58 protein-coding genes and 1 tRNA gene (1 of these 59 only partly in view) are annotated in these 54,682 nt (G+C 62.1%); 25 read left to right on the top strand and 34 right to left on the bottom strand.

The window, feature by feature from the left end; all coding sequences use genetic code 11:
- Positions 1 to 523: the 5' portion of a Gfo/Idh/MocA family protein gene (locus tag GLL_RS04435; RefSeq protein WP_164928617.1), read on the bottom strand. The gene continues 461 nt to the left of window position 1, outside the view; 523 of the gene's 984 nt are visible here — the first part of the coding sequence; its start codon is at positions 521 to 523; the stop codon falls past the left edge of the window.
- Positions 524 to 601: 78 nt separating this feature from the next.
- On the opposite strand from GLL_RS04435, the gene GLL_RS04430 reads away from it, so the two are divergent.
- The gene (locus GLL_RS04430) at positions 602 to 1,099 is read left to right on the top strand and encodes a CGLD27 family protein (RefSeq protein ID WP_011140851.1); all 498 of its coding nucleotides are present in this window, start codon (positions 602 to 604) and stop codon (positions 1,097 to 1,099) included.
- Here the strand turns inward: GLL_RS04430 and GLL_RS04425 are convergent, their stop codons facing one another.
- The 3 genes from GLL_RS04425 to nadB are packed head-to-tail and all read right to left on the bottom strand — an operon-like array spanning position 1,100 to position 3,652.
- Positions 1,100 to 1,573 (bottom strand): hypothetical protein, encoded by a 474-nt coding sequence (locus tag GLL_RS04425; RefSeq protein ID WP_011140850.1) that lies wholly within the window; start codon positions 1,571 to 1,573, stop codon positions 1,100 to 1,102.
- Positions 1,570 to 2,055 carry a pantetheine-phosphate adenylyltransferase gene (gene coaD, locus GLL_RS04420; RefSeq protein WP_011140849.1) on the bottom strand — a complete coding sequence of 162 codons (486 nt, stop codon included), beginning with the start codon at positions 2,053 to 2,055 and terminating at the stop codon, positions 1,570 to 1,572. The genes GLL_RS04425 and coaD overlap by 4 nt, the downstream gene beginning before the upstream one ends.
- Before the next feature lie 4 nt (positions 2,056 to 2,059).
- Positions 2,060 to 3,652 carry an L-aspartate oxidase gene (gene nadB / locus GLL_RS04415; RefSeq protein ID WP_011140848.1) on the bottom strand — a complete coding sequence of 531 codons (1,593 nt, stop codon included), beginning with the start codon at positions 3,650 to 3,652 and terminating at the stop codon, positions 2,060 to 2,062.
- Between the two features lie 40 nt (positions 3,653 to 3,692).
- Here nadB and GLL_RS04410 point away from each other — a divergent pair, with 40 nt between their 5' ends.
- Both GLL_RS04410 and GLL_RS04405 read left to right on the top strand, forming a co-directional pair.
- Entirely contained in the window at positions 3,693 to 3,992 is a 300-nt protein-coding gene (locus GLL_RS04410; protein ID WP_011140847.1) for a ribbon-helix-helix domain-containing protein, read from the top strand.
- On the top strand, positions 3,989 to 4,396 hold the full coding sequence (locus GLL_RS04405) for a type II toxin-antitoxin system VapC family toxin (RefSeq protein ID WP_011140846.1): 408 nt from the start codon (positions 3,989 to 3,991) through the stop codon (positions 4,394 to 4,396). Before GLL_RS04410 ends, GLL_RS04405 begins: the two co-directional genes overlap by 4 nt.
- 10 nt (positions 4,397 to 4,406) lie before the next feature.
- Here GLL_RS04405 and GLL_RS04400 read toward each other — a convergent pair whose 3' ends face one another.
- Positions 4,407 to 4,856, bottom strand: coding sequence for a hypothetical protein (locus tag GLL_RS04400; protein ID WP_011140845.1), 450 nt, complete (start codon positions 4,854 to 4,856; stop codon positions 4,407 to 4,409).
- Between the two features lie 178 nt (positions 4,857 to 5,034).
- Here GLL_RS04400 and GLL_RS04395 point away from each other — a divergent pair, with 178 nt between their 5' ends.
- Entirely contained in the window at positions 5,035 to 5,487 is a 453-nt protein-coding gene (locus tag GLL_RS04395) for an SRPBCC family protein (RefSeq protein WP_011140844.1), read from the top strand.
- 44 nt (positions 5,488 to 5,531) lie between these two features.
- On the opposite strand, the gene GLL_RS04390 is transcribed toward GLL_RS04395, so the two are convergent.
- A complete protein-coding gene (locus GLL_RS04390) occupies positions 5,532 to 6,017 on the bottom strand; it encodes an FKBP-type peptidyl-prolyl cis-trans isomerase (RefSeq protein WP_011140843.1) in 486 nt (161 codons plus the stop codon).
- 52 nt (positions 6,018 to 6,069) lie between these two features.
- The gene (locus GLL_RS04385) at positions 6,070 to 6,552 is read right to left on the bottom strand and encodes a diheme cytochrome c (protein ID WP_164928616.1); all 483 of its coding nucleotides are present in this window, start codon (positions 6,550 to 6,552) and stop codon (positions 6,070 to 6,072) included.
- A gap of 115 nt (positions 6,553 to 6,667) precedes the next feature.
- On the opposite strand from GLL_RS04385, the gene hemH reads away from it, so the two are divergent.
- Both hemH and GLL_RS04375 read left to right on the top strand, forming a co-directional pair.
- Positions 6,668 to 7,651, top strand: a complete 984-nt coding sequence (gene hemH / locus GLL_RS04380; RefSeq protein ID WP_011140841.1) for a ferrochelatase — start codon at positions 6,668 to 6,670, stop codon at positions 7,649 to 7,651.
- Positions 7,652 to 7,747: 96 nt separating this feature from the next.
- Positions 7,748 to 8,728, top strand: coding sequence for an aldo/keto reductase (locus GLL_RS04375; RefSeq protein WP_011140840.1), 981 nt, complete (start codon positions 7,748 to 7,750; stop codon positions 8,726 to 8,728).
- A gap of 56 nt (positions 8,729 to 8,784) precedes the next feature.
- Here GLL_RS04375 and GLL_RS04370 read toward each other — a convergent pair whose 3' ends face one another.
- The 5 genes from GLL_RS04370 to GLL_RS04350 are packed head-to-tail and all read right to left on the bottom strand — an operon-like array spanning position 8,785 to position 12,878.
- Positions 8,785 to 9,054, bottom strand: a complete 270-nt coding sequence (locus tag GLL_RS04370; RefSeq protein ID WP_011140839.1) for a DUF6364 family protein — start codon at positions 9,052 to 9,054, stop codon at positions 8,785 to 8,787.
- Positions 9,055 to 9,107: 53 nt separating this feature from the next.
- Positions 9,108 to 9,518, bottom strand: coding sequence for a hypothetical protein (locus GLL_RS04365; protein WP_011140838.1), 411 nt, complete (start codon positions 9,516 to 9,518; stop codon positions 9,108 to 9,110).
- A gap of 55 nt (positions 9,519 to 9,573) precedes the next feature.
- Positions 9,574 to 11,076, bottom strand: a complete 1,503-nt coding sequence (locus GLL_RS04360) for a DASH family cryptochrome (protein ID WP_011140837.1) — start codon at positions 11,074 to 11,076, stop codon at positions 9,574 to 9,576.
- A gap of 48 nt (positions 11,077 to 11,124) precedes the next feature.
- A complete protein-coding gene (locus tag GLL_RS04355) occupies positions 11,125 to 12,060 on the bottom strand; it encodes a M23 family metallopeptidase (RefSeq protein ID WP_011140836.1) in 936 nt (311 codons plus the stop codon).
- A complete protein-coding gene (locus GLL_RS04350) occupies positions 12,027 to 12,878 on the bottom strand; it encodes a Cof-type HAD-IIB family hydrolase (RefSeq protein WP_011140835.1) in 852 nt (283 codons plus the stop codon). The genes GLL_RS04355 and GLL_RS04350 overlap by 34 nt, the downstream gene beginning before the upstream one ends.
- Positions 12,879 to 13,032: 154 nt before the next feature.
- On the opposite strand from GLL_RS04350, the gene GLL_RS04345 reads away from it, so the two are divergent.
- Positions 13,033 to 13,317: an HU family DNA-binding protein gene (locus GLL_RS04345; RefSeq protein WP_011140834.1), complete on the top strand. Its 285-nt coding sequence runs from the start codon at positions 13,033 to 13,035 to the stop codon at positions 13,315 to 13,317.
- 41 nt (positions 13,318 to 13,358) lie between these two features.
- Here GLL_RS04345 and secG read toward each other — a convergent pair whose 3' ends face one another.
- The 6 genes from secG to pyrR all read right to left on the bottom strand — a co-directional run bounded on the left by secG (position 13,359) and on the right by pyrR (position 15,668).
- Positions 13,359 to 13,670, bottom strand: a complete 312-nt coding sequence (gene secG / locus GLL_RS04340; RefSeq protein WP_011140833.1) for a preprotein translocase subunit SecG — start codon at positions 13,668 to 13,670, stop codon at positions 13,359 to 13,361.
- An 11-nt stretch (positions 13,671 to 13,681) separates the two neighbouring features.
- Positions 13,682 to 14,299, bottom strand: a complete 618-nt coding sequence (nusG, locus tag GLL_RS04335) for a transcription termination/antitermination protein NusG (protein ID WP_011140832.1) — start codon at positions 14,297 to 14,299, stop codon at positions 13,682 to 13,684.
- Positions 14,275 to 14,496, bottom strand: a complete 222-nt coding sequence (gene secE / locus GLL_RS04330; RefSeq protein WP_011140831.1) for a preprotein translocase subunit SecE — start codon at positions 14,494 to 14,496, stop codon at positions 14,275 to 14,277. The genes nusG and secE overlap by 25 nt, the downstream gene beginning before the upstream one ends.
- Before the next feature lie 23 nt (positions 14,497 to 14,519).
- Positions 14,520 to 14,592, bottom strand: a tRNA-Trp gene (locus GLL_RS04325).
- 116 nt (positions 14,593 to 14,708) lie between these two features.
- Positions 14,709 to 15,074, bottom strand: a complete 366-nt coding sequence (rplS, locus tag GLL_RS04320; protein WP_011140830.1) for a 50S ribosomal protein L19 — start codon at positions 15,072 to 15,074, stop codon at positions 14,709 to 14,711.
- Between the two features lie 63 nt (positions 15,075 to 15,137).
- Positions 15,138 to 15,668, bottom strand: a complete 531-nt coding sequence (gene pyrR, locus GLL_RS04315; protein WP_011140829.1) for a bifunctional pyr operon transcriptional regulator/uracil phosphoribosyltransferase PyrR — start codon at positions 15,666 to 15,668, stop codon at positions 15,138 to 15,140.
- 61 nt (positions 15,669 to 15,729) lie between these two features.
- Here pyrR and GLL_RS04310 point away from each other — a divergent pair, with 61 nt between their 5' ends.
- From GLL_RS04310 to rpmA, 3 genes are all read left to right on the top strand, one after another.
- Complete coding sequence (locus GLL_RS04310; protein WP_011140828.1) at positions 15,730 to 16,953, top strand: FIST signal transduction protein; 1,224 nt, start codon at positions 15,730 to 15,732, stop codon at positions 16,951 to 16,953.
- Positions 16,954 to 17,056: 103 nt separating this feature from the next.
- Complete coding sequence (gene rplU / locus GLL_RS04305) at positions 17,057 to 17,422, top strand: 50S ribosomal protein L21 (protein WP_011140827.1); 366 nt, start codon at positions 17,057 to 17,059, stop codon at positions 17,420 to 17,422.
- Positions 17,423 to 17,432: 10 nt separating this feature from the next.
- Positions 17,433 to 17,720, top strand: a complete 288-nt coding sequence (gene rpmA, locus GLL_RS04300; protein ID WP_011140826.1) for a 50S ribosomal protein L27 — start codon at positions 17,433 to 17,435, stop codon at positions 17,718 to 17,720.
- 64 nt (positions 17,721 to 17,784) lie between these two features.
- Here the strand turns inward: rpmA and GLL_RS04295 are convergent, their stop codons facing one another.
- Positions 17,785 to 21,114, bottom strand: a complete 3,330-nt coding sequence (locus GLL_RS04295; RefSeq protein ID WP_011140825.1) for a VPS10 domain-containing protein — start codon at positions 21,112 to 21,114, stop codon at positions 17,785 to 17,787.
- 161 nt (positions 21,115 to 21,275) lie between these two features.
- Here GLL_RS04295 and GLL_RS04290 point away from each other — a divergent pair, with 161 nt between their 5' ends.
- Positions 21,276 to 21,866, top strand: a complete 591-nt coding sequence (locus GLL_RS04290) for a Uma2 family endonuclease (protein WP_011140824.1) — start codon at positions 21,276 to 21,278, stop codon at positions 21,864 to 21,866.
- Between the two features lie 164 nt (positions 21,867 to 22,030).
- Positions 22,031 to 23,401: a hypothetical protein gene (locus GLL_RS04285; protein ID WP_164928615.1), complete on the top strand. Its 1,371-nt coding sequence runs from the start codon at positions 22,031 to 22,033 to the stop codon at positions 23,399 to 23,401.
- A 60-nt stretch (positions 23,402 to 23,461) separates the two neighbouring features.
- Here the strand turns inward: GLL_RS04285 and GLL_RS04280 are convergent, their stop codons facing one another.
- Together GLL_RS04280 and GLL_RS04275 are read right to left on the bottom strand one after the other, a co-directional pair.
- Positions 23,462 to 24,613 (bottom strand): DHH family phosphoesterase, encoded by a 1,152-nt coding sequence (locus GLL_RS04280; protein WP_011140822.1) that lies wholly within the window; start codon positions 24,611 to 24,613, stop codon positions 23,462 to 23,464.
- 12 nt (positions 24,614 to 24,625) lie between these two features.
- Entirely contained in the window at positions 24,626 to 25,942 is a 1,317-nt protein-coding gene (locus GLL_RS04275) for an O-antigen ligase family protein (protein ID WP_164928614.1), read from the bottom strand.
- Positions 25,943 to 26,088: 146 nt separating this feature from the next.
- On the opposite strand from GLL_RS04275, the gene GLL_RS04270 reads away from it, so the two are divergent.
- Positions 26,089 to 26,703 carry a methyltransferase domain-containing protein gene (locus GLL_RS04270; protein ID WP_011140820.1) on the top strand — a complete coding sequence of 205 codons (615 nt, stop codon included), beginning with the start codon at positions 26,089 to 26,091 and terminating at the stop codon, positions 26,701 to 26,703.
- Here the strand turns inward: GLL_RS04270 and GLL_RS04265 are convergent.
- The gene (locus tag GLL_RS04265) at positions 26,700 to 28,409 is read right to left on the bottom strand and encodes a DUF262 domain-containing protein (RefSeq protein ID WP_011140819.1); all 1,710 of its coding nucleotides are present in this window, start codon (positions 28,407 to 28,409) and stop codon (positions 26,700 to 26,702) included. The genes GLL_RS04270 and GLL_RS04265 overlap by 4 nt on opposite strands.
- A 114-nt stretch (positions 28,410 to 28,523) precedes the next feature.
- Positions 28,524 to 29,480 (bottom strand): TerB family tellurite resistance protein, encoded by a 957-nt coding sequence (locus GLL_RS04260; RefSeq protein ID WP_011140818.1) that lies wholly within the window; start codon positions 29,478 to 29,480, stop codon positions 28,524 to 28,526.
- Positions 29,481 to 29,618: 138 nt separating this feature from the next.
- Between GLL_RS04260 and dapF the strand changes: the two genes are divergently transcribed.
- The 7 genes from dapF (at position 29,619) to GLL_RS04225 (ending at position 38,344) form a co-directional block, all read left to right on the top strand.
- Positions 29,619 to 30,470: a diaminopimelate epimerase gene (dapF, locus tag GLL_RS04255; RefSeq protein WP_011140817.1), complete on the top strand. Its 852-nt coding sequence runs from the start codon at positions 29,619 to 29,621 to the stop codon at positions 30,468 to 30,470.
- A 48-nt stretch (positions 30,471 to 30,518) separates the two neighbouring features.
- Positions 30,519 to 32,675 carry a sensor histidine kinase gene (locus GLL_RS04250; RefSeq protein ID WP_011140816.1) on the top strand — a complete coding sequence of 719 codons (2,157 nt, stop codon included), beginning with the start codon at positions 30,519 to 30,521 and terminating at the stop codon, positions 32,673 to 32,675.
- Positions 32,672 to 33,310, top strand: coding sequence for a response regulator (locus GLL_RS04245; RefSeq protein ID WP_011140815.1), 639 nt, complete (start codon positions 32,672 to 32,674; stop codon positions 33,308 to 33,310). The genes GLL_RS04250 and GLL_RS04245 overlap by 4 nt, the downstream gene beginning before the upstream one ends.
- Before the next feature lie 144 nt (positions 33,311 to 33,454).
- Complete coding sequence (locus tag GLL_RS04240; protein WP_011140814.1) at positions 33,455 to 35,665, top strand: cation:proton antiporter; 2,211 nt, start codon at positions 33,455 to 33,457, stop codon at positions 35,663 to 35,665.
- Between the two features lie 5 nt (positions 35,666 to 35,670).
- The gene (locus tag GLL_RS04235) at positions 35,671 to 36,123 is read left to right on the top strand and encodes a hypothetical protein (RefSeq protein WP_164928613.1); all 453 of its coding nucleotides are present in this window, start codon (positions 35,671 to 35,673) and stop codon (positions 36,121 to 36,123) included.
- A gap of 163 nt (positions 36,124 to 36,286) precedes the next feature.
- A complete protein-coding gene (locus GLL_RS04230) occupies positions 36,287 to 36,574 on the top strand; it encodes a type II toxin-antitoxin system mRNA interferase toxin, RelE/StbE family (RefSeq protein WP_011140812.1) in 288 nt (95 codons plus the stop codon).
- Between the two features lie 171 nt (positions 36,575 to 36,745).
- Entirely contained in the window at positions 36,746 to 38,344 is a 1,599-nt protein-coding gene (locus GLL_RS04225; RefSeq protein ID WP_011140811.1) for a B12-binding domain-containing radical SAM protein, read from the top strand.
- Here the strand turns inward: GLL_RS04225 and GLL_RS04220 are convergent.
- From GLL_RS04220 to GLL_RS04205, 4 genes are all read right to left on the bottom strand, one after another.
- On the bottom strand, positions 38,287 to 39,774 hold the full coding sequence (locus GLL_RS04220; RefSeq protein ID WP_011140810.1) for a sugar ABC transporter ATP-binding protein: 1,488 nt from the start codon (positions 39,772 to 39,774) through the stop codon (positions 38,287 to 38,289). The genes GLL_RS04225 and GLL_RS04220 overlap by 58 nt on opposite strands.
- A 5-nt stretch (positions 39,775 to 39,779) precedes the next feature.
- Positions 39,780 to 40,715 (bottom strand): substrate-binding domain-containing protein, encoded by a 936-nt coding sequence (locus GLL_RS04215; protein WP_164928612.1) that lies wholly within the window; start codon positions 40,713 to 40,715, stop codon positions 39,780 to 39,782.
- A gap of 76 nt (positions 40,716 to 40,791) precedes the next feature.
- Positions 40,792 to 43,860, bottom strand: a complete 3,069-nt coding sequence (locus tag GLL_RS04210; protein WP_011140808.1) for an efflux RND transporter permease subunit — start codon at positions 43,858 to 43,860, stop codon at positions 40,792 to 40,794.
- Positions 43,857 to 45,122 carry an efflux RND transporter periplasmic adaptor subunit gene (locus GLL_RS04205; RefSeq protein WP_164928611.1) on the bottom strand — a complete coding sequence of 422 codons (1,266 nt, stop codon included), beginning with the start codon at positions 45,120 to 45,122 and terminating at the stop codon, positions 43,857 to 43,859. Before GLL_RS04205 ends, GLL_RS04210 begins: the two co-directional genes overlap by 4 nt.
- A 185-nt stretch (positions 45,123 to 45,307) precedes the next feature.
- Here GLL_RS04205 and GLL_RS04200 point away from each other — a divergent pair, with 185 nt between their 5' ends.
- Entirely contained in the window at positions 45,308 to 45,946 is a 639-nt protein-coding gene (locus tag GLL_RS04200; RefSeq protein WP_011140806.1) for a TetR/AcrR family transcriptional regulator, read from the top strand.
- On the opposite strand, the gene GLL_RS04195 is transcribed toward GLL_RS04200, so the two are convergent.
- The 3 genes from GLL_RS04195 to GLL_RS04185 form a co-directional block, all read right to left on the bottom strand.
- Complete coding sequence (locus GLL_RS04195; RefSeq protein ID WP_011140805.1) at positions 45,943 to 46,149, bottom strand: hypothetical protein; 207 nt, start codon at positions 46,147 to 46,149, stop codon at positions 45,943 to 45,945. The two genes, GLL_RS04200 and GLL_RS04195, sit on opposite strands and share 4 nt — an antisense overlap.
- A 267-nt stretch (positions 46,150 to 46,416) precedes the next feature.
- A complete protein-coding gene (gene tgt, locus GLL_RS04190; RefSeq protein ID WP_011140804.1) occupies positions 46,417 to 47,553 on the bottom strand; it encodes a tRNA guanosine(34) transglycosylase Tgt in 1,137 nt (378 codons plus the stop codon).
- Positions 47,543 to 48,016 (bottom strand): hypothetical protein, encoded by a 474-nt coding sequence (locus GLL_RS04185; protein WP_011140803.1) that lies wholly within the window; start codon positions 48,014 to 48,016, stop codon positions 47,543 to 47,545. Before GLL_RS04185 ends, tgt begins: the two co-directional genes overlap by 11 nt.
- 245 nt (positions 48,017 to 48,261) lie before the next feature.
- On the opposite strand from GLL_RS04185, the gene plsX reads away from it, so the two are divergent.
- Complete coding sequence (plsX, locus tag GLL_RS04180) at positions 48,262 to 49,236, top strand: phosphate acyltransferase PlsX (protein WP_407920012.1); 975 nt, start codon at positions 48,262 to 48,264, stop codon at positions 49,234 to 49,236.
- 314 nt (positions 49,237 to 49,550) lie between these two features.
- Here plsX and GLL_RS04175 read toward each other — a convergent pair whose 3' ends face one another.
- The 4 genes from GLL_RS04175 to GLL_RS04160 all read right to left on the bottom strand — a co-directional run bounded on the left by GLL_RS04175 (position 49,551) and on the right by GLL_RS04160 (position 52,568).
- Positions 49,551 to 50,123: a hypothetical protein gene (locus tag GLL_RS04175; RefSeq protein ID WP_011140801.1), complete on the bottom strand. Its 573-nt coding sequence runs from the start codon at positions 50,121 to 50,123 to the stop codon at positions 49,551 to 49,553.
- A gap of 142 nt (positions 50,124 to 50,265) precedes the next feature.
- Positions 50,266 to 51,228: a cysteine synthase A gene (gene cysK, locus GLL_RS04170; protein ID WP_011140800.1), complete on the bottom strand. Its 963-nt coding sequence runs from the start codon at positions 51,226 to 51,228 to the stop codon at positions 50,266 to 50,268.
- Between the two features lie 15 nt (positions 51,229 to 51,243).
- Positions 51,244 to 51,666, bottom strand: a complete 423-nt coding sequence (locus GLL_RS04165) for an Rrf2 family transcriptional regulator (RefSeq protein WP_011140799.1) — start codon at positions 51,664 to 51,666, stop codon at positions 51,244 to 51,246.
- A gap of 59 nt (positions 51,667 to 51,725) precedes the next feature.
- Positions 51,726 to 52,568, bottom strand: a complete 843-nt coding sequence (locus tag GLL_RS04160) for an alpha/beta fold hydrolase (RefSeq protein ID WP_011140798.1) — start codon at positions 52,566 to 52,568, stop codon at positions 51,726 to 51,728.
- A 455-nt stretch (positions 52,569 to 53,023) separates the two neighbouring features.
- Here GLL_RS04160 and GLL_RS04155 point away from each other — a divergent pair, with 455 nt between their 5' ends.
- Genes GLL_RS04155 through GLL_RS04145 form a run of 3 tightly spaced genes read left to right on the top strand, consistent with a single transcriptional unit; the run spans position 53,024 to position 54,635 of the window.
- Positions 53,024 to 53,608 carry a hypothetical protein gene (locus tag GLL_RS04155; protein ID WP_164928610.1) on the top strand — a complete coding sequence of 195 codons (585 nt, stop codon included), beginning with the start codon at positions 53,024 to 53,026 and terminating at the stop codon, positions 53,606 to 53,608.
- 35 nt (positions 53,609 to 53,643) lie between these two features.
- Positions 53,644 to 54,018: a hypothetical protein gene (locus GLL_RS04150; protein WP_164928609.1), complete on the top strand. Its 375-nt coding sequence runs from the start codon at positions 53,644 to 53,646 to the stop codon at positions 54,016 to 54,018.
- The gene (locus GLL_RS04145) at positions 54,018 to 54,635 is read left to right on the top strand and encodes a hypothetical protein (RefSeq protein WP_164928608.1); all 618 of its coding nucleotides are present in this window, start codon (positions 54,018 to 54,020) and stop codon (positions 54,633 to 54,635) included. Before GLL_RS04150 ends, GLL_RS04145 begins: the two co-directional genes overlap by 1 nt.
- The last annotated feature ends 47 nt before the right edge of the window (positions 54,636 to 54,682 follow it).

The raw sequence follows: 54,682 nt of genomic DNA, 5'->3' as shown, positions 1-54,682 counted from the left end.
GGCGCGAGAGTGCCCCCACCAGCGGAAAACCGAACAGATCCACCGAAAAGGTCCAGCGCCCCGGCTCGGGCAGGCGGGCGACCACATTGCTGTAGCGGGCCAGATGCACCGGACCCACCGCCGCCATCTGCCCGGCCAATGCCTGGTGGATGCCGCTCATCAGCTCGATATGTTCGACATGCAACAGCAGGCGGCGCTCGCGTGCCAGGGCGATCAGCGCCGCCCCCTCGGCAGCATCCAGCGCCAGCGGATACTCGACTACGACGTGGGCACCCTGCTCCAGGGCGCGGCGCACCCAGAGGCCGTGGTCGCGGTTGACAGTGCAGACAAAGACCAAGTGCGCCCCGGCAAGCAGCGTTTCGTCACCCGTCCCGATGCCGAATTCGGCCATAAACTTTTCGCTTGCAGCCGGGCTGTGGCCGATAAAACCGACGAGCTTGATGCGCGGATCGCCCGAGAGGGTGATGGCCCGCTGGCGGGCTGCGTAACCCGTGCCCACGATCGCCGTGGGCCAGGGAGGCATTAAGAAATGCAACATAGGTAGTGGTGACCGATAGACTGGAGAGGAGCCCCTCTCCAGGATAGGAGTTTGTACTCAGGCATGGAGCGCCGGACTCCCACCGTAGCGATACCTCCCGAACAGCGCCCGTTCAACGAGTATCAGCAGCTACGCAGTTCGTACTTTTTTCGTTGGGCGACCGTCGAGCCGCGGGTTTACCTGGGCACAATCCTGGCGGTCTGGTCAGTGGCCTGGATTGTGAGCGGGCCGGTGGCCGCCTGGAGTTTCCCGCCGGGGCGCATGCCATGGCAGTTTCTGGTGGGCGGTGCGGGCGGTGCTGGGATCATCCTGGGGCTGGTGCTGCTGCGGCTCTACCTGGGCTGGTCCTATGTGCATACGCGCTTGCTCTCGGCGAGCGTGCACTACGAAGAAACCGGTTGGTACGACGGCAGTTTCTGGACCAAGCCCGCCGAGGATCTGGCAAAAGACCGGTTGGTGGTTGAGTACCAGGTAGCCCCGGTGATGCGGCGGCTGCGGCGCACCCTGGCTGCCCTCGCCCTTTTCTATGCCGTCGAAGCCTTGCTCTGCTGGTTGATGTGATTAGCCGTGCAGGCTCTGGCGGCCGTTTTTGACAATTTGCAACAGCTGGCCGAGGTCGCCTTCGAGTTTGCCTAAAACGCGCTCGGCGTATTGATCGGCGCCGCTTTGGACCGCCTGGGCCTGCTGAAGGGCGGTCTGCTGGATCTGGTCGGCTTCTTTTTGGGCGGCAGCTTTGAGGTCTTCGGCGCGCGAACGGGCCACCCGCAACAGTTCCGATTCTTCCACCACCCGCTCGGCGCGTTGTTCGGCCAGGGTCAAGATGCGCTCGGCCTCCTGTTGGGCCTGGGCGACGAGTGCTTCGCTTTGATCGACGACGCGCTCGGCTTCTTCGATCACCTTGGGTAAATTCATGCGGATGCGGTCGAGGATGTCGAGGATGGCATTCTCGTCGATCACGGTGCGGCCGGTAAAGGGGATGCGCGGCGAGGAAAGAATCATGTCCTCCAAGCGGTCGAGTTCCTTCTGGATGTTCATAGAGGCGCTCCGGCGAACCGCGTCCGCAGTTCTTTCTCAATGTGCTCAGGCACCATGTGCGACACCGGGCCGCCGGCCGCGGCGATGTTCTTGACCAGCGAACTGCTCAAGAAGCTGTGCTCGGTCGAAGTGCTCAAAAACAGCGTCTCGATTTCGGTCGCCAGGGTGCGGTTGGTCTGGGCCATTTGCAGTTCGGCCTCAAAATCGGAGACCGCCCGCAGCCCGCGCAGCAGTACCCGGGCATCAAGGCGGCGGGCGACGGTGACCGTGAGCCCATGGAACGCTTCGACTTCGACATTGTCGAGGTGGCGTACGGCCTTTTGGATCTGGCTGAGGCGCTCCTCGACGGTAAACAGCGGCACCTTGGCCGGGTTGCGCAGTACGGCGACGACCACCCGGTCGAACAGACGGGCGGCGCGCTCGATAATATCCAGATGGCCGTAGGTCAGGGGATCAAAGCTCCCCGGATACAGTGCGATCAAGTGGCTAGCCTGAAGTTGGTCTTATTTTAGCGACCGCGAGCGGGGTTTGAAACAAGCGGCCCTCGGCAATCTCAGTGTGTACCTGCCAGGCGGGATCCGGGGCCGGGTGGTCGCTGCGGTAGTGCCCCCCCCGCGACTCGGTGCGCAAGAGGGCGCTTTTGAGCAACAGTTCCGCAGCAATCACCAGATTGCGCACCTCCAGGGTGGCTCGCTCGGTGGTGGCATCGACGCCGCTCAGTTGCTGTTTCCACATTTGCAACTGCTCCAAGCCGCGCCTGAGGCCGTCTGCCTCGCGGATGATCCCGCAGGTGCGCCAAACCAACCACGGCATTTCGTTGCGGATGCGTTGAACCAGTTCAAAGTTGACCGGGCTCTGGGCGGCGGCGGGCGGAAAGTGAATGATGCCTGCGGCGGTACGGCTGATGCCGCTACTGCGCACGGCCTCGGCGATGCGGTGGGCAAAAACCAGACATTCCAGCAGCGAATTGCTCGCGAGGCGATTGGCGCCGTGCACGCCGGTGGAAGCGACTTCACCCACGGCAAACAGCCCCGGCAAGCTTGTGCGGCCATCGAGATCGGTGAGAACGCCGCCCATCCAGTAGTGGGCGGCGGGGGCGACGGGGACCGCTTCACTGAAGACATCGACGCCGAACTTGCGGCAGACGTGGGCGATGTTGGGAAAGCGCTGCTCAATCGTCGCTTCGCCGATGGGCCGCAGGTCGATAAGCACGTGGGTGGCGCCGCTCGATTGCATCTGATCGAAGATGGCCCGGGCGACCACGTCGCGCGGAGCCAGTTCCCCCTGAGGGTGGTAGCGGCCCATGAAGCGCTCGCCGGCCAGGTTGACCAGTTGTCCCCCTTCGCCGCGCACCGCTTCTGAGATCAAAAAGCGCGGCGCCCCGTCGATGGCAAGCGCCGTCGGATGAAACTGGACGAATTCGAGATCCCGCAGCGCCACCCCCGCCCGGGCCGCCATGGCGATCCCGTCGCCTGTAGCGACTGCGGGGTTGGTGGTGTAGGCGAACACCTGCCCGGCCCCGCCGGTGGCAAGCACTGTCACCGGCGACATGTACCATTCGCGCACCCCGAGCGCGTCCACCAGCACCCCGCGACAGCGCCCGCCGTCGAGGGCCAGGTCGATGGCAAGGGCCTCCTCGACGACGCGGATGTTGCCAAGGTCGCGCACCTCCTCGACCAGGGCGCGCACCAGTTCGCGGCCGGTGGCGTCGGCGGCGTGCAAGATGCGCCTGCGGGAGTGGGCCGCTTCGAGGGTGACTGCGAGCCGCCCCTGGTAGCGATCGAACTCGACCCCCAGTGCGATCAGTTCGCGAATGCGCTCGGGCGCTTCCTCCACCAGCACCCGCACCGCCTCCGGCTCGCACAAGCCTGCCCCAGCCGCCAGGGTGTCCTCGTAATGGAGCCGAAAGGAGTCATCCGGCTCGACTACCGCAGCGATCCCCCCCTGGGCCCATTGGCTCGAAGAAAGGGTCAAATTTTCTTTGGTGAGTAGGGCGATACGCCACTCGCGCGGCAGCTTCAGGGCCGTATACAGTCCCGCCGCGCCGCTGCCGATCACGATCGCATCGTAAGCTTTCATAATCCGCTATTATCGGCGATCCGCGCGGGCGTGGCTGCCCATGGTGTTTGTGCTCCGGGCACGTATAACATATCAATATGTGATAAAAATATCCGAGGGTGTCGTGCACTTCAATATTTACGTTGACGATCAGACAGGCGAACAACTCAAGCGTGTAGCCGGCCAGACGGGGCTCACCCGCAACGCGCTCATCCGTCAGGCCTTGCGCGAGTGGCTTGCGACAAGAGATCAACCGCGTTGGCCGGACATAGTCATGGAATTTAAGGGTGTCGAAGATCTGCCGACGTTCGAGAGCTATCGAGACGAGCTTTTGCCACCGAGACAGGATCCGCTGGCGTGACATTTGTGTATTTACTCGACACCTGCACTGTTAGCGACTTTGCAAAAGCGCAGCCCGGCGTGATCGCCCGGATCAAGTCCACGGCGCCGACGCTGGTTTCCATTTCCAGCATCACGGTGATGGAAATCGAATGCGGGCTTCAGTTCAATCCGAAACGGGCTGAGAAGGTGGCTCCTGTGTTGGCCGCATTTGTGGACAGCGTTCAGATACTGCCCTTGAGTCTTGAGGACGCTCGTGCGGCCGGCGCAATCCGCGCCGGCCTGACAAAACAAGGCAGACCCATTGGGGCATACGATGTGCTCCTGGCTGGTTGCGCGGTATGCCGCGGTCTGATTTTCGTCACCTCGAACACCACTGAATTCGAGCGGGTCGGCGGCCTTCGTCTGGAGAACTGGCGCTCGTAGGGGGGTAGCCCTAAGGCAAGCGCAACAATGGACGGCTCCAGGGAATGGCCGTCAAGATCAGCAAGGCCGCAGAGGTGTAGCACACCACCGACCACAGCCAACTGCCGGCGCTCGTCTTCGCTTTTCTTGAACGGGTGGAGCCCAAGTGGGCGAGGGCGATGGCCACAAACATCTGCAGGGGGTGTTCGAGGGCAAATAGACGCAGTTCGCGGTTTTTCATCGTTTCGCCCAAATTGCCAAGGGCGTTGCGGGCGAGACCCGACGGGTCCAGAAACAGCCCCAGTCCCAGCACAAACTGCAGCGAGGCGAGATTGGCGAACCAGGCCCCCGGCCGCTGATCTTCCGGCTGCCACTTGCGGCGGCTCAAAAAGCCAAACCAGCTCCAGCCGAGCGCCAATGCCATGGCAGCGAGCAGCAGCCAGCGGGTGAGACTGTGGGCGATCAAAAACCAGTCGTACATCGGTAGGCACAGTCCTGCATTGCAACCATGCCACCGAATCGGGGCTAGGTCGCCATAGACCTTCTGTCATACACTCACATGCTCCGCAGCACCAGTTCGCGGCGTAATCAGCAATAGGGACGACCCGGCGCAATTTCCGATAGTTTATACTTTTGTAAAGGACTGAAGTGGGTACACGATGATCGAACGCACGGTGGAAGTGGATGTGGCTGCTCCGGTGGCGCAGGTATACGCAATCTGGGCGGACATGGAAAATCTGCCGCGCTGGATGCGCTTTGTGCAGGAGGTCAAGATTCTGCCGGGTGCGGGAGATCTTTCGCGCTGGAAGTTTGGCCCGGCTGCACCGCTGTTGGTGGAATGGACCTCGCGGATCACCCGGCGCATTCCCCTCAGGCTCATCGGCTGGGAATCAGTCTCAGGCCTCTCCAACCGCGGATCGGCGGAATTTTTTCCCACCGAGCGGGGTTGCCGCCTGCGTCTTACCCTGTCCTTCGATACCCCGGGCGGGATGGTCGGGGCATTTCTGGATCGCGTCGGGGTACAGCGTTGGGTGGACGAAAATCTGCTGGACGACCTCAAGCGTTTTCAGACGATGGTGGAAGCCGAAACTCCCAGCCAGTCCGTGGTCTAAGCACTCGTGTCGGGAGGCGGTCACTGACGCCCGGTGCCTGAAACCTACTGCACGCCCAACAGTTCGACGTCGAACAGCAGCGTGGCGTTGGGCGGGATCACCCCTCCCGCACCGCGGGCACCGTAGCCCAGGTTGGCCGGGACGACCAGTTTGCGCTTGCCGCCCACCTTCATCGTGGCGACACCCTCGTCCCAGCCCTGAATCACCTGGCCGACACCGATGGTAAAGCTGAAGGGCTGGCCCCGATCCCGCGAGGAGTCGAACTTCTTGCCGTCTTCGAGGGTGCCGGTGTAGTGCACGGTGACGCGCTGGCCTTTCTGGGGCGAAGCACCGTTGCCCACGGTCTCGTCGAGGTACTTGAGGCCGGAGGTGGTGGTGGTGTACGAGGGAGTTTGGCCTGGCTGAGGCATTTTATTTTTTCCTGTGGTGGGGCTGGGGCTCTGGGCAACGGCAGTCTCGCCCACCGCTACGGCGGTGGCCGCAAGCAGCAAGGCGGTGGCGAGGGTGAGGCGAGTAAATTTGTTGAGCATGGCCCGCTTGTAATTTCAACCTGAACGAGTGTAGCGCAGGCTGCCGTTTGGGCTACGGTTTTTCTTCCCACTCGGCGCTGAGGCGCAGGTAGTTGTCCGCCTTGGCCCCCGGGTGGCACTGCAGGCAGGAGGCGGCGTCGGGCCGCTTCGGCAGCGGCACTTTCGGGTGCAGCGCCCGGAAGTAGCGCGATTCAGCGAAGTAGTAGGGTACCGGTTCTTTTTCCTGCAACGCGCGCGAGTAGTCGCGCAGGTACTGCCAGACGAGCAGCTTCTCGGGGCGAAAGTCGATCTGCACCTGACGGCCGTAGTGGTAGCTATCGAGCAACAGCGCCCGCCAGGTATCGCTCGGGAACACCTCCGGCGGGATGGCCAGGTGGCAGTGGCTGCAATTCTTGATATAAAGTTCCCGGCCCAGTTTGTACTGGGGAGCCAGCTGCTCCTCGCGGCTGCTTTCGAGCTTGCCCTCGAGGGGTTTCTGGGGGGCGGGTTGGGCACGCACCATCCAGCTGGTACCGACGGCGACAAACAGGGTCACAGCGAAGCACCCACCCAGGATCAGCGGCCGGGATCGCTTCTTGGGCGCGATGTCTTTTCGGGAAACCAAATCGGAGCTAGCCTGATTGAGGATCGTTGTGTAGTCAGGGTGGCGCATGGCTGAAGTCGGAGTGCTGTTGCTCAACCTGGGGGGGCCGGACAAACAAGAGGACGTCAGGCCTTTTCTGTATAACCTGTTTGCCGACCCGGAAATTATTCGCATTCCGGTGCCGCCCTTGCAAAAGCCGCTCGCCTGGTTGATTTCGACTTTGCGCGCTCCCAAATCGCGCAAGAATTATCAGGCCATCGGCGGCGGTTCGCCCCTCAGGGCGATCACCAACCAGCAGGGCCGGGTGCTCAAAAAAGCGCTCGCCGCCCGCGGACTCGACATCGAAGTCTACGTCGGTATGCGCTACTGGCACCCGTTTACCGAGGAAGCCGTGCGCAAAATCAAAGCCGACGGCATTCGCCGCCTGGTGCTTCTGCCCCTCTACCCGCAGTACTCGATTTCCACCAGCGGTTCGAGCTTCAAATTGCTCGACCAGATCTGGGCGCGCGATCCGTCCCTCAAAGCCATCGAGCGCATCACGATCAACTCCTGGTACAGCCGCCCCGGCTACATCCGGGCGATGGGCGAGCGCGTGCGCGAGGGCCTCGACAAATTCGACAACCCCGACGGGGTGCATATTCTTTTTTCCGCCCACGGTGTGCCCCGCACCTACGTCGATCAAGACGGCGATCCGTACCAGCGCCAGACCGAGGAAACGGTCGACCTGGTCATGCAATCGCTTGGACGCCCCAACGCCCATTCGCTCGCCTATCAGAGCCGGGTCGGCCCGGTGGAGTGGCTGAAGCCCTACACAGAAGACACCATCAACGAACTGGCCCAAAAAGGGGTGCGCTCCCTGCTGGCGGTGCCGGTGAGCTTTATTTCCGAGCACATCGAGACCCTGCAAGAAATCGAGATCGAATACCGCGAAGTGGCTGAAGCTGCCGGCATTCACGACTTTCGCCGCGCCAAGGCCCTCAACGTCAACAAGACGTTCATCGACGATCTAGCCGAGATGGTGATCGAGAATCTGGGTGTCTACTCGCGCTAGTTGGCGCAGTGCCTTGACTTAGAGCGCGCTCCAAGTTCTAAGGTGATCCCATACCTACCGCACTCACCATCCAGCAATTTTGCAGGAGCAACAACCATGAAAGTGCGCGCACTGGGCAATCAGGGACTGGTGGTCTCCGAACTTGGCCTCGGTTGCATGGGCATGTCTGAGTTCTACGGCGCCACCGACGAAACCGAGTCGATCGCCACCATCCACCGGGCGCTGGAACTGGGGATCAATTTTCTCGATACCGCCGACATGTATGGTCCCTACACTAACGAGCAGCTGGTGGGTAAAGCAATTCGCGACCGCCGCGACAAAGTGGTGCTCGCCACTAAATTCGGCATCGTGCGCAGCGAAGACCGGGGCTTTCGCGGGGTGAACGGTTCACCGGAGTACGTGCGCTCCAGCTGCGAAGCGTCCCTTGAACGGCTCGGGGTCGAAGTCATCGACCTGTACTACCTGCACCGGGTCGACCCGAAAGTCCCCATCGAGGAGACCGTGGGGGCGATGGCCGAACTGGTGCAAGCGGGCAAGGTGCGCTTTATCGGTCTCTCGGAGGCGGCTCCCCAGACGCTTCGCCGCGCCCAGAGAGTGCATCCGATTAGTGCCCTCCAGTCGGAATATTCGCTGTGGAGCCGCGACGTCGAGGATGAGATTTTGCCCACCTTGCGGGAATTGGGCATCGGCTTTGTGCCCTACAGCCCGCTCGGACGGGGCTTTCTCTCCGGGAGCATCACCAGCCCCGACGACTTTGCTCCCGACGACTACCGTCGCCAGTCACCGCGCTTTCAGGGCGAGAACTTCACAAAGAATCTGCAACTGGTGGAGAAAGTCCGGGAACTGGCCACCCAAAAAGGCGTGCAGCCTTCGCAATTGGCCCTCGCCTGGATCCTGGCGCAAGGCGAGGATCTCGTACCGATCCCCGGCACCAAGCGCGTCGCTTACCTGGAAGAAAACGTCGCCGCCACCGAAATTGTCCTCGCTCCCGAGGAACTGGCGAGCATTGAAGCGATTGCTCCCAGGGGAGCCGCTTCCGGGCAGCGCTATGCCGATATGAGTGGGGTCAATCGATAACTTCGAGATAGCCTGGCGAAGTACGCCCTGGAAGCCATGCCTGTATGAGGTGCTGATTACCGATACTTACCCTCCAGATAATCAATATACTCATCGCGCAATTTCTCGTCGGTGGGAGCGGGTTGGCCTTCATCGAGCAGCCCGCTCAAGCCCCTTACCCAGGAACTCGATTTTGGTGTTCGGAGTGCCTCTGGATCCGGACTCTGAGCAGAAAACCGCTCGACGGCTTCAGACGCCGAGCGGTGACGTGAGGCTGCCCAGCGCTTGACTTTATCGACAAGGCGCTTGTCGAGCCGTATCGTCAGCTTGGTTTGCATAGCCGGCATCTAACCTCTCCTCTGAGGCATGGTGTTTCTATCCTCGCCCAACTTTCTGGACGCTAGCGCAGAGGGGCAGGCAGCCACTTGATCTGCACCTGGTTGCGGCCGGCGTCGATGCCGATGCGGTAGCGCGCTTCGACACAGCGATCCGCAAGCCAGATGGGGTAACTGGGTAGTGCTTCGAGGGCTTCTCGAAGCAGCACTTCCAACAGAGGATTGGAGCAAAAGCGGATCTCAGGGGAGCCTTTGAGCAGGCAGCCCCCCAGCCTCAAGCAGAAGCTGGCCTCGGCGATCAACTGGCCGCCGTCGCAGCCGTAGCGCTTTTTAAGTGGGTCTCGACCGCGGTAGATGCCGCGCTGGCTGCCAAAGAGCAGACTGTCGAGGTCATTGGCCAGCACCGTTCCCCAGCCGTTCGCTGCCGGGGATTCGGGATCTTTTTCCAGCAGAGGCGGAACTTGCAGCCAGTCCATAGTCGCAGGTGGTGCTTTGACACTACACGTACTTTAACCGCTCCTATATATCGACTCAAGTGCGGCTTCGCGGTTGTCCGCGGCGCTTTCTGTGGTGGTGCTCCCAGGCAGCGTTGTAAATCGCCTCGTTGGCGGCGGCCGATTGGAACAGATCGACCACCGGTTGCGGGTAGTCGACACCCAGTCTGACCCCGAAGCGCTTCTGCTCGACGGGCAGCAATTTCCAGGGCTCGTGCACCCTGGCCGGGGGCAATCCGGCCAGTTCCGGCAGCCAGTGTTTGACGTAGGCGCCGTCGGGGTCGTAGTCTCTGGCCTGCTTGAGGATGTTGAAGAAGCGAAAGCCGCGCGCGTCGTTGCCGACACCGGCGGTGTAGTTCCAGTTGCCCCAGTTGCTCGCCACGTCGTAATCGATCAGCCGCGACTCGAACCACTCGGCTCCCATGTGCCAGTGGATGCCCAGGTTCTTGGTCAAAAAGCTCGCGACGTTCTGTCGGCCCCGGTTGGACATAAAGCCGGTAGCCGCCAGTTCGCGCATGTTGGCATCGACCAGCGGAAAGCCGGTTTGGCCCGTCCGCCACAGTTCAAAGCGCTCCCAGTCCTCTTTCCAGGGAATGTCCAGTCCCCGAAGGCCCGCAGTGTAAAACAACCGATCCCCGTGCTTGGCGGCGATAAAGCGAAAGTAATCGCGCCAAAGCAGTTCGAAAATAAGCCAGTAGGTCGAATCGTTCTTGATGCGCTTTGTCTCGTAGGTCTGCACCTGCTCGTGGATATAGCGGGCGGAGAGGCACCCCAGGGCGAGCCAGGCTGAAAACTTTGAAGAATAATCGGCCCCGAGCATGCCATTGCGGGTCTGTTTGTAGGACTTGAGCAAACTTTTTTGCCAAAAGTATTCTTCGAGGCGAGCGAGCCCCGATGTCTCGCCGCCTTTGAATTGCAGCACAGCCCGTTCGTCTGTGACCGGGCTTTCAAGACCCAAATCCGCCAGTTGCGGGATCTCGCCGGGATCGACTGCAGGCAAGGGCGGCAGCTTCGCAGGGGCGGGCAGGGGCGGGTTGATGGCGGCGGAGCGCTCGACCTGCTTGCGAAAATCCGTAAATAGTTCAGGGATCGCCTCGATAGCGAAGGGCAAGTCATCCGGGTGCACCAGGGTTGTTCCCCAGAACGAACGCACCGGCACGTTCAAAGGCGCGAGCGCTGCCTGAAGATCCCGCTCGACCACGAGTTCTTCAGAAGTGACCTCGCCGTGGTAGTGGACGGCCGCAATCTCCAACTCGCTTACCAGTGCTGGGATCACCTCCTCGGGATGGCCCCGGCGCACCAGCAGGTCGCTTCCCAGTTGCCTCAGCGAACGGCGCAGATCCGCGACACTTTCGAGCAAAAACCGGGCGCGAAAAGGCCCGGTCTTCTCAAAACCGAAGGGGGCTTTGCCGAACTGCCGCGGATCGAAACAATACAGCGCCACGACCCTGGCATTTTTGTGCAGCGCGCTGGTGAGCGGCTCGTGGTCGTGCACGCGCAGGTCGTTGCGGTACCAGACAAGGACAGTTTTGGTAGACATCGGTGCACATCGATACCCTGCCTGCCATGATACGCAACAACCGCCGCCCTAGCGCTCGACCAGCACCACCGTCGAGACAGCTGTACCCTGCCGGGCCAGGTCGCTAAAGATCACTTGCTGGACCGGCTCGCCCGGCTTGCCCAGCGGTGTTTCTGCCTCGAAGCTGAAGCGACCCCGCGCATCACTGTAAACGGCGTTGTTGGTGTAGATGAGCCCCGCAAGCGAGCGCACCTGATAGAACACCGCACCGAAGGGGCGGGCGGAGACCCCTGCCACTTTGTAGCTTTTGCCCATCACCAGGGCGTGGGCGGGTGGGGCAGTCTTCAGCAAAATGCCCTGGCCGATGAAAGCGTCGGCCGTAACTGGCGTGTCGGAAGGCTGGCTCGCCGCCGCCCCCCGGGCGCAGACGCGCTCGCCCTGTTTGGGCACACCGTCCGGGGCTGCGCTATCGGCCAGCCGGGCCGGGAGCGAAGTGAGCGAGGGCAACAGCGTCATCGCCCCAAAGTGCAGGTGTGGGGCCACACCGGTATCCCGGCCGCTTGCGGCGATGATTTGACCGGCCCCGACGCGCTCGCCGGGACGCACCCTCACGCGGCTCAGGTGGGCGTAGAGGGTGTAGAGACCGCCGCCGTGGTCGAGCACGACGCTCTTGCCGATGCCTTCGTAAACTTTGGGCACCGGCACCACCCGACCGGCGGCGGCGGCGGCGATTGGGGTGCCCGTGGGCATGGCGAAGTCCCAGGCGTAGCGGTTGGAGCGCTCGTGGTGGCTGTAGCCGCCCTGGTTGCCCTGGGTGACCACGAAACAGGCTCCCCGGGCAAAGGGCAATTGCAGCGGCAGAGCGCGGGCGTCGGCGGGCAGGGTGGAAAGAGCCGACAAGCTGAGCGGTGTCCGCGGGAGGCGGGCGTCGCCCGCGGACGCCAAGATGCCGCCTAGGGCCGCAAACCCGATTAGGGCGCCGGTGAAACGGGAGCAGGAACGCATGGGAGGCTCTCGGGTGCCAGGATAAATTTTTCGATCGCGCGGGCGACGCCGTCCTGCTCGACCGTGGGAGCCACCCAGTCGGCGACCGCCTGCACACCGGCAGGCGCATTGCCCATCGCCACCCCGATCCCGGCGTAGGCGAGCATCTCGGCGTCGTTGAACTGGTCGCCCACGCACATCACCTCTTCGCGGGGGATCTGCAACATTTGCTCGGCCAAATAGCGCACCGCCAGCCCTTTGTTGACCTGGGGGTGGGCCACCTCCACAAAGGTCGGGTCGGACTTGGTGAGGTAGAGCGTCTCGGGAGCGTAGCGCTCGCGCAGTTCTCCGAGCAGACGGTCGGTCGTCGCCTCGCCGGGGGTGAGCCCCAAAATCTTGGTCGGTTCCGCCGTCAGCACCCGGCGCAGATCGCCCACTACCTGGGGTGTGACCCCGGTGCGCTCGCCGTAGCGCCGGCTTGCGGCTGTGAGTTCGCGCACGTAGAGCGTGTCGTTGAGGTATAGATGAACCGCCAGTCCCTCCCCCTCCAGAAAGGCAAGCACCTCCAGAGTCCGCTCGACGGGTACCGGCCGGTGCAGCAGCACCCGACCGTCCACCGGATCTTTGACCAGCGCCCCCTGGTAGCTCACCAGCGGTAGGTCCGAACCCACCAGCCGGTAGAAAGGCAGCGCCGCGCGGTACATGCGGCCGGTGGCCACCGCCACGCGCACCCCTTGCCCGCGCACCCGGCGGATCGCCTCGATCACGGCGTCGCTGACCTGCAGTTGTTGGCCCACGATCGTGCCGTCGAGATCGAGAACGAGCAAGGTAATTGGCATCGGAGCGAACTCTTTTGTCTTACACACCCTTCAGATTAACAGCCGACGCTCACCTGTTATTGCGAATTATTGACGGCCAAAGCGCTCAAATCGGCTCTACTCAAGGCTCTCATGCTTTAATATTTCAAGACAGATCTGAGGAGACGTCGACTACATGAACAAAGGCGAATTGGTGAAGGCTGTGGCCGAGCGAACCAAGATAACCCTCAAAGAAGCGGATGCCGTGATCAGCGCCGTCTTCGACGAAATCCAGGACACCGTCGCCGGTGGCGAAAAAGTCACCCTGGTCGGATTTGGCACCTTCGAAGCGCGTAAACGGGCCGAGCGGGAGGGACGCAACCCGAAGACCAATGAAAAAATGATCATTCCTGCGACGGTTGCACCGGCCTTCAGCGCGGGCAAAACCTTCAAAGAAGCAGTGCTTACCAACAATAAGTAGTAGATACCAGACTTCGAATAGGGATATGCAGGGGCATATCCCTATTTTTTGGGCGCTTGGGGCGCGGGAAGCGTGGGAGCCGCCTGGGGAATGGCCGTCGCCGGGGCGTTCGCACCCGGCGGCTCAAGCCAGCCCGCGCTCAATACCATGGTGATCGCCAGAAAGCCGGCCACCGCTGCCCAAGTCACCTTGTCGAGGTTGCTCTCGGCACTTTTTTGGCTCGAAAAAAGCTGGGCGCTGCCGCCGATGGCGGCGATGCCGTCGCCCTTGGCGGCGTGCAGGAGCACTGTGACGACAATACCCACCGCAAGCAGCGACCACAGGATTCTTAGAACAATCACCAGAACGGTCACAGGGGTACCTCCTATTCGTCGAGACGGCGGACCTGATTGAAGCCCAGTTCGACCGGCGTGTCGCGGCCGAAGATGGAGATGAGCGCCTTGAGGGTGCCCCGCTCGGGGTTAACCTCGACCACTTCGCCGTTGAAGTCCTGGAACGGACCGGCGGTGACTTCGATTTTGTGCCCGGGTTCGAGGTCGACCTTGATCACCGGCTCCTCCTGCTCGGCGGCGCGGAAGATGCGGTTGACCTCCGCCGACCCCAAGGGCCGGGGGGTGACGTGGCCGCGCCCGCGGCCGTAGCGGCGGCGCTCCTCGGTGCCCACGAAGTTGATCACGTTCGGGGTATTTTTGACCACCTGCCAGGACTCGTCGTCCATCACCATGTTGATGAGCACGTAGCCCGGAAAAATCTTCTCAGCACTCGCGGTACGCGAGCCCTCTTGCCGAATGCGGACCGCCTGGCGCTCGGGAATCTCGACTTTGAGGATGCGCTCGCTCATCTCCATCGTCTGGATGCGCTGCTCCAGATTGGTCTTGACCTTTTTTTCGCATCCGGAGGCCACCTGGACGAAGTACCAGTGCGGCTCGGGCTGCTCGGGCTTTCTTGCGGAATCCATCAGAAAATCAGTCCCGATAACCATTTCAACAACTCGTCGAGCAAATAGATGAAGCTTGCGATCACCACCACGATGAGCACCACCGACACCGACTGGCTGATCAGCTGCTTGCGATCGGGCCAGACGACCTTGTCGAGTTCCCCGCGCACCTCGGTCAGAAACTGCCGGGGATTGAACTTGGCGGGTACCTCGGGGGAAGTGGACTTTGGCTCGGTGGTCACTGGCGGGGCACTCCGAAAAAAGGCGCGTGGTGAAGGACTCGAACCCTCGACATCAGGTTTTGGAGACCTGCGTTCTACCGACTGAACTAACCACGCATGCGTAACAGCCGCCCGAAGCGGCTGTGCAACTACCGATCTTAAAGATTGTCGATCCTGCCGTCAAGGAGCATCTTTCGAGAAGAGGCGCAGTGCAAACGCCCCGGGGCCGGGGCTCAGTTGGCCTTGCGCGTAATTTTTTGCTTGACGCGGGTGGCTTTGCCGATGCGGTCGCGCAGGTAGTAGAGCTTGGCGCGGCGCACCTTGCCGAGGCGGGTGACGGTCATGCTCTCGATGCGCGGCGAGTGGACGAGAAAGACCCGCTCGACGCCAATGCCCTGGAAGATGCGGCGCACCGTGACTGTGCGGTTGATGCCGGCGCGCGCCATGGAGATGATCGTGCCTTCAAAAGCCTGGATGCGCTCTTTGCCGCCTTCGCGGATGCGGACGTTGACTTTGACCGTATCGCCGATGTGCAGCACGGGCAACTGGGTCTTCATCTGTTCCGCTTCGATCGAGCGGATGATCTCCTGGGCGTTCATGATTGGTTTTTGCGAATGCTCAACAGTGTCCCAGCCTATCACCACAAATCATCGGCGGCAAGTTCAGTACAGCAGCACGCCGTCGCGGCCGTCGATCTCTTCGAGCAGCACCTTGACCTGTTCGTGGCGGGCGGTGGGCAATTGGCGGCCCACCAGATCCGGGTGGATGGGCAGATCCCGCCAGCCGCGATCGACGAGGACCGCGAGGCGAATGGCGGCGGGACGGCCGTAGTCGGTGAGCGCGTCGAGGGCGGCGCGCACGGTGCGTCCCCGGTAGATGACATCGTCGACAAGATAGACGTTGCGCTCGGTGACGTCGCAGGGGATTTCGCTGCGGCTGAGGGGCCTGACACCGATGTCGCGCAGATCGTCGCGGTAGAGGGTGATATCGAGGGCACCCACCGGCACGCTGGTGTTCTCCAGGCCGTCGATGAGCCGACCGAGCCGTTCGGCCAGGGGTACCCCCCGCGTGTAGATGCCCAACAGCACCAGATCTTCTACACCGCGGTTGTTCTCGATAATTTGGGTGGCAAGCCGCTGGAGCGTGCGTCGCAACTCGGCGGCGGAGAGGATCTCGACAGGCTCGCGACTCATTGGGACATACTATCTTGGGGACAGACCTTCTGGCGTTCGTCACAACAAGGAGGCATTGAGCATGGCCGGTTTTGCCTCAGACACGATGCACTGGGCCGGTGCCCTTTCGCGCCGCCCCACCGTGGCAGAGGCCCTCACAGAAGCCACCCGGGCGATCCGCTCCCAGATGGCCGGTCGGCGGGTGGATCTGCTGTTTGTGTTCGCCTCCCCGGATTTTGCCCAGGGTGCCGGGCAGTGGCTGGGGGGACTGCAGCGCGAACTGGCCTGCCGGGTGCAGATAGGCTGCTCCGGCGGCGGCATCATCGGTGCGGGCAGTGAGGTCGAAGGGCCTTCGGCGCTGTCGCTGCTGGCGGCGCACCTGCCGGGGGTCGAGTTGCGACCCTTCTGGCTCAAAGCCGAGGAGCTTCCCGATCTCGATAGCTCTCCCAAGACCTGGGAGAATCTGATGGAAATCTCTGCCGGGGCGGCTCCCCATTTTGTGCTGATGGTCGACGGCAGCAGTTTTCCGGTCGACGTGCTCATCGGTGGCCTCGATTTTGCTTTTCCGAAGGCCATCAAGGTGGGGGGCCTGGCGAGCGGCGGCAACCGCCCCGGCCAGAACCGCCTGTTTTTTGGCGATCAGGCGGTGGGCAGCGGCGCGGTGGGGGTGGTCCTCGCAGGCGACATCGCCGTCGAAGCGGCGGTGGCCCAGGGTTGTCGCCCGGTGGGGGAGACCTTTCAGATCACCCGCGCCGAGGGCAACCTGCTATGGGAACTGGACGGCCAACCGGCGTTGCAGGTGTTGCAAACCGTCCTGCAGCAACTCGACGAGAACGATCAGCGTCTGGCGCGCAATGCGTTGTTTGTCGGCGTGCGGATGAGCGAGTTTCACTCGGGTTCCGAGCAGGGCGATTTTCTGGTGCGCAATTTGATGGGTGTCGATTCGCGCACGGGCGGGTTGGCGGTGGGCGAATGGCTGCGCACCGGCCAGACCGTCCGCTTTCACCTGCGCGACGCGGCCACCTCCCGAGACGATCTGCAGCTGGTACTGCAGCGCCACCGTCTTGAGCACAGCGGCGCGCCGCCCGCCGGGGCCTTGCTCTTTTCGTGCCTCGGGCGGGGTGAATCTCTCTATGGCGAACCGGACGTCGACAGTACCCTGTTCGCCCAGGTCCTGGGTGAGGGGGTGCCGCTTGCCGGATTTTTCTGTAATGGCGAGATCGGACCGGTGGGAAGCACCACCTTTCTGCACGGCTACACCTCCTCCTTCGGCCTCTTCCGGCCCCGCACCTCCGGGCGGCTTTGACAGCCCGTCCACTGCTTTGCCATAATAGTTAGCTGTTGTGATTTCGCTCGAACCAGGTTACCCAAGCGCGCGCCGCGCGCACCTGTACGGCGGTAGGAGAGATATGGTCTACGCGATCGTGGAGACGGGCGGCAAACAGGTGCTGGTCCAACCGGGCCGCTTCTATGATGTCGAGTTGTTGGCCCTCGATGTCGAGGCCGCGCTCACCTTTGACAAGGTGTTGCTGGTGCGCCACGAGGGCGGGGCCGTCGTCGGTCGGCCGACCGTCGAGGGGGCGGCTGTGCAGGGCCGTATACTCCAGCACGGCAAGGCGGCCAAGGTAACCGTCTACAAGATGCGCCCCAAAAAGGGCTATCGCCGCAAAAAGGGCCATCGCCAGCGTTTTACGCGCGTGATGATCGAATCGATCGATTTTGAAGGCCGGAGCTTCACGGCCGAAGCGAAAGCCGAAGCAGTATCCAGCACCTGAGGAAGCAACCATGGCACACAAAAAAGGCACAGGCTCCACCCGCAACGGCCGCGACTCCAACGCCCAACGCCTGGGTGTCAAGCGCTACGGCGGCGAGCGGGTCAAAGCCGGCAATATCCTGATCCGTCAGCGCGGCACCAAGATTCACCCGGGCGCCAACGTCGGACGCGGCTCCGACGACACGCTCTTCGCACTTATCGAGGGCATCGTCACCTTCGAGCGCCTCGGCCGCGACCGCAAGAAAGTGAGCGTTTACCCGCTTGCTCAGACGGCCATGCAGCCCGTAGCCGCCGAGTAGCAACGCCTTGGAAAAATCAAAAGCGCACCGGGGTTATCTGCGGTGCGCTTTTTGATGCAGCTCCCTATGGCTGGGCGCTCTGGCCGGCAGTACCCGCCCCGGCCGGGTAACCGGCGGCGCGCAGGGCTTGCTCGAAGGCGACCACTTCGCTTTTTTTGAGGGTGTCGTACTCGGCAAGGATGGTGGCGGTCTGCTGTTTGACTTTTTCGAACTTGACCAGCACCGGCTGGTTGGGTCCGTCGTAGCTGCTCTGCAAAGCCCCGAGCACAATAGCGATCTGATTGGCGACCTCGGCGGTGCGGTCGTAGATACCCTGGCGATCTTCGTTGGGGGCCATGCGGTCCGCCAGATTCGCCAGTTTGGCGTCGAGGGCCTTGCCGCGCTCGGCAAGCAACGGGTTGGCGGGTTTATCCCCCTGCGTCGCCGTCTGGATCGTTTTGCGGGTGTCCCAGATCTGCCGGTAGGCCTTCGCCACCGATTCGAGCATCGCCCCGGCTTCAAGGGCCAGTTGATAGCTCTGGCGCCGCGCCGCCGGGTAGTAAGAAATGCGCGGATCGGGTTTCACTTCGAAACTCTGGCTGACGATCGAGCCCTGGTACTGGATGCGGGCGGTGTACTTGCCCGGCGGCACCAGCGTCCCGCGCCGCTCTTTGTCGGCTTTTTCGCGCTCTTTGATCCGCTCGGGATCGCTGAGGGGAAACTGGGGCACGGCGAATTTTTCGCGGCGCAGATCCCAGGCTATCCGGTTGAGACCTGCCTTCATCGGTGCTTTGACCGTGCGGATCACCTTGCCGGTGTCGTCGAGAATCTCGATGTCGAGTTTCGCTTCTTCTTTTTTCTGGGTCTCGGCAGCAGGGGCGGTCGCGACGGGTTTGTCCTCACCCGTTGCCGGGGCTCCGGCAGGAGGAATCGGCTGGCTGCTTTTGGGTGCCGTGGCCGCTTCTTCTTTGTCTTTGTCGGCTTCTTCGCCTTCCTCGGCGTCCGCTTTGGCGGGCTCCAGGCCGGGGCCGTTCAGCACGTAAGTCAATAGCGCTCCGTAGGGGCGCGCTTTGCCGCGAAAGAGCGCGTCGCCCGCAAAGAAGTACGGCCCCGAGAAGGGGGCAAAGTGCATCTGATCGGGATCGGCTACTGCGAACAGGTGTAGAGCTTTGGCGGCGACTTGCTCACTCAAAGCGCGCAGCGGCCGGATGTCGTCGAGGATGTAGATGCCCCGGCCGTGGGTGCCGATCACCAGATCTTGCTCGCGCGGGTGGACCACCAGATCGGTGACCGGCACTGTGGGCAGTCCCTGGGTCCACTTGAACCAGCTTCTGCCGGCGTCGGCGCTCACGAACAAGCCGAATTCGGTCCCCAGGTAGAGCAGGTCCGCCTTCACCGGGTCTTCTTCGATCACGTGGGCGAAGCCGTCGATCGTGGGGGTGACCAGGCTTTTCCAACTCTTGCCGTAGTCGCGAGTGACAAAGACGTAGCTCTGCCAGTTGGAGCGGCGGTGATCGTCGAAGACCGCGTAGGCCGTGGCCGGATCGTGCTTCGAAGCTTCGACGTGGGGTGCCCAGGTGCCCGCCGGGACCAGCCCCGCTTTTGTCAGACTGTCTGAGACGCGCTGCCAGCTTTTGCCGCCGTCGGTGGTGAGCTGCACGTTGCCGTCGTCGGTGGAAGCCCACAGCAGGCCCTTTTTGATCGCACTGGGCGCGATGCTCAAGATCGTGCAGTGGTTTTCGGCGGCGGTCACGTCGCGGGTAAGGCCGCCGGATTCGGTCTGTTTTTGCTTTTCGGGATCGTCGGTGCTCAGATCCGGGCTGATCATTTGCCAGGTATTGCCCTTGTCCGGGCTTTTGTGGACAAACTGGCTGCCGTAGTAGATCGTCTTGGGGTCGAACGGGTCGATGGCGAGGGCCGCGTTCCAGTTGTAGCGGTGCTTGGTTTCTGTCTCGGTGGGGCGGATGACTTTGCGCACGCCGGTGCGGGAATTGAAATAGAACAGGTTGCCGCCCTGGCTCATCGCGTAGCCGTACTCGGCGTTCTCGGGATCCGGCAGCGTGGCGAAGCCGTCTCCGAAGCCGACCGCTTCCCAGCTGGCATTGAGGATGCCGGAAGGTTTGAGCGCATTGCTGGGACCGCGCCAGGAGCCGTTGTCCTGCAGACCGCCGTAGACGTTGTAGGGCTGCTCCATATCCACACCGATGTGGTAGAACTGCCCGAGGGGCAAATTGTCGACGAACTGCCACTTTTTGCCCCGGTCGTAGCTGATCGCTACCCCGCCGTCGTTGCCGTTGATCAGGGTGTTGCCGTTCGGGTGGATCCACAGGGCGTGGTGATCGGAGTGGATGCCCTGGGGGGCGGTGGGCTTGAAGGTTTTGCCGCCGTCGGTGCTGATATCCAGGTTGACCTGCAGCCGATAGAGCAGATTTTCGTCCTTGGGATTGACTTCGAGGTCGGCGAAGTAAAAGGGGCGCGGGTTGACGTCGGGACGGGTGTTAATGGTCTTCCAGCTTGTTCCCCCGTCGTCGGAACGCAGCAGCACGTTCTTGCCCGCTTCGACCAGGGCGTAGACGACTTTCGGGTTGCTCGGGGCAACGGCCACCCCGATGCGGCCCAACTCCCCGGCCGGCAGACCGTCTTTGGCTTCGAGTTTCTTCCAGCTGCCGCCGCCGTCGAAGGTGACGTACAGGCCGCTTCCCGGACCGCCGGACTTGAAGGCCCACGGCCAGCGCCGGTGCTCCCACATCGCGGCGATGAGCTTGTCGGGGTTGGACGGGTCGATGGCCAGATCCCCGACGCCGGTCCGTTCATCGACGTAGAGGATTTTGTTCCAGCTCTTGCCGCCGTCGGTGGTCTTGAAGACGCCTCGATCGGGGTTCTCGCCCCAGGTGGCCCCCATCGCCGCCACGTAGGCGATGTCGGGGTTGGTGGGGTGCAGCAAGATTCTGTGGATGCGCTCGGTTTTTTCGAGGCCCAGCTTCTGCCAGCTCTTGCCGCCGTCGGTGGATTTATAGACGCCGCGGCCCACCCCGGCGCTGTTGCGGGTGTTGCCTTCGCCGCTGCCCGCCCAGACGATCTCGGGCTGGGGCTGAAAGACGGCCACCGCCCCGATCGAAGAGGTGTCCTGATCGTCAAAGATGGGCTTCCAGGTGGTGCCGCCGTTGGTGCTTTTCCAGACGCCGCCGGTGGCGGTGCCGATGTAGATAATCTCCGGCTGGGAGCTCACCGCCGCGACGGCGGCCACCCGGCCGCTCATGTTGCCGGGGCCGACGTTGCGCGCCTTCATGCCGGCAAAAAAGAGTTTGTCGTAGGCGGCGGCGGCCGGCAGCGCGCCCAGCAGGCTCACCAGGACAGAAACAGCCAGGATTTTCGCGCGCTGTTCGGCGCTTTGCCGGGGCTTCAAGCCAGTCATGCCAATCGTCCTTTCTTGTCAAGGTGTTCGATAACACAGGTAACTGTAGCTGATCTTCAGCCGCAGATAGCAGCCGAAAACACCGTGAGGATCGGCAGTTGCCGGACGATTACACTGGAGGTGCTTCGGGCATTTTGCCAGCACCGCTGCGAGAACGTTCTATGACCACACCGGCACCGCCGCTTGTCGAGGGGATCAGCACCCTGCATGGCGTCGACTGGGAACAATTCAAAACGATCGAAGCCGCCCTGGCCCATCTGGGCAAAGGGGTCAAACTGTCGTACTTCAATGGGGTGCTTGAAATCATGTCCCCGATCGGTCCCCGGCACGAAGACGTCAAAAGCACCCTGGGCCTGTTGTTGGAAGCCTATATGCGAGAAAAAGGCATCCGGTTCTACGTTTGTGGCGGCTTCACCCTCGAATCTCCCAAGACAGCTTCAGGTACCCCGGACGAATCCTACGCCATCGGCACCCGGAAGAAAATTCCAGACATTGTCATTGAAGTCATCATCACCAGCGGCAGACTGCATAAAACCGAAATTTACAGACCCAAGCAAGTGCCGGAAGTCTGGTTCTGGAAAAAAGGTCAAATTACGCTATTTCACCTGGAAGAACAGGGCTACGTCCAGCGCGAGCGCAGCGTGTTTTTTCCGGATCTGGAGTTGTTGATGCTCCAGCGCTATCTGGATCTTGCCGATCAATACGACGCTGTGAGCGAGTTTGTAGAAGCCATCCGCCGGGGGGACCAGTAGGCTGGTCATGGCAGCACCGCAAAAGCGCCTGCCCGGAGTGTGCTCTCGTACCGAATAGTAAGATGCCGTCTCTTGCGTTGTGGCTATCGGCTTTGAGTCTGTGGCTATGCGGATTGCCCGCAGTCGCAGCTGCTCCTGTAGATCTGGCATACACTTTTACGCCGGTGGTTCAAGACAACGTCCTCACCCTCGACATCGAGTTGTACTTTCCTGGGAATGCTGACGGCCGGGTCGAGTTGGAACTGCCTTCGCGTTGGGCTAACCAGGAAAAATTCTACGAAAACATCCGCGATCTGCGGCCTCTTTCAGCCGGAACCCGGCTTGAAAACACAGCAAAACCATCAATTAAAGTCGTCCGATTTCCGGCCGGACAACCGGTGCAGTTGCGCTACCGGCTTGTGCAGAACTGGAAAGACAAACTGACCCAGAGCAACTACTTTCGGCCGATTCTCCAAGAAGATTACTTTCAGGTCATTGGGATCAACTTTCTAGTTCATCCTATTTGGGAAAATGACAAACCGTTGAACGTTCGGCTGGTATGGAATTCCCTACCCGAAGGATGGACTCTCGCCGACAGCTTCGGCCCCTTTGCGCCAGTGCGCAACGTGCGAAGTTCCCTGAGCAAACTGTTCGAGAGTTTGTTTGTCGGAGGCAATTTTCGCTTGCTCCAGCGCCAAATAGATGGACAACAGGTCGAGGTAGCCATCCGAGGTCAGTGGCCCTTTGGAGACGATCAATTCGCTGATCTTGCTGCCAGGATCCTCAAAATCGAAAGGGATCTCTTCAAGGACAACGACTTTCCCTATTACCTGATCTCGGTGATTCTTACCGAAGGTAAACCCGGCAGCCTGGCAGGCACGGGACTCACCAATGCCTTTGCCACCTATCTTTCGCCAGGAACCAAACTCGAAACGGATTTGCAGCAACTGCTTGCCCACGAAATGCTCCACGCCTGGAACCCGCAAAAATTTGGCAGACTAGCGCAACCTGAAGCGGCGATGTACTGGTTTAGCGAAGGATTTACCGACTACTACACCCGCGAGGTGCTCCGGCGCGCCGGACTGATGAGCTTTGAAGAATACATCAAAAGCGTCAATCGGTCGTTGCGGGACTATTTTGTTTCCCCTGTCCGCGACGCCGACGACGCCCGTCTCCGACGGGAGTTCTGGAACAATGCCGCGATGCAGAAACTGCCCTACCTGCGCGGCAGCCTGATGGCTCTCAACTGGAACGCCGAAATTCGACAAATAAGTCGGGGCCGATTCTCCCTCGACGATGCGATGCGCTCGTTGCTTGCCGCCGCCCGGCAGCAGCCGGGTGTGCTCGACAGCAAGCGGGTCGCCCGGGCCGTCGAACCGTTCATTGGCCGGGATACGACCCTCGATATCGCCCGCTTTATGACCGCAGGGGTACCCCTGGCACCGCGCGGCGATGCCCTCGGTCCCTGCACTGTGCTGGAAGACGAAATCGCCGGACCGCAGCCGATCCCGCAGTTTCGGCGGACGGAAAAGACAGCCTGCAGCCCGGGTGGGTGAGGGCCGCGGACGCAGGCACACGATCGGGGGGTATCGTGCCGACGTGCAATTTGGGCAGGATCAGTCGTCCTCTTCGTCGTCGGTGATCAGCCGGTTGAGCTTTTGTTTGATTTGGGCGTCGAAGACTTCCCATTTGAGCTGGTTGAAAGCCGAATTTTCGCTGCTGCCCGCCAGAAAGCCCACCGGGATTTCAAAGCCCCCCGCGCGCATGCGTCCGCCGCCAAAAAAGCGGCCGTCGGCGTCGTGGCCGAAGGTCTTTTTGATAAATTCGTCGGGGTCAAGAGTCAGCTTGTTGGTGCGCAGCGAGCCTGAGACCATCTCGCGTTCGTCCTCGGTGCGCACGATGCCGTAGACGACAGCGGTGTGGATGTTCTCCTCGGTGATCAGAAAGTCCGCCGCCTGGGGAATGGCGTCGCGGTCCTCGTAGCGCAAATAGCCCACCCCGGAGACCGAGAAGCTGTTTTTGACGATCCGGTTTTTGAGGGCGCGCTCGATGACGTCCATTACCCGGCGGGAGCGGGCGGTCTGCAAAATCGCCTCCAGCAACTTCGGGTCGTAGAAGCGGGCCAGATAGGCGGCGGCCAGGAAGTCTTCTTCTTTGGCCTGCATCAGTTGGTGGGTCTCGGAGCGCAGACCGTGCATCAGGGCGGTGGCCACCTTGACGTGGTTGGGGTCGGTGGCGTCCAGGCTCAAAAGCCCTTCCTGGAAGTACTGCACGAACATCGTGGCGGTGGCGCCGCAGGTGGTGCGGATGTCGGAGAACTGAGGAGCGAGATCTTCCTGGGGAGCGTGGTGATCGACGACGGCAATCACCGGCAGTTTGGCCTGCTTGACCAGCCGGGTGATCTGGCTGGTGGTACCCTGGTTGTCCAGAAACACCGCTCCATTGAATCCGCTCAAGTCGCGCTGCTCGGTCTGTAAATTCCAGCGCTGGGCGGGCAGGCCCGTCAGGCGCACCAGGGCAATGTTTTCCTGGTGGCTTAGTGTGCCCGCGTAGACGTTGACGCACTCGATATCGAACTGGCGGCAGATCAGGCCGTAGGACCAGGCGGCACTGAGGGCGTCGGGGTCCGGAAAATCCTGCAAGACGACCAGATGTTTTTCATCCGGATGTTTGGAGAGCACCTGGCGCAGTTTGTCGGACTTGCGCATCTGGCCGTTGCTCTTGGCTGGTGGGGGTGTCTGCTCGACGATACCTGCCCCGGGGTCCATATCCGCGCTCCTTCAGCTCGGCTTTGCTTCTATTGTCCGCTGTGCAGCGCCGCCCGCCGGAAAGCTCCAGATGAGTCCCGACCACAACCAAAACAGGCCGTTGATGCGGGCGTCGTAGAAGGGTACATCGGAAAGCCCGAACAGCAAGTAGGAGGCCAGGGCAGCGACGAGTCCAGCCAGCTGCCAGCGCGCAACACCCTTTAACATTACTGCCCGCTGCACTCCCACGCACAGCGTCCACAGGTAGAATCCGACCAGCAGCAGGGCGGCGGGCAGACCGGTTTCGGCGCTGTAGGTGAGATAGAGATTGTGGGCATGGAGCAAATTGGCCGCATCGCGCCCGAAGATTTCGCTTTCGACAAACGGAAACGTCTGCAGCCCCCAACCGGTCCAGGGGCGCCGGCGGGTCATCTCGAAGGCAATTTGCCAGGCGTCGAAGCGGTTGATGAGCGATTCGAACGAGGCGGTGCCGCTGGTGACACTCTCGGCCACCTTCTGCCAGAGCGCCGCGGGTACCACCCGCCGCAACAGTTCGACGACGCTCCATTCGGTCGGACCCAACCCGGCCACCGCCACCGCCGCCGCCGCCGCCGCCAGGGAGAGCACCGGTACCAGGCGGCGGGCCACCACCAGCAAAGCGACGCTGGCCAACAGGGCAATAATCCAGGCGTTGCGCGAGGCGGTGCCCACCAGAGCGATGCCCACCGCTCCAAAGGCTGCCCAGGCCAGGGGCCGCAGGCGCGCTTCACCCCCAAGAGCCGTGGACAGGGCCACCGGCAGTACCAGCAAAAAGTAGGCCGCCGCCGAAGTGGGCCAGGCAAAAAAGGCCGTCACCCGATCGAGGATGCCTGCCTCCTGCCGGGAGCCAATCACCAGCAGCACCAGGCCCTTGACCGGTTCCCACTGCCAGTTGCTCCCGGAGGCCCACTCGACAAGTCCTACCCCGCCGGTGACCAGCGCCCCCACCAGCACGACCTGCAGCACCCGGCGCAGCCTGCCGGGACTGTCGACCAGCCGGGCGGCGAGGCCAAAAAACAAAAAAAACGGCCAATAGTTGAATAGCCCCAGCAGGCTGTCGCCCGGCCGCACACTAAAAGGAACCACTGCCACCAACACCAAAGCCGTCGCCGCCAGATAGCGTCCGGCCGGACCGAGGCGGTGCCCGACGCCGCTTCTGACCAGAGCCGCCAGGGCCACCAGCCAGCAGGCGAGCGTCACCGGAGAAGCGACAGGCAGCGAGGCAATTCCTGCTAGAAAGGCCATCCAGCTCAGCCGGGCGGGGGCCGGCCAGGCGAGGGTGCGCCCCGGCGATGGCTTGGCGGTTCTCAAAGGGCGTTCACCAGCGAGCGATCTGTTTTTCACGCTATCACAGCGGCCCCCAGGGGCCGGATTGCGGCTTGCTGCCCAACTGTTCATCGGTGCCTCAATCCATCGGGGCAAACGGGTAGACTTGGATGCACCCCGCTTGATGTCCCATGCCGTCCGAGGAATCTTCCGGAGTCGATCAGCCTGCCTTCTGGGAATATCGCTACCGCGGCGGCCAGGATCGTTGGGATCTGGGTCAACCGGCACCTACGTTTGTGCATTTGCTTTCCGGCTCCGAAGCGCCGCCCTTGGGGACGGTGGCGGTACCGGGCTGCGGGCGCGGCCACGACGCGCTGTTGTTTGCTGCCCGCGGCTACAAGGTGTGCGGTTTCGATTTTGCCGCCGACGCCATCGCCGATGCCACCCGGCTGGCTTTGCGCGCCGGGGCGGCGGCCACTTTTTTGCAGCAGGATCTTTTCAACCTGCCCCGGCCGTTCGCGGGGTTGTTCGACCTGGTGGTCGAACACACCTGCTTTTGCGCCATCGACCCGGTCCGGCGCGAAGAGTACGTCGAGATCGTCCACTGGCTGCTCAAACCCGGTGGGGAACTGGTGGCCATTTTCTTTGCCCACCCCCGCCCCGGCGGCCCGCCCTACCGCACCGACGCAGGCGAGATCGAGCGGTTATTCTCGCCGCGCTTCAAGATCACTGCGCTTTTACCGGCGCCGATGTCGGTACCGAGTCGCCGGGGGGAGGAGCTTTTTGGGCGTTTCGTGCGGGCTTAGGAAAAATCTACCTGCCAAAGATGTACCGCGCGTTTGGCTAACTGTTGCTGGCGCAAATCGAGCAAGTCTGGCGTCCACTGTTCCGGTGCAATATCTTCGATTTGCCTGGTGATTTCGTAGATGCTCCGGCCATAAGCGGTCACTTTTGCGGTGTAAGGGGCATTGCCAAGGCTGCGATTGACCGCAGGCTCCAGGAGGGTAAGGTTGCCAAGCCTCTCGACCGCTCGCTCCCAAGACTCTGGCGGAAACGCTTCTTCCCATTCAGAGGTTGGATTTTCAGGAAGAATGTGTTCCACCGAAGCCGGATCTGTCTCAGGATCGCAGGCGCGTCCTGAGGCGTCGCACTCCAGCTGGGCCAGGATATATTTTGCCAATTTTTTGCGTTGGCTATTAGTCTTGAAAGCAAGTCGGTAGAAGTCTTGCTCTAGCTTGTCATCCGGCACATAGATAGATTTTAGAACCTGAAAAACTTCTCTTGGTGACGCAGCAGAATTAGTGAGGACAGCCTTGGCAGCCTGGTGGTAGGCTATTTCTAGCGCGTTAGGATTCAAATGACTCACGATCGAGTAGCGAAAAGAAATGACGCTCACTATTCTGAGGATACGGGCAAAATCTTGAGCGTCAAAGCGTTCCCAAGCAGCAAAGAGCAGAGGCATCATTTGACGGGCCTGGAAAAGGTTTAGCTCGCGAATAAATGGCTTACATTCAGGACGTTCAATCCAATAACCATGCTGCACATCCAAAATGGCTGAAAAGAGTTCAGCGCGTTTCTCCAAGTTATCCATCAAAGCAAATACGCCCTCAGCAGTCTTCACCTCACCCCGAACCAACTTAAAAAGGCGTTGACTTCGAACCTTCGGTTTGTCGCACTGCAAGTGATAGCGCAAAAATTCTGGGAAACGCTCTTGCTGAACAGTAGCAATTAGGCTGCGCCAGCGTCGTTGCAGTGCCTCCAAATCTCCCGATACCTTAATGCGGGAGAAGAGGTAATTTTTCAGCAGGTCTGTCGAAGAAAGCTCAAGCCCACGCGCATTTAGCGTCTCAAAAACGGTGTAGGCATTTAGTTCGTTATCTACAGTAATTAGGATAAACATGAGTTGACGTGCAATCGTCTCAGACAAAAGTTCAGCCAGGACGTTGCCTTTACTGTCGAATTCAGGTACTTTGTTTATTTGACTACTGAAATACTGGAAGCAATCCCAGAGCAATTTATTGGAGTTACAGAGTCCTCTGGGATTGAGGGGCTTTTTTAGTTGAACGAGATAGTCCTGATAAAATGCGTTATCGGTCTCGTTAAGAAAGAGTTTGCTACTTTCAATTAGAGAAGCCGGGTCTTTTTCGCCTACAAACCGATTGCGCAGTCCCGACGCCCGCTCTCGATTCCCCTCAGGATCAACTTCGCGATCGGCCATCTCCCTTAGCTTGGCAATGACTACAAGAGCCAAGATGCTCAAGGTGGCCAATCTTTGCTGACCATCAATAATCAAAAATTCTCGGTCAGTTTTACCTTCTACGACTAAAGCCCCCATGTAGTGGCTGTCGTCACGTTTGTCGCGCAATTCCTGAATATCGTTCCAAAGGTCTTCCCACTGCTCTTCAGACCAGGAGTAATCACGCTGATAGGGTGGCACCCGGTAGAACCTGCCATTACCCAATAGTTCAAGAAAATTAATGGTACGGGTGTTCAGTAAGTTGGTTTTTGCCATTGGCCGAGTCCGAAGCCTTTTTCTTCTTGTTGTTTCTTGCCTCTACAGTAGCTTTCGCAGCCTGCATCAGGCACTGCACAAGCGCGACTCGCCAACAACCAAGCCAGGATAAAGTCAAACCAGGTGGTGCCGCTTTTTGTACTGGACGATGGCCCGCTCAGTCTGGTAGGCGTTGAGGCCGATCTGGGGAGCCCACCGGACAATCTGCTCTTCGTACTGCCGGGAAAGCTTGCCATCTATCAGACACTGGCCAATCACCCGCTCCAGCAGATAGATCTGCGCCCAGTGCATCAATTCGCCCCGGCGGTGGGCGTCGATGCCAAGGCCGTCGGCAAACCCGCCGAGCAAAGCCGTTTCACTTGCATCTAAATGTTCGTCGGTGAGGGCGAGCGACCAGGCGAGCATCAGCATCGTTTCGCGGGCCGGTCCCTCGGCAGTTTCCTCCAGTTCGACCGGGCTCGGAGGAGGCGCGCCGTCCGGACTATCGGGCGAACCGAATTGCGGATCGACAAACTGGACCACAAACGCCCGCTCCTGCTCGGCAAGCCGCCCGTCCGCCCGGGCTACCGCCATCAGCATCCGCGCCAGGATCGACCGGTCGTACAGGGCCTCGACCGGGTAGGCGCTCAGTTGCTGCTCGAAGTCGGTATAGAGCTGCCGGGCCGCCGACGCCGAGATCCAGCCGCCCTGGCGGCCGTCCCAGATGAAGAAATTGCTGGCCTGAAAAGCCCGTACCAGGGCATCTTTGCGCTCTTCTTCGCTAAAGCGCGGCTGGGAGCCGCCGTAGCCCTGGTTGAGCAGCGTGTCGCTCGCATCCCCCAGCAGGCGGCCCATAAAACCGTAGCCCAGGGCACTTCGAATCATCAGACCCACCGAGTACTTGAGACTGTGCAGCATGCCGGTGCCGACACTCTGGGCCACCCCGGCCATGGCGGTCTCCCGCTTCTGCAGATGGGCGCTCGCTTCGACGGTTTCACCGGTAGCCGGGCAGCGAAAAGCGCACTGCAGCGTGCTTCCCTGCTGTTCGGCATGAACGATGAGCGGTTGGATCGAATCGAAAAAATCGGTCATAGTCCTGGTGCAAGGCGGCGCGTCCTGGGCAACAGTAGGGATCGGGCCAGCCTGCTGAAAGGGATTCCACCGGGCGGTTCCGTATTTGTCCCCGCCCGAATGGCATGATAGAAAGCGCAGTCTTCATCCCAACAGGCCATGACTTTCGCCCCCGGCACGCTTTCTTTTGTCAAGTACGAGGGCCTCGGCAACGACTTTGTACTCATCGACAACCGCACCGCAGCCGAACCGGTGCTCTCCGCCGAAGAGGCCGCGGCGGTGTGCGACCGGCACTTCGGGGTCGGGGCGGACGGGGTGATCTTTTTGCTGAGCGCCGAGACGGGTGCCGACTTTCGCATGCGCATCTACAACAACGACGGCTCCGAGGCGCAGATGTGCGGCAACGGCATCCGCTGCCTGGCCCACTTTGCCCGCGAACTGGGGATGGGCGGGACGGGAAGCGGCTACCGGGTGGAGACCGGGGCGGGCCTGTTGAATATTGATCTGTTGGCCGACGGCCGGGTGAGAGTAGACATGGGACCGCCCCACCTGCTGGCGGATGAGATCCCGACCACCCTCGCCCCGGCGGACCAAAAAGCGGTGGCGGCGTCCATCCCCGTGGGCGGGGTCGATTGGCGGGTCACCTGCGTCAACATGGGCAACCCCCACGCCGTGGTGTTCGTCGACGAATTGGCCACGGTGGATCTGCACCGCTTCGGTCCGCTTTTTGAGCGCGATCGCCACTTTCCTGAGCGCGTCAACACCCATTTTGCCGAGGTGATCAGTCCCACCCACCTGCGGGTCAAAGCTTGGGAGCGCGGTGCCGGTCCCACCCTCGCCTGCGGCACCGGCGCGTGCGCGGTGCTGGTGGCGGCGGTGCTCAACGGCCTTTCCCACACCGAAGCGACCGTCGAACTGCCCGGCGGGCCAATCGAGATCCGCTGGGACGGCGCCACGAACCATTTGCTGATGACCGGTCCGGCCCGCAAGGTCTTCAGCGGCCTGCTGTAAGGGCTTCTTGAGCGGTTAACCTGAAAGCCGGAGTCGACTGAACCATGCATGGCTACCCGGTTGCGCACCCAGTATCAGCTTGCCTTTGCGCTGGCGGCCCTCGTGCCGGTGGCGGTCTTGGGGCTGGTCGAGTTTGCTCTGTTTCGACGCGCCCTGCCGGAGCGCGAACAGGCGGTGCTCGACGATCACCTGCGCCTGGCGGATCTGCTGGCGAGCAACCTGCGCTACGAGTTGAACCTGGTGCTCGAGCCGGTGCAAAAAGCCGCCGACCCACGCTCAGCCCTTACCCGCCTCAGATCTGCCGAGCAAGATGGGGCTCTGGCGCGCTTAATGAGCACCACGCCGCTGTTTCGCCATCTGCTGCTGGTGGATGGTCGCCGCCGGGTGACGGCGAGTGCCAAGCCGACGCTCTGGCGGGGTCGGGTGCTGCCGGCTTCGGTCTTCCCGACTACCGGGGCGGCAGGACCCGTGTACTACTCCTCCGTCTTCGCTTCGATCTACGACGGCGCGCCGCTGGCCGCCATCGCCGTCGCCTATCCGACCTTTGAACGGGGGGCACTCGTCAGCCTGCTCGATCTGGGCGCCATCGAGAGTCAGGTGCGCTCGCAGTCCACCGCCGACCGCCAGATCTGGGTGGTCGACAGGACCGGTCATACCCTGGCCCACTCCCAGGGACAGCTGGCCCTCAGCGGCGCGGTGCCGACGGAACTGCCTCCGGTCCGCCAGGTACTCAAAAATCGGCGCGGCACTGCGCGCTACGAGCAGCCGGTGGACAGCGACCGGGTGGAGCAACTGGCGGCGTTTGCACCGATCGCCGGTACCGATTGGGGTGTCGTGGTGACGAGCCCCGCCCGCGCGGCCCTCGCCGATCCGTTGGTGGGCCTGCAGCGGTTCGCCGCGGGGCTGCTTTTCGTCGCCGCCGCCGCCGTTGGATTCGCCTACTGGTTGAGCGAACGCATCAGCCGGCCGCTGCAGCAACTGAGCGAGCAGATGCAAAACCAGGCGCTCGCAGCACCGACTGCCCAGGTGGGACCACCGATGCCGACGGCGCCGGCCCTGGAGTTACAGGTGCTCATCGACTCGTTCGGGGCGATGCGCGAGCGCATCGGCGCGGAGGCGGAGGCCAACCGCCGCTTGCTTGCCAACCTCACCGCCGAAAAAGACAAGCTCGAACTGGTGATCGAAGCGATCGCCGAAGGGGTACTGGTCTACGATTCGTCCGGGCGGCTGCGCACTGCCAACCGGGCGCTCTGGTCGCTATTGGACAGTCCGCCGGGGGAGCTCGCGCACTGGCGGACGCTGCGGCTGCGCGACGCCCTCGGCGAACCGGTCGCACCGGAGCGGACAGTCTTTGAGCGCGCCGTACGCGAAGGCAATCTTGCCAGCGATCTGTACCGCCTGGAGGGTTCCGGCGCCCAACCGCGGGTGTTGCAGATTACTGCCGCCCCCCTGCGTACCGGGGAGGGCGAACTGTTGGGTGGTGTCGCCGTTCTGCGCGACATCACTGCCCAAAAAGAAAGCGAGCGGCTGCGCGAAGATTTTGTCGCCACCCTCACCCACGATCTGCGCACGCCGCTACTCGCGGCAGTCCAGACCCTGGGATTCACCCTCGATGGCCAGTACGGTCCTCTGAGCGACGGCCAGCAGCAAATTCTCCTGGCGGTCATCGAGAGTCACCGCGAACTGTTGGGTCTGGTCGAAAGCCTGCTCACCATCTACCGCTACGAAGCCGGGCGCATGCGGCTGCGCAAAGAACCGACGGATCTGGCCGCCTTTGTCGCTCAGGGCATCGAGGAGTTGCGCCCCCTGGCTCAAAGCCGCAATCAGACATTGCTGGTGGAAGTGAGCGGACCGTTGCCGCCGGTGCCCTGCGACCGCCAGCAGCTGCGGCGGGTGCTCGTCAATCTGGTGGACAACGCCCTCAAGTTCACCCCCGCCGGCGGCCGGGTGCACCTGCGCCTGGAGCCTTTCGAGGGTGCTGTGCGCGTGGCGGTGCGCGACACCGGCCGGGGCATCCCGCCCGAAAAGAGTGTTCTGTTGTTCGTGCGCTTTGCCCAGGCGGAAAGCTACGCCACCGGCACGGGGCTGGGGCTGTATCTGTGCCGACAGGTGGTCGAAGCGCACGGCGGGCGGATCTGGGCTGAGAGCGAGCCGGGCCTCGGAAGCACGTTTTATTTCACACTGCCGCTTGCGGAGGGGCCATGACCCGGATCTTGATCGTCGAAGACCACGCCCTGATGCGCATCGGATTGCGCCAGGTGCTCTCGCAGACTCCCGAGTACGAAGTGGCGGGCGAAGCGGCGGATGGCGAGCAGGCCCTCGCCCTCGCCCGCTCGTTGCAGCCCGATTTGGTGCTGATGGATCTGGGGCTGCCGGTGATGAGCGGCACCGAGGTGACGCGCATCCTCAAGCGCGAATACCCGGCGATGCGTGTCCTCGCACTCACCTCCCACGACGAGGACGAGAGCGTCTTCGGCGCCCTGGCCGCCGGAGCGGACGGCTACTGCCTCAAGGCGACCGCCGGGATCGCCAGCCGCCTGCTGGCGGCCGTCGCTTCGGTGCGCGACGGGGCGGCCTGGCTCGACCCGGACATTGCCGATCGGGTGCTTCGGGACCTGGGGCGCATTCCCCAGGCCGGGGCGGACAATCCGCTCTCGGAGCGCGAGATGGAAGTGCTCAAGCTGATCGCCGACGGCCTCACCAACGCCGAAATCGGCCGGCGGCTCTACATCGCCTCCGGCACCGTGCGCGTGCACGTCAGCAATATCATCGCCAAACTCGGCGTCAACGACCGGGTGCAGGCCGCCGTGCGCGCCCTGCGCGAAGGTTGGATCCGCTAGTCGCAATCCCACTGAGCGGCAAATACGATCATCGGCCTATCTCCTGGGACACATAGTCGCCCGCACAATACGACACCCGGCCTATGGGTGAATTGAAGGCGGCGCTCTTAGGCTGAGGGTGCCACATTCGCCCGGAAACTGTCTATGGGGATCGCCAGCTCACCCCTTCTGGCCGCGGCGGCGGCGGGACCGGCGGACGGCCAGATCGTCATGCTGCTCCTGATTCAGATTGGCGTCATCATTGCCCTTTCCAGGGCGATGGGCCTGCTGTTCAAGAAAATCAGCCAACCGCTGGTGATCGGCGAAATCGTGGCCGGGATCATGCTCGGCCCCTCGTTTTTCGGCATGATCGCCCCGGAGTGGTCGGCGATGCTCTTTCCGCCGGAGACGCTGCCTTACCTGAACATCCTGGCCCAGGTGGGGCTGGTGTTTTTTATGTTTCTGGTGGGGCTGGAATTTAACGCCGACAACCTCAAAGGCAAGGGGCACGCAGCGGTGGTCGTCTCCCACGTGAGCATCATCGCGCCGTTCTTTTTGGGGGCGCTCTTGGCGCTCTATCTCTACCAGTCGCTCTCCACCAGCGCCGTGCCGTTTACGTCCTTTGCCCTGTTTATGGGGGCGGCGATGTCGGTGACGGCCTTTCCGGTGCTGGCGCGCATTCTGACTGAGCGCAATTTGCACAGGACTTACCTGGGGGCGATCGCCATCACCTGTGCCGCCGTGGACGATGTGACGGCCTGGTGTCTGCTCGCTTTCGTGATTTCGGTGGTGCGCTCGGGCGACATGCTGGGGGCGGTGCCCACGACGCTGCTCGCGGTGGTCTATATCGGCTTCATGCTCACCGTGGGCCGGATGCTGCTGGCGCGCCTGGCCGATTACGTCGAGAAAAGCAGCGACGGGCGGCTCACCCAACTGTGGGTGGCGGTGATCTTTATTGGATTGATCGTTTCGGCCACGATCACCGAACTGATCGGTATCCACAACATCTTCGGCGCCTTTTTGTTCGGGGCGGTGATGCCCCAGCGCCGCATCTTCGTGCGGGATCTGGCGGAGAAGACCGAGGATTTTACGGTCGTCTTTTTGCTGCCGATTTTCTTTGCCTACACGGGCCTGCGCACCCAGTTCGGCCTGCTCAACAACGAAGCGCTCTGGCTCGATTGCGCCCTGGTGATCCTCGCTGCGACCCTGGGCAAGTTCGGCGGCACGACCCTCTCGGCAAAGCTCTCGGGTCTGGAGTGGCGCGAGGCGTCGGCCTTGGGGGTGCTGATGAACACCCGCGGGCTGATGGAACTGATTATTCTCAACATCGGCCTGGACCTTGGGGTGATTTCGCCGGCCCTGTTCGCGATGATGGTGATCATGGCGCTGGTGACGACCTTTGCCACCACGCCGATTCTGGAGTGGATTTATCCGCTCAACCGCTTCGGCACCCCCGCCACCGAACCTGGCACTCCAGAGGAAGCCGCAGCGTTGCCGGACCCCGAAACGACCTACACCATCGTCGTGCCGGTGGCCAATCCCAACTCCCAACAGGGGCTGTTGCGCATGGCCCAGGCGCTGGCAAGTCCGGCGGTGCCGGCGGCGCGCATCTATCCGGTCAACCTGGTGCGCCTGGGGGACGAGTACAGCTACGACAGTCTTCCCGAGCAGGCCGAGCAACTGGTGGACCAGAGCCGCACCCGCCTCGAAGCGCTGGTCGCCCGCGTCTTCGAGGACGCCCGCTACGTGCAGCCGATGAGCCAGGTCTCAGACGACGTGCCCGCCGACATCTGCCGGCTCGCCCAACTGCACAGCGCCGACCTGGTCTTGCTGGGCTGGCACCGGCCGACCTTCAGCCAGGATCTGCTGGGGGGCAACGTCCGCCCGATTCTGGAGGCCGCCTGCGCGGATGTGGCCGTCTACATCGACAAGGGACTGGTCGTAGGAGCCGGCACGCGCATTGCCGTACCCTACTCCGGCACCATCCACGACCGGCTCGCGGTCGAAATTGCCCTGCGGCTGGCCGTGGGCCATGGAGCAACGGTCAAGATCTTGCAGGCATCCCCGATTAGCCGCGAGACGCGGGATCTGGTTGCTCTATTTGAGCAGTCGGTTGCCATCGAGACCTCCCCCCTGTTAAACGACCCGCTGGGGGACATTGTCGAAGCGAGCCGCAAACAAGATTTGTTGGTCGTGGGCACCAGCGCCCAGTGGGGTCTGGATCGCCACATCTTCGGCAAAAGCACCGACGAACTGGCCACCCGCTGCCAGACCTCGCTGCTCATCGTCAAGCACCACAAAGGCACGACTCCTCACCTGGAGGATCTGCTCACCGCCCAGGCTCGCGCGCCGATTGCCCTACCTGCCCAGGAGTGACCGCTATGAAAGCCAATCCCAAGACCGTTGTTCTCTACCTCGGCATGATTGGGTTCATCGTGCTGAGCTTCGCGGCCATCTCCAGCTACGGCACCACCAACCTGCGCGCCCCCCAGGCCATCGACGGCCGCTACATCCTGGCAGGCCCGCTTGTCGATCGCTGCTTTGCCGAACCGCCGCTTTTGGTGGTGGGCCAATCCGGCAGTTATCTGGGAGCCGACATCGTGCCCGCCGACGCCAAGAAAAATCTCCTGACCCGGGCGCTCAAGGGCAACGGCCTGCTGCACGGTCAGATCGACGGGGGGCGGATGCGCCTTGAGGGTAAAGCGGCGCTTGGTACTTGCAAGGCGCCGCAGACCCTTGCCCTTGAAGGGGCAGTAACCGATGGCCTGCTGCAGGGTGAGATCCGGCTGGCCGGCCAGGCAAGCTCCCTGACCGGCCAGCGCAAAAGTGAGTAGTACCCTGCCTTACCCGCAACAGCAAGCAGGGGAATTGCGAGGCACCGGCCAACCGTTCGACCAACTCCGTCGGTAGCCTGGCAATCGAAGATGGATTATTCCACCCTGCGGTTCGTCTTCTGCAACTGCCATAAGTCCAAGCGGCCTTTGACACCTGGCGTCGGTGAAGGTTCTGTGGCGGCGCTCGGCTATCGAGGATCTCGATGTTGCCCGAGAATATCTGCAGTCGCGCAATCCGGCAGCCGCCAGACGAGTAATTGATCGCATCGAGGAAGCAACGCGGCGGCTGGCGGTCATGCCTTATCTGGGCAAGACTGGTCATGTCGAGGAAACTCGCGAGCTGGTGGTACCCCGCACGCCTTACCGGCTCATTTACCGAATAGTTGATGAACGTCTGGAGATCATTTCGGTGATCCACAGCGCGAGGGAGATGCCGGAAGATCAAGCTTGATGTTGCATCGGCGTGCGGATGAGCGCATCGACGCGCTCCTATCAAGGATGTAGTTGTACCGCTTTTGCATTCCCAAAAGAGATGCTTCTTCAGCATCCGCGCAGAAACTTCACGCTCGGGATCCAGGCTGCGCAGTAGGCTGAAAGCCTAAAGCATTTCGGGGTACAGCCGATGAAGGCGTTGCTGCTTTGGCCCCATATGCCCAACTCTTTCTGGTCCTACCGCAAGACGCTCTCGCTGGCAGGTCTGTGCTCGACAAACCCGCCTTTGGGGCTGATCACCGTGGCGGCCCTGTTGCCTGCCGACTGGCAGATCCGCTTTGCTGATCGTAACGTGCGAGCTGAGATCGAAGAAGATTGGGCCTGGTGCGACCTGGTGATCATCTCGGCGATGATCGTCCAGAAAGAAGACTTTCGGACACTCATCCAGAAGGGCGTCGCCCTGGGCAAAAAAGTGGCCGTGGGTGGACCGTTTCCTACCTCGGTGCCGGACTTTGCTCTCGCTGCCGGGGCGCACTACTTGATCCTCGACGAGGGCGAGTGCACGGTACCGCTGTTTCTCGAAGCGCTCGAACGCGGTGAGGAGCGGGGCGTCTTCCGCTCCGCCGACAAACCCGACGTCACCCGCACCCCCGTCCCGCGCTTTGATCTGCTGGATATGCGGGCATATCTGGCGATGACGGTGCAGTTCTCGCGTGGCTGTCCGTTTCAGTGCGAATTTTGCGACATCATCAACCTCTACGGCCGCAAGCCGCGCACCAAGCATCCCGAGCAGATGCTCGCCGAACTGGAGGTGCTCTACCGGATGGGCTGGAACCGCTACGTGTTCGTGGTGGACGACAACTTCATCGGCAACGCCCGCAATGCCAAGATCTTCTTGCGGGCGCTCATCCCCTGGATGGAAGCGCGCCGGTACCCGTTTATTCTGCTCACCGAAGCGTCGCTCAATCTGGCTGAAGACCCCGAACTGGTGGAACTGATGGTGAAGGCGGGTTTTACCACCGTCTTCATGGGCATCGAGACCCCCGATACCGACAGCCTGCTGGAGGTGCACAAGCTCCAGAACACCCGCCGTTCGCTCGCCGAGTCGTGCGAGAAGGTCACCCGGGCGGGTCTGCAGATTATGTCCGGGTTCATCATGGGCTTCGACCACGAGCGGCCCGGAGCGGGGGAGCGCATCCGCGCCTTTATCGAACTGACCGGCATCCCCCAGGCCCAGTTCAGCCTGCTGCAGGCGCTGCAGAACACGGCGCTCTGGCAGCGATTGGAGCGCGAGGGACGGCTCATCGACGGTCTGGGTACCTTTCACCAGGGGGCCTTGATGAACTTCGTGCCCACCCGGCCGGTGGAGGAGATTGTCGAAGAATATATCGACGCTTTCTGGCGGATTTATGAACCTATGCCCTACCTCAAACGCACCTTCACCCACTTCAGACGCATGGGAGCCTGGCGGGCCGATAGCCGCAGGCGCTTCGATTGGGCGGCTTTGCGGATGTTTACGGCCGTCTGCTGGCATCAGGGGATCGTCCGCTCGACGCGCTGGCGCTTCTGGTGGCAGCTTGCAGCGATCGCCCTCACTAAATCGCAGCTGCTGTTCGATTATTTTGTGGCCCTCGCCGCCGGGGAACACTTTTTTGCCTACCGCTACGAGGTGCGCGAACAACTGCACACCCAGCTCGCGGCGATGCGGCGGCTGAGGGAGCACCCAGAAAATCAGCCGTCCTCGGCTGCCACCCCCAACGCCTGGGCCAACAGCGCCCGAGGGTCGTAGGGAGGCCGCTGCTCGCCCACGATGCGCCCGCCCTGGAGCACCAGCAGGCGCTCGGCCAGCAAGGTCAATTCGGGCAGATCCGAAGAGACCACCAGCACGGCGGTGCCGCCCGCGGCGAGGGCGCGAATGAGTCCGTAGATCTCGGCTTTGGCCTCGACATCGACGCCGCGGGTCGGTTCGTCGAGCAGCAGCACCCGGCACCCGGCGAGCAGCCAGCGCCCCAATAGCGCCTTTTGCTGGTTGCCGCCGCTCAGGGCGCGGATGGCCATCTCCTGGGTGCGCGGCGCCAGGCGCAGTTGCCCCCCCAGTGCGCGGCAGGCACTCCGCTCGCGGTACTGCTCGACGACTCCCCAGCGGGCGCGGCCGAGCAGGCTCACCAGGGCCATATTTTCGCGCACGCAGCGCTCGGGCAGCAGGCTGTGGCGCTTGCGGTCCTCCCCCAACAGGCCGATGCCGCGGGCGATGGCGTCGCGGGGCGAGCGCCAGACCACCGGTCGTCCATCCAGCACAATCTCTCCCGCCTCGGGCCTTTGGGCACCGAACAGCGTGCGCACCAACCGGGAGCGGCCCGCCCCGGCCACCCCCATCAGCCCCACCACCTCACCTGCGCGCAGTTCCAGGTGCAAATTCCTGAGCCGGCCGCAGCACAGATTGTGCACGGTGAGGACGGGTCGGCCGGTTTGCGAAGCGGCCGGGGTGCCGGTGGGTTCGAGGGTGCGGCCCACCATGTGGCGCACCACCGCCGCCATCGACAGTTCGCCCACCGCAGCGCAGTGGACGCGCCTGCCGTTGCGCAGAATCGTCACCCGATCGCAAAGGGCAAAGATTTCCTCCAGGCGGTGGGAGATGTAGATAATTGCCGTGCCCTCCGTGCGAATCCGCCTGAGCACGGCAAACAGCTGCTCGCTCTGCTGGGCGCTCAGGCTGGCCGTGGGTTCATCGAGGATAAGCAGGCGCGCCTTTTGCCTGAGGGCGCGGGCGGTCTCGACCATCTGCTGTTCGGGCAAATTAAGCCGTCCGACCGGCGTGCGCGGGTCGATCGGTTGGCCCAACCGCTCCAGTACCGCGCGGGCCGAATTTTCGAAGTTCCTATAGTCCACCGGCCGCCACCAGCTCTGCGCCTCCCCCAGGCAGATATTTTCGGCCACCGACAACGCCGGCACCAGCGCCAGTTCCTGGTGGATCATGGCGATGCCGGCGGCGCGGGCGGCGCGGGGCGAATCGAACCGGACGGCGGCACCCTGCCAGCGGACGGTACCCGCGTCGGGAGCAAGGGCGCCCGAGAGAATTTTCATCAGCGTCGATTTACCGGCGCCGTTTTCACCGACCAATGCGTGCACCTCCCCCGCCTCGACGGTGAAATCCACCCCGTCGAGCACCGTGACCGGCCCGAAGCGGCGGGTGATCTTTTCGAGAGCAAGGAGAGGCATCGGTCTCAGGGGGCGGGGGTAAGGGTTTCGTTGCCCAGGGCGGCTTTGTCCACCAGGCGCACGGGCACGGGGATCACCGGTTCCACCGGTTGGCCCGCGAGGTGGGTAGCCACCGCCCGGATCGTCTCCTGGCCAATGCGGTACGGATCCTGGGCGATATCGGCCTGCAGGGGCGACTTGCCCCCGGCGATGAGCTTGCGCGCTTCTTCGGAGGCGTCGTAGCCCATGACGAAGATGCCTTTGCGCCCGGCGGCCTCGATGGCCGAGACGACGCCGAAGGCCGATTCGTCGTTGACGGCGAAGACGGCGTCGAGCTTGCGCTGGGACTGGAGCAGATCTTCGGCGGCTTTTAAGGAGCGGTCGCGCACGCCGTCGCCGGTGAGGCGGGCCACCACCCGGATATTGGGGTAGGGCTTGAGGGCTTCCTCGAAACCGCGCACCCGCTCGATCACCGACTGGATGTAGGGCTGATCGATAATTGCCACCTGGCCCCGGCCGTTCAGGCGCTTGGCGGCGTACTCGCCCGCGAGCCGCCCGCCTGCGACGTTGTCCGAGGCGATGTGGGAGACAACTGCGCCTTCTTTGGCGCGGATGTCGGCGGTGAAGACCGGGATATCGGCCTGATTGGCGCGGGCGATGGCAGGGCCGATCCCCTGGGAATCGGTCGGGCAAACCACGATTGCCGCCACTTTCTGGACGGTGTAATTTTCGAGCTGTCCCTGCTGGCGGGCCAGATCGAATTCGCCCGCATCGAGTCGCACAGTGAGCTTCTGCTTGGCCGCTTCTTCTTTGAGACCACGCTCCAGTTCGCGGTAGAAGGCGTCCTGACGGGTGAGCAGCGACACCCCCACCACCGGCCGATTGCCACCCTCCGACCCGTTCTGGGCACAGGCCCCGAGCACCAGTGCACACAGCGCCGCCAACCACCAGAACCTTCGCACCCCGGACCCATCCCGCACAATTTCAGGTCAAATGTACCAGCAAGCCGCCCGGTCCGGGGCGAATTATTGTTGCCGCCTACTGTTGGGCCGGGGTTTGCACCGCCTGGGCCGTCTCGATCGTCCGGCGGCGCCCAAGCCGGGCCAGCCGGTTTTTGAAGTCGTCCACGTAGGTAAACAGCACCGGTATCACCACCAGGGTGAGCAAGGTCGAACTCAAGAGTCCCCCCACCACCGCTACGGCCATGGGCGAGCGAAACTCCGAACCCGCGCCGATCCCCAAGGCAATGGGCATCATGCCCGCGATCATGGCGATCGTGGTCATCAAGATCGGCTGCAGCCGGTCGATCCCCGCCTCCATCAGCGCCTCGCGCCGGGGCAGGCGCGCCTTTTCGATCAGCACCGTCGCGTACTCGACTAGCAATATCGAGTTTTTGGTGACGATGCCCATCAGCATCAAGATGCCGATCAGGGCCGGCAGCACCAGGGGTTTGCCTGTGACCAGCAGCCCCGCGAGCGCCCCGCCGATGGACAGAGGCAATGCCGCCATGATCGTGAGGGGATGGAAAAAATCCCCAAACAGCAGTACCAGCACGCCGTAGATGAGCAACACCCCCAACAGCAGGGCCGTCCCGAAGCGTTCTGAAACTTGATCTTGCAGGTCCACATCGCCCGAGCGCACCAGGCGGATCGATTCGGGCAAATCGCCCATGGCGGGAAGGGCGTAGATTTGCTCCAGGGCGGGGCCGAGCTGCACGCCGTTCAAGTTGGCCTCCACCGAAATCTGGCGGGCGCGGTCGTAGCGATCGATCTGGGCGGCGCCGCTACCGACGGCCAGCTCGGCCACCGTCTCCAGGGGGATGGCCCGCCCGTCGTCGGCGGTGACGCGCAGGTTGCGGATCACCTCCAGATCCGTGCGGTGGCGCGGGGCGATCTGCACGCGGATCGGAATCTGACGATCTTCGAGGTTGAACTTGGCCAGGTTCGCGTCGATGTCGCCCAGCGTGGCGATCTTGGCGGTCGCTCCGATGCGCTCCACCGAAACGCCCAGGTCCGCCGCCCGCTCGAAGCGCGGCCGGATGAGCAGTTCGGGGCGCGAGAGGCTGGCGGTGTTGCTGACATTGGCAAGCCCCGATAGCGCCTGCATCTGGGTGCTCAGCCGCTCGGCTGTGCGCGCCAGTTCGGCGGTATCTTCGCCCGTCAGGATAATCGAGACTTCTTTGCCTCCCCGAAAGCCCACCGAGAAGCCGAGGCGCGCCCCCGGCACAGCGGCCAGCACCGGTTGGATCGCTTTTTCAAAATCTTGCTGAGCGATGGTGCGCTCTTCGCGGGGCTTGAGGTTGATGAAGAGCGTGGCCAGGCGCACCTCGCCTTGATCCCCCATCGAGACAAAGACATTTTTGATCTCGGGCCACTTTTGCAATTGGGCACTCAGTCCGCGCGCCACCGCGTCGGTCTGGGCGAGGGTCGAGCCGGGCGGCAACTCCAGTTGCACTATCGACTGGCCGCGGTCGGTGTTGGCGAGAAACCCCGAAGGGATGAGCGGGGCCAATAGCAGCGAGAGGACAAAAAAGGCGACGGCGGCCGCGATCGTGGCGGCGCGGTTGGAGAGCGCCCAGGCGAGGACGGTGCGGTAGGTGCGGGTGTACCAGGGCAACCGGACGGGAGCAGGCTTGGCCGCCAGCCAGTAGGCGGCCATCAGCGGGGTGACCATGCGCGCCACGAAGAGCGAAAAGAGCACCGCCGCCACCACCGTGAAACCGAACTGGCCAAAAAACTGACCCGGCACCCCGCCCATGAATCCCACCGGCACGAAGACCGCCACGATCGTCATCGTGGTCGCCACCACCGCCAGGCCGATTTCGTCGGCGGCATCGAGGGCGGCCTGAAAGGGCGGCTTGCCCATCTTGATGTGGCGGTCGATATTTTCGATTTCGACGATCGCATCGTCCACCAACACCCCCACCACCAGCGCCAGCGCCAGCAGGCTCAAGCTGTTGAGGCTGTAGCCCAACAGCTTCATGATCGCGAAGGTGGGGATGGTCGAGAGGGGCATCGCCACCCCGGCAATCAAGGTCGCCCGCCCGTCGCGCAAGAACAGATAGACCACCACGACCGCGAGGGCCGCCCCCAACCAGAGCGCTTCGATCGAGGCGTCGTAATTTTCGTGGACGTAGCGCACCGAGGTGTTGACCAGGTCGAAGTGCACATCGGCGAAGCGCTTCTCCAGTTGGGCAATCTGCGCTTCGACTCCCTTTTCGATCGCGACTTCGGAGCTGCCGGTGGAGCGGATCACCGAGAAGCCGACCACCGGTTTGCCGTCCAGGCGCGCCAGCTGGCGCGCTTCGGAGGCGCCGTCGCTGACGCTCCCCAGATCCGCGAGGGCCACGCGCCGCCCACCCGACAGGGCAATCTGCGTGGCGCGCAGGTTCTCGACGGTGGCGGCGCTGCCCAGGGTGCGGATGGCCTGTTCGCGGCCGCCCAATTCACCCCGTCCCCCCGGCAGATCCCGGTTGAGGGCGCGCACCTGGCGGTTCACTTCCTCGGCGGTGATCCCCAGGGCAAACAGACGATTCGGGTCGAGGTCGATGCGCACCTCCCGGCTCACCCCACCGAAGCGCTGCACCCGCGAGACGCCCTCGACGGTGAGCAGCGCCCGGCTCACGTCGTGATCGACAAACCAGCTCAGCTGCTCGGTGCTGCGGGTAGGCGATCCGACCGCGTAGATCATCAGGGCGCCGCCCACAAAATCGACCCGCGCAATCACCGGCTCGTCGATGTCCTGGGGAAGTTCCTGGCGGATCTTGGTGACCGCGTCGCGCACGTCGTTGACCGCCCGGTCGGTGTCCGTACCCAGCACAAATTCGACCGTCGTGGCCGAGATGCCGTCCTTGATAGTCGAGCGCAGGTGCTCGACGTTCTCAATGCCCGCCAGGGCGTCTTCGATTTTGCGGGTCACCTGGCTTTCGAGTTCGGGCGGGGCGGCCCCGGACTGGGTGATGTTCACCGAGACGGTGGGCACATCGACGTTCGGGTTTTCGTTGATGGGCAGTTGCACAAAGCCCACCACTCCTGCAATCACCAGGGCGATAAACAGCACCGCAATCACGATCGGATGGCGAATCGACCAGGCCGAGAGGTTGTTCATGACGCGCCTCCCGCTGTGCGCACGCGCGCGCCGTCTTTGAGATATCCCGCCCCGGCGAGCACGATTTGCTCCCCGGCTGCAAGCCCGCCGGTGATCTCCACCTGTCCGCCGGAGCGCGCCCCGGTCTCGACTGCGCGGCGCACGGCCTTCTCACCCTGGACGACAAAGAGGTGGGCGCGGCCGTTGTCGAAGATCAGGGCTCCCTCGGGGACCGCGAGCGCCGGGCCGGCACCGAAGCGCAACTCGCCGCGGGCGAACATGCCCGGCCGCAAAGCCGGATCGAGCGGGAGATCGATTTTCACCAGGGCGTTGCGGCTGCCCGCGTCCACGGCCGGGGCAATTTCGCGCACGCGCCCTGCGAAGCGGCGTTCCGGGAGCGCATCGGTCTGCACAGCGACCGCCTGCCCCGGGGCAATCGCCCCCAGGCGCACTTCGCTCACCTCCGCCTGCAACTCCAGGCGCCGGTCGCGCACGAGGGTGAAGAGCGCCTGGGCGCTCAGGGGACTGACCACACTGCCGAGTTTTGCCTGGCGTTTGCTGATCAGTCCCTCCGCAGGAGCGGTGATCCGCGTCTGGGCGAGCATGGCGAGCAACTCTTCGCGCCGCGCCTCGGCGCGGGCCAGATCGCTCTCGGCCACGGCAATCGCCTGCGAAGCGCCTCCCAAGCGCGCCCCATACGTGTCGGCGCTGGTGCGCCGCGCGGTCGCCTCCACTTCGCTAATCGCCCCCTGGCGCTGCAGGTCGTCGAAGCGGTGCCGGTTGGCCTCCGCCTCGCCGCGCAGCGCCCTCGCCTCCGCAAAGTTCGCGCGGCTCTGGGCAATCAGCGCCCGGCCGCGGGCAATCTCCGCCTCGACCTGCCGGATCTGGGCGCGCAGGGGCCGGTCGTTAAGGCGGGCGAGCAACTGACCGCGCTGCACCCGCTCGCCTTCTTCGACGTAGACACCCTCGATGCGCAGTCCGGTCAGCTCGGCCCCGATGGGCAACTCGTCCCAGGCGGCGATCGAACCGGTGACCATGAGCGTCCTGGCTAATAGGCGTTTCTGGACAGGCTCGACGGTAACGCTCAAAGCCGCGGGCGGCCGGGCCGCCTCACTCGCTTCGGGCGCCGGCCGGGTGAGGACAAAGACGAGCACCCCGGCAAGCCCAATCCCGGCCAACACCAGCAGGCGGACTGCCAATCCCGAGCGCTTCGCCGGGGAGGCGATCGCTCCACCGTGCGCGGTTGGGGGCGGGTTCTCGATGCCTTCGAGAGATGGACGCATGATTGCTCCTCCCATGGGAAAGTGGCCGCCAAGCCCAGGGCCTGCGGATGGCTACTCATTCTCTACGTGCAAGCCGCCCCCACCAGGGGCAGGAGTGCCGCAACCGGAACAGAATATAAGTGAAAGCTCGTATTTGCAGAATATGAGTTATTGCTCGCATCTGTCAAGCTTGTTAATCTGTTGTCATGACCAGCACCCCAGCCAAAGCCGTTTCGATGCGCCGTGCCCCCCAGCAGGAGCGCGGTCGGCAGCGCGTCGACAGCATTCTCGATGCGGCGGCCGAGATTTTTGCCGAGGTCGGTTACGAGGCGGCAACGACCAATGCGATTGCCGCGCGCGCCAAGACCTCGATCGGTTCGCTCTACCAGTTTTTCCCCGATAAGCAGGCGATCTTCCGCGCCCTCGACGCGCGCTACTGCCTGCAATTGCACGCGCTGGGCGCGCAGGTGCTCACCCCGGCGATGGCCGCGGTAGCGCTCGAGCGCATGGTCGGCGATGTGATCGACGCCTACGGCGATTTTCAGTCGCAGCCGGGCTTTCGGGCGGTGATGCTCCAGCACCAGCTCACTCCCCATCTGTGCGAAGCAGAGGACGAAAGTCTCGATCGCGAACTGGTCAAGGTGCTGGCGACGTTGCTTTCGATGCGCAATCCGGCCCTGGAGCCCGAGCGCTGCGAACTGCTCGCCGACGTGTGCGTACGCACCGGCTGCACGCTGCTCACTGCCGGGGTTCTAGGCGACGAAAAATATCATCGCCAAATGCTCGAACAGACCAAAAATATACTCGTCGCTTACCTGCGGCCCTACGATGCCCCAAGGCCCTAAGCGCGCCAGACAGCGGCGCTATAGGCCGACCAGATATGCACGATCCAGCCGAGGGTGCCGAAACTCACCACCCAGAGGATGCCGCTAAACAGCAAATGCAAGGCGGCCGTGAGCAGGCGTCCCTGGGTGAGCTGCCCCAAACCCGGAATAAAGAAACTGAGCGCCGCTGCGATCACATTGCCTGCACTTCCCTGCCCTGCCATTGTGGAGTCTCCCTGCGGTAGAACCGCCTCCAGTCTAGCCAAATTAAAAAATCACCCAAGACGGACGGCGTAGGTATACCAGAACATTGGCCGGCAGGAAACACATCTGCAGCGGACAGGCGATTGAATTGTTAATTAGAGAGGGAAGCAGTCTCTAACTACTTCCCGGCAGGGTTGCACTTATCCCGCTCTATTTTACTGAGTTTTTAAGCTCTGAAGATCTTTCTTTTTTAGATAATCGTTGCTTATGGACATTATGAGTTTGATTTAATTGCTGAGGACGGGCTCAGGCCCGCTTTGCAAATAGTGCGCAAACTCCTGCGCGAAGCTCCCGGTAGCGATTGCGCAGCGCAGCAAGGCGGCGAAGCGGGTGAGTGTGGCGACGTTGTGAATCGACAGCAGCGTCATCGCCAGGATCTCTTCGCTGCGCACCAGGTGGGCAAGGTAGGCGCGGCTGAAGTGACGGCAGGTATAGCAAGGGCACACGCAGTCGAGCGGTTCGTAGTCGCGGCGAAATTGGGCGTTTTTGAGGTTGATGCGACGGTCGCCCCCGGTGCCGAGCAATAGGGCACTGCCGTGGCGGGCGACGCGGGTGGGCATCACGCAGTCGAACAGATCCACCCCCACGGCCACCGCCTGGGCCATTTCGCGGAAGGTGCCTACTCCCATCAAGTAGCGCGGCTTGTGCTCCGGCAACAGAGGGGCCGTGACGCGCACCACCCGCTCGATGAGCGTTTGCGGCTCACCGACGCTCACCCCGCCGATGGCGTAGCCGGGCAGATCCGCCGCGACGAGCCCCTCGGCGCAGCGGCGGCGCAGATCCGGCCAGACGCCGCCCTGCACGATGCCGAACAACGCCTGATCGCTGCGGCGGTGGGCCTCCACACAGCGCTCGAACCAGCGCAAAGTGCGCTCCACCGCCCCTTCGACCTGCTCGCGGTCGGCCGGGTAAGGTGGGCACTCGTCGAAGGCCATGATTACATCCGCCCCGAGCGCGTTTTGCACAGCGACGGCGTGCTCGGGTGTAAAGCGCACGAGGGCGCCGCTTTTCGGTTCGCGAAAAGTCACCCCGTCGTCGTCGATCGTGCGCAGGCTGCTCAAGCTAAAGACCTGGAAGCCCCCGGAGTCGGTGAGAATCGGCCCCGGCCACTGCATAAACCCGTGCAGTCCACCGGCTCCCGCGACGATATCCGCGCCCGGCTGCAGACTCAGGTGATAGGTGTTGGCCAAAATCATCTGGGCGCCAGTCTCGGCGAGTTGGGCGGGTGTCAGGGTTTTGACGGTCGCCTGGGTGCCCACCGGCATGAAGCAGGGCGTGTACACCGGTCCATGGGGGGTGGCGAAGGTACCGGCGCGGGCTTCGCCGTCGCGGTGCTCGATTGTGAAGGCAAAACTAGCCGTCAAGGTCGTCGTCGTCGTCCTCGTCCCAATCCTCGCAAAGGCACGAAGACTCCATGAGCACCTCTTCGACCACGGAGCGCAGACCCGTGTTGAGCCGCTGCTGAATCGCCTGGGTGTGCTCTTCGCTGTCGCGCTCTTCGAGCGGGTCGGTGGCCGGGATGAGCCGCACGACACGCCCTTCTTGGAGAAGATTGAACTGCGGGCGCTCTCCGGTGGGCCAGTCGAGCCGGAGACAATCGAAACTGTTGACGTTGAGATAGATGGTGCGGTTGGCGATCATCGTCGCCCCGGACGGATCGCAGAACACTTCCATGACGTAGGCTTCGCCAACCCGGCGCACCTCGCCGTCCTGGATATCCAGGTAGCTGACCCTTCCCAAATCCTCCAGGACACGAATCATGTCCTGTTTGCTGACGACAAGCCCGACATCGACGATGCAGGGCGGCGCAGGCTGGTGCTTACTCATTCATCGTGCCTCATGCCTCAGGAGGATCACCGCCCGCAGTGCCAGCGGTCTGAGCTTGCCATACTGCTCAGTATATCCAGTGGCCACCGGAAAATGACAAGTGAGCGCGAACTTTTCGAAGTCGGCAGCAGTAAGACTTGCCCCCGTCCGATACAGTGGTTTACAGAGACAACGGTGCTGAATACCCTCGTCGGGCAGCGGGAGTGAATGGATGGGAAAAGACCGTGCGCATCGCAATTGATGCCATGGGCGGCGATTACGCCCCGCAGGAAATCGTGCAGGGTGCCCTTTTGGCCCGGGCACAGTTGGGAGTCGATATCGTGCTGGTCGGTAGCGCCGAGGCCGTCTTGCCCGAACTGCGCAGGCACAATGCCGCCCAATCGGTCGAAATTGTCGATGCACCAGAGCAAGTCGGTATGGGCGAGGAGCCCACGATCGTCCGCCGCAAACCGAACTCCTCGATCATGGTGACGATGGATCTAGTCAAACAGGGCCGGGCGGAGGCGGCGGTGGCCGCTGGCAACACCGGGGCGGCGATGGCGGCAGCCCTCTTTCGCATCGGCAGGCTTCCGGGCATCGAGCGGCCCGCCATCGGTGCGATGCTGCCGACGCTCAAACTGGGCAAGCGGGTGCTGCTGCTCGATGTTGGGGCCAACACCGACAGCAGGCCGCGCTTTTTGGAGCAGTTCGCCCTGATGGGAGCGCTCTACAGCCGCTACGTGCTCGGGGTGGCCGAGCCCAAAGTCGGCCTGCTCAACATCGGCGAGGAGCGCGGCAAGGGCAACGAACTGGTCGCCGACGCCTACGAGATGCTCGTCAAAAACCCCCACGTGCCGTTTGCAGGCAACTGCGAAGGGCGCGACGTGATGACCGGTCGCTTCGATGTCGTCGTCTGCGACGGCTTCATGGGCAACGTGCTGCTCAAATTTGCCGAGGGCGTCGGGCTGGTGGCCCTGCAGATCCTGCGCGAAGAGTTGCCGCGGGGCATCCCCGGCAAGATCGGCATCGCCCTGATGCGCAACAACCTGGGCCAGGTCAAGCAGCGCATGGACTACGCGGCCTACGGCGGCGGGCTGCTTCTCGGGGTCAACGGTGTCTGCATCATTGCCCACGGCTCCTCGAAGGCCCAGGGCATCTTGAGCGCCATCCGCCTGGCCAAAGAAGCCCTGGATAACCGGGTGCTCGAGCGCATCCAGCAGCAATTGATTTTGCCGATGTGACTGGTCTTAAAACCAGTCGCCCCCTCAGCAGTTGCTAAGGGGGCGTCCCGGCGAATCTGGATATTCCGCAGTCTTGACTGCCGAAAGGAAACTCTTAGAGAGCCACAGCTCCGGCGCACAGCCGACCGTTCGCGGTCCGAAGATTCAAGCTAGTACCAGGTATACTCATCGGCACCACCTCCCTTTCCCTATTTGGTAATGTTGATGTTCCTCATGAATATAACAGTGCCCCGGTCGTAGTGGCAACTCCGTGCCCGGATGCCTAAACCGCCGGGGAGGATGACCGAACGACCACCCTCCAAGCGCAAACGGTACTAAGCGGTGTCTCCGTACTGCCGCTCCTCAGCGTAGAATTCGGGGTCTTCGGAATAGAAATTGGCGTCCTCATGGAAGCTGTCGTCCTGCGCGAAGGTGTCATCGGTGTCGGCGACAAAGCCGACCTCCGTTTCCCCTTCTGCGCCCTCGCTGCTGTCGGCCGACGCCTCGACGGTCTCGTTACCCTGGTCAAACAGTAGGTCGTCCCCTAAACCCAACACGAGGCCGGTAGCCAGCGCTCCACCGGCCGCCAGCGCGCCGGCACCAGAAAGCGCCAGCACTCCAGCGGTCGCAATGCCGCCGACCAACATAGCGGTGTCGTTGTCCATGCCGAAGATGTCACCGTCGGCAGGATCTAGCCAGTCCGGCATCTGAAAGCCTGGCACATCCTCGGGAAGGGGTTCTTCGCTGAAATTTTGGGGGTTCTCGGTCTCGCCTCCCAACTCGTCGTCCGTCGGTGTCCCCCCGGCGGGTTTGGGATCCGGCTCGTGGCCGTTTTCCTCATGGGACAGATTCCCGGTGGTATCGTCGCTACCGCCCTTGTCGTCGTTGTCGTTGTTGTTGTTTGGCATTTTTCGTCTCTGGGGTGGTGTGCACGAAGCACAGCCGAAACGAACCTTACTACCGCAGGATTACGCATCGACTATTGCCTGCATTTTCCAGTAGGGATAGCCGCTATTTTTTGCAACGCAACCGGCGGCTTACCGCCCGCTCCTAGCGGGCGACGGCGGTGGGCGATTGCCCTTCGTTCTGGAAAAGGGCCGTGCTCAAGTAGCGCTCGCCGAAGCTGGGTTGGATAAAGACAATGAGCTTGCCGGTGTTCTCGGGGCGCTTGGCCAGCTGCAGAGCCGCCCACAGAGCCGCCCCGGTGGAGATGCCCGAGAGAAGCCCTTCTTCTTTGGCAAGCCTGCGGCTGTATTCGATCGCTTTCTCATCGGCTACGGCGATCACTTCGTCGATCACGTCGCGCCGCAGTACATCCGGTACAAAGCCCGCGCCAATGCCCTGGATGAGGTGCGAGCCGGGTTTACCGCCGGAGAGCACCGGGCTTGCCGCCGGTTCCACTGCCACGATCTGCACGCCGGGCTTGCGCACCTTCCAGACTTCGCCCACCCCGGTCACGGTGCCGCCGGTACCCACCCCGGAGACAAAAATATCCATCTGCCCGTCGGTGTCGCGCCAGAGTTCTTCGGCGGTCGTCTCGCGGTGGATCTTGGGATTGGCGGGGTTGCGAAACTGCTGGAGTATAAACGCGTCGGGCACTTCGCGGGTAATCTCCTCAGCGCGGCGGATGGCCCCGCGCATCCCTTCTGAACCGGGGGTCAATTCGAGTTGGGCGCCGTAGGCCCGCAGGAGCGCCCGCCGCTCGCTGCTCATCGTCTCGGGCATCGTGAGGATGAGCCGGTAGCCGCGCGCCGCCGCCACCATGGCCAGGGCGATGCCGGTGTTGCCGGAGGTGGGTTCGACCAGGGTCGTTTTGCCCGGCAGGATAAAGCCCGACTTTTCGGCTTCGTTGATCATCGAGACGCCGATGCGGTCTTTGACGGAGGCGGCCGGGTTGAAACTTTCGAGTTTGACCACGATGCGGGCAAGGGCACCCTCGGCGGCCGGAATACGGTTGAGCTGCACCAGCGGAGTGCGGCCGATCAGTTCGGTGATGTCGTGAGCGATATGCATGGGTGGCAGGTTCGCTTAGATGTAGTACATGACGGTGCTCTGGCGGCGATCGTGCAGTTCGCAGAGCTTTTGGAGCGTATGGCCTTTGAGCACTTGCTCGGCCGCCCGGCGCGATTCGTCCCACGCCTCGCGGACGATGCTCGCTTCGAGGGTGTTGGGGGGCGTTTCGGTTTCGTCTTGCCCTTCGATGCACTGGACAATTTCAAGCAGGTGGATGGCAAAAGGTTCGCGCGCAAGCAGATACCCCCCCCGCGCCCCGCGTTGGGATTTGACCAGCCCGTGGCGGCGCAGGTCTGCCAGCAACTGCTCCAGATAGCGGTCGGGTATCGACTGGCACTGGGCAATTTCTTTGATCTGCATCGGTTCGCCCTTGCCGTGGCCGAGGGCCAGCTGCAGCATGGCAAGCAGGGCGTATTCACTTTTAGCGGAAAGTTCCACGGCCGCACCTCGCGCGACGACTCTCCTATGATACTAAATCTCCACCAAGTTAGTGGGGATTAAGCCCCGGATCCGGGGGACTCCAGGAAGCTGTTCATCGACTCCAGGTAGGCGCCGGGCGCTTCGAGCATCGGAAAATGTCCCGTCTGGGGAATGATCTTCAGCGTCAGACCGGGATTGACTTTCACCGCCCGCTTCGCTCCTGCTGCGGGAATAATCTGGTCGTACTCGCCGCTAATCAGCAAAGTCGGCACTGCGAGTTTGCGAAAGGCGTCGGGCATTTCGTAGGTGGCGTGTTTGCCGATCGAACTATAGAGTGTCCCCCGTGCGGCTGCCTGGTGAGCGACGACGTAGTCTTCGATAAACAACCGTGCCCAGCGATCTTCGAGCAACTTGTAGACGAACCTGCGCTGAAAGGCTTTGCGGGCGACGGCAAAATTCACCATCCAGGCAGGCCGCACCGCGATCACCACGTTGCTTGCCAGATAAAACGTCTCGAACAGCAGAGCTTCGTACTGAAACACGCCGGTGCAGGTGAGCACCAGCTTGCGCACGCGCTCAGGAAACAAATTGGCAAAGGCCAGACCGATCGAGGCTCCCATCGAGTGGGCGTTGAGGTCGATGCGCTCGAACCCGAGCCGGTCGATGAGGGCCAGCAGTTCGCGGCTATAGGCTTCCAGTGAAAAATTCTGGTTCGAATCAGGGGTCAGGGGAGATTGCCCGAACCCGCGCAGGTCGTAGCGCAGACACACGGTCCTCTCTGCCCAGGTCTCAGCAACCGGTTCCCAGTAGCGCGACGAACCGCACCAGCCGTGCACCAGCACCAGCGGCACCTGCTCCGGCTTGGGTTTGCCGCTCAGGGTGTAAAAGTGCTTGGTGCCGTCGATGTCCAGATAAGCCATTGGTTTGGTCGAGTTTTTTTCTCAGCTTAAAGCGGTTAAGGTTTCGCGTACACTGCAGGCCACCTACAACCTCGTGGACGTTTGCATCCATTCTGAGACCTGCTTTTGGCTTGGCACGACGGTTTGTGGAGCGAGAGGCGGAACCCCCTTCGGGTTCCCCTCTCGCGCTCTCCAACCTCCCCGCGTCGAGGGGCTGCCAGCCCCCCGACACCCCCCGGACTTCAAGGCACGGAGAAGCACGAGAATCTGCGGGTGGGCTGGGTTTACTCTTCCAGTGCGTGCACGACGCGTGTCGACTGCGCCACAAAGGCTTGCTCGCCGCTGGGGTGCGGATATCTCGGAGAGTAAGGCGGTGTAGACAAAGGGTACAAGACATAGATGGTCAATAGTTTCCTCGGGCACCTGAAATCTGGCACTATCACTTGCAAATTTCCCAAGAATGGAATTTAATCGGGTTGTCCTTGTTCCTGGGCACAGTGGCCACTTCCTCTGTACGCACAACCCGCGGCGAATCCTTGGTCGGCATCCTGGTGGCGACGGCTATTCTGGCGGGTGTTGGCGGACTGACGGCGGTGACGGTGTCCACGCGCGAGAGTGTGCTCAAGGGCCAGACCATCATGCGCTTCGCCGAATTTATCGATTACTTCGACCAGTTGGCGGGCGAGCAGACAGCAAATCACTGGGACGACCCGGCCTTCCAGGCCACCAGCCTCGCCGGGAGCTATCCGCTCACGCCTGAGAGCACCAAAGAGTTTGTCAACGTTGATTTTCAAGGATGCGTGAAGCCCGCGACCTTGCTGGCTGTGAACAATCGCTCACCCGAGGAGGTCCAGGCACTATTCGCGCAGGCTGCTGTCGAGACACCCGCGCTATCCATTTACGAAGGCAGCGGCCAGACAGGCGGCATCCTCATCAACGAGCCTTACGACCGCAAACTCAGCGACTCGCCAGTGCTTTTCAGCTATCTATTAACAGGCCCCAAAGAGAGCGGTTCACATCTTATGTACATCATTGGAGATTCGCGCCAGTGCCCTCCGTAATCATCTGCCTCTTGTTGTTAATACTTGTCATTCCAATGATGACCGCCACCAGCATCAATAGTCAAAATCATTACAACGATGCCAGAGCTTTTGCGGATCAGATCATTGAGAAGTCTGTACTCAAAAGTGCCTTACGAACAGCCATGGTTGCAGCAGCTGACAACATTGGTGGTGAGCAATTACAGCAGGAGTTTTCACCCTCAGGTCTTAGTGTCTTCGTGCTCAGCAAACCTGAGGTTCGAGACGAATATTCGATTATTCGCTTTTGGACAACTGCACGCCCCCAAGACCAAGCATTAGGGAACCGTTCTACCAACAACAACGCAGTTGTGACTGGCGCATATGATCCATTTATCAAAATAGCAACTAGGAGTAGAACAGTAATAGGACCGAGGCCTGGAGCGCAGTGATGAAGAGAAATGTGAGGGGGACAAGCTTTATTGAGTCAGTGGTTGGAACAGCATTGCTAGCCCTTGCTGTCACAGCTTCTACAACTATTTACATCATGTTTAACAGAGAATTAGTGAGCACTTCTGCAGACAGAGATAGTTCCGAAAAAGGACATCAAATTAAATACAATCTAGCACCAGCTCTTGAAGGAATGCTATTTAGAAAATACTTGCCTGGTACAATTGAACAAAATGGACCCATAAATTTTGAATTTTCAAGAGATTCAACTGTTTCAGCAAGATGGTATTGGAGCAACGATGAGGTTGCAATGCTACAACTTTATCCTCACATTTACGGAGTTACTCAAAATAGTGGAGTATGCTTACAAGATCGTATTACAACAGTAATTTTTGATCGTGAAAACAAATCACTTTCTATCGATTATAAACACATGGAAGAAGGAAAATTAGTTGGTTGCTTGGGAGGGGATTTTGCAGATTTGATTCGTACAGGGAAAATCACCTATAAAAATGTGTCCGAAGCGCAACTCGTTAGAGTAGGTAACCGCGCGAACCGGTTTTGGTACAAAGTCGGTGATGAGTGGCTCTCCATTGAGGGAGGTTTTTTAGAGCAGTAATTTTATTTTTCGCCCAAATGCTGTACATTACAAAGGCAGATTGCGAA

Origin of the sequence: Gloeobacter violaceus PCC 7421, from assembly GCF_000011385.1 — a bacterium.
GTDB lineage: Bacteria > Cyanobacteriota > Cyanobacteriia > Gloeobacterales > Gloeobacteraceae > Gloeobacter > Gloeobacter violaceus.
Note: the sequence above shows the minus strand (reverse complement) of the source record. Positions and strands in the feature narration are given on the sequence as shown.

What these genes read in the sequence shown, in the direction of transcription:
- GLL_RS04430 (WP_011140851.1), top strand. Translation starts at nt 602, where the DNA reads ATGGAGCGCCGGACTCCCACCGTAGCGATACCTCCCGAACAGCGCCCG.
- GLL_RS04425 (WP_011140850.1), bottom strand. Translation starts at nt 1,573, where the DNA reads ATGAACATCCAGAAGGAACTCGACCGCTTGGAGGACATGATTCTTTCC.
- nadB (WP_011140848.1), bottom strand. Translation starts at nt 3,652, where the DNA reads ATGAAAGCTTACGATGCGATCGTGATCGGCAGCGGCGCGGCGGGACTG.
- GLL_RS04410 (WP_011140847.1), top strand. Translation starts at nt 3,693, where the DNA reads ATGGTGTTTGTGCTCCGGGCACGTATAACATATCAATATGTGATAAAA.
- GLL_RS04400 (WP_011140845.1), bottom strand. Translation starts at nt 4,856, where the DNA reads ATGTACGACTGGTTTTTGATCGCCCACAGTCTCACCCGCTGGCTGCTG.
- GLL_RS04395 (WP_011140844.1), top strand. Translation starts at nt 5,035, where the DNA reads ATGATCGAACGCACGGTGGAAGTGGATGTGGCTGCTCCGGTGGCGCAG.
- GLL_RS04390 (WP_011140843.1), bottom strand. Translation starts at nt 6,017, where the DNA reads ATGCTCAACAAATTTACTCGCCTCACCCTCGCCACCGCCTTGCTGCTT.
- hemH (WP_011140841.1), top strand. Translation starts at nt 6,668, where the DNA reads ATGGCTGAAGTCGGAGTGCTGTTGCTCAACCTGGGGGGGCCGGACAAA.
- GLL_RS04375 (WP_011140840.1), top strand. Translation starts at nt 7,748, where the DNA reads ATGAAAGTGCGCGCACTGGGCAATCAGGGACTGGTGGTCTCCGAACTT.
- GLL_RS04370 (WP_011140839.1), bottom strand. Translation starts at nt 9,054, where the DNA reads ATGCCGGCTATGCAAACCAAGCTGACGATACGGCTCGACAAGCGCCTT.
- GLL_RS04365 (WP_011140838.1), bottom strand. Translation starts at nt 9,518, where the DNA reads ATGGACTGGCTGCAAGTTCCGCCTCTGCTGGAAAAAGATCCCGAATCC.
- GLL_RS04360 (WP_011140837.1), bottom strand. Translation starts at nt 11,076, where the DNA reads ATGTCTACCAAAACTGTCCTTGTCTGGTACCGCAACGACCTGCGCGTG.
- GLL_RS04355 (WP_011140836.1), bottom strand. Translation starts at nt 12,060, where the DNA reads ATGCGTTCCTGCTCCCGTTTCACCGGCGCCCTAATCGGGTTTGCGGCC.
- GLL_RS04350 (WP_011140835.1), bottom strand. Translation starts at nt 12,878, where the DNA reads ATGCCAATTACCTTGCTCGTTCTCGATCTCGACGGCACGATCGTGGGC.
- GLL_RS04345 (WP_011140834.1), top strand. Translation starts at nt 13,033, where the DNA reads ATGAACAAAGGCGAATTGGTGAAGGCTGTGGCCGAGCGAACCAAGATA.
- nusG (WP_011140832.1), bottom strand. Translation starts at nt 14,299, where the DNA reads ATGGTTATCGGGACTGATTTTCTGATGGATTCCGCAAGAAAGCCCGAG.
- rplS (WP_011140830.1), bottom strand. Translation starts at nt 15,074, where the DNA reads ATGAACGCCCAGGAGATCATCCGCTCGATCGAAGCGGAACAGATGAAG.
- pyrR (WP_011140829.1), bottom strand. Translation starts at nt 15,668, where the DNA reads ATGAGTCGCGAGCCTGTCGAGATCCTCTCCGCCGCCGAGTTGCGACGC.
- GLL_RS04310 (WP_011140828.1), top strand. Translation starts at nt 15,730, where the DNA reads ATGGCCGGTTTTGCCTCAGACACGATGCACTGGGCCGGTGCCCTTTCG.
- rplU (WP_011140827.1), top strand. Translation starts at nt 17,057, where the DNA reads ATGGTCTACGCGATCGTGGAGACGGGCGGCAAACAGGTGCTGGTCCAA.
- rpmA (WP_011140826.1), top strand. Translation starts at nt 17,433, where the DNA reads ATGGCACACAAAAAAGGCACAGGCTCCACCCGCAACGGCCGCGACTCC.
- GLL_RS04295 (WP_011140825.1), bottom strand. Translation starts at nt 21,114, where the DNA reads ATGACTGGCTTGAAGCCCCGGCAAAGCGCCGAACAGCGCGCGAAAATC.
- GLL_RS04290 (WP_011140824.1), top strand. Translation starts at nt 21,276, where the DNA reads ATGACCACACCGGCACCGCCGCTTGTCGAGGGGATCAGCACCCTGCAT.
- GLL_RS04280 (WP_011140822.1), bottom strand. Translation starts at nt 24,613, where the DNA reads ATGGACCCCGGGGCAGGTATCGTCGAGCAGACACCCCCACCAGCCAAG.
- GLL_RS04270 (WP_011140820.1), top strand. Translation starts at nt 26,089, where the DNA reads ATGCCGTCCGAGGAATCTTCCGGAGTCGATCAGCCTGCCTTCTGGGAA.
- GLL_RS04265 (WP_011140819.1), bottom strand. Translation starts at nt 28,409, where the DNA reads ATGGCAAAAACCAACTTACTGAACACCCGTACCATTAATTTTCTTGAA.
- GLL_RS04260 (WP_011140818.1), bottom strand. Translation starts at nt 29,480, where the DNA reads ATGACCGATTTTTTCGATTCGATCCAACCGCTCATCGTTCATGCCGAA.
- dapF (WP_011140817.1), top strand. Translation starts at nt 29,619, where the DNA reads ATGACTTTCGCCCCCGGCACGCTTTCTTTTGTCAAGTACGAGGGCCTC.
- GLL_RS04250 (WP_011140816.1), top strand. Translation starts at nt 30,519, where the DNA reads ATGGCTACCCGGTTGCGCACCCAGTATCAGCTTGCCTTTGCGCTGGCG.
- GLL_RS04245 (WP_011140815.1), top strand. Translation starts at nt 32,672, where the DNA reads ATGACCCGGATCTTGATCGTCGAAGACCACGCCCTGATGCGCATCGGA.
- GLL_RS04240 (WP_011140814.1), top strand. Translation starts at nt 33,455, where the DNA reads ATGGGGATCGCCAGCTCACCCCTTCTGGCCGCGGCGGCGGCGGGACCG.
- GLL_RS04235 (WP_164928613.1), top strand. Translation starts at nt 35,671, where the DNA reads ATGAAAGCCAATCCCAAGACCGTTGTTCTCTACCTCGGCATGATTGGG.
- GLL_RS04225 (WP_011140811.1), top strand. Translation starts at nt 36,746, where the DNA reads ATGAAGGCGTTGCTGCTTTGGCCCCATATGCCCAACTCTTTCTGGTCC.
- GLL_RS04220 (WP_011140810.1), bottom strand. Translation starts at nt 39,774, where the DNA reads ATGCCTCTCCTTGCTCTCGAAAAGATCACCCGCCGCTTCGGGCCGGTC.
- GLL_RS04210 (WP_011140808.1), bottom strand. Translation starts at nt 43,860, where the DNA reads ATGAACAACCTCTCGGCCTGGTCGATTCGCCATCCGATCGTGATTGCG.
- GLL_RS04205 (WP_164928611.1), bottom strand. Translation starts at nt 45,122, where the DNA reads ATGCGTCCATCTCTCGAAGGCATCGAGAACCCGCCCCCAACCGCGCAC.
- GLL_RS04200 (WP_011140806.1), top strand. Translation starts at nt 45,308, where the DNA reads ATGACCAGCACCCCAGCCAAAGCCGTTTCGATGCGCCGTGCCCCCCAG.
- GLL_RS04195 (WP_011140805.1), bottom strand. Translation starts at nt 46,149, where the DNA reads ATGGCAGGGCAGGGAAGTGCAGGCAATGTGATCGCAGCGGCGCTCAGT.
- GLL_RS04185 (WP_011140803.1), bottom strand. Translation starts at nt 48,016, where the DNA reads ATGAGTAAGCACCAGCCTGCGCCGCCCTGCATCGTCGATGTCGGGCTT.
- plsX (WP_407920012.1), top strand. Translation starts at nt 48,262, where the DNA reads ATGGGCGGCGATTACGCCCCGCAGGAAATCGTGCAGGGTGCCCTTTTG.
- GLL_RS04175 (WP_011140801.1), bottom strand. Translation starts at nt 50,123, where the DNA reads ATGCCAAACAACAACAACGACAACGACGACAAGGGCGGTAGCGACGAT.
- cysK (WP_011140800.1), bottom strand. Translation starts at nt 51,228, where the DNA reads ATGCATATCGCTCACGACATCACCGAACTGATCGGCCGCACTCCGCTG.
- GLL_RS04160 (WP_011140798.1), bottom strand. Translation starts at nt 52,568, where the DNA reads ATGGCTTATCTGGACATCGACGGCACCAAGCACTTTTACACCCTGAGC.
- GLL_RS04150 (WP_164928609.1), top strand. Translation starts at nt 53,644, where the DNA reads ATGATGACCGCCACCAGCATCAATAGTCAAAATCATTACAACGATGCC.
- GLL_RS04145 (WP_164928608.1), top strand. Translation starts at nt 54,018, where the DNA reads ATGAAGAGAAATGTGAGGGGGACAAGCTTTATTGAGTCAGTGGTTGGA.